This window comes from Streptomyces sp. NPDC050549 (assembly GCF_040655035.1).
Lineage (GTDB): Bacteria > Actinomycetota > Actinomycetes > Streptomycetales > Streptomycetaceae > Streptomyces.
Genome location: NZ_JBFAJD010000026.1, coordinates 1 through 55395, shown reverse-complemented (window position 1 = coordinate 55395; position 55395 = coordinate 1). Strand labels below are relative to the sequence as shown.

Annotated in this window: 57 protein-coding genes (1 of these 57 only partly in view); 25 read left to right on the top strand and 32 right to left on the bottom strand. The window is 70.8% G+C overall.

The features are described 5' to 3' along the window. The 3 genes from dgoD to AB0I51_RS31485 form a co-directional block, all read right to left on the bottom strand. Positions 1-333 carry the 5' portion of a galactonate dehydratase gene (dgoD, locus tag AB0I51_RS31495; RefSeq protein ID WP_362980978.1) on the bottom strand. 813 nt of this gene lie to the left of the window's left edge, so only the first 333 of its 1146 coding nucleotides appear in the window; it begins with the start codon at positions 331-333; the stop codon falls past the left edge of the window. A gap of 77 nt (positions 334-410) precedes the next feature. After that, positions 411-1199 carry an SDR family NAD(P)-dependent oxidoreductase gene (locus AB0I51_RS31490; RefSeq protein WP_362980976.1) on the bottom strand — a complete coding sequence of 263 codons (789 nt, stop codon included), beginning with the start codon at positions 1197-1199 and terminating at the stop codon, positions 411-413. Between the two features lie 240 nt (positions 1200-1439). Beyond that, positions 1440-2480, bottom strand: a complete 1041-nt coding sequence (locus AB0I51_RS31485) for a LacI family DNA-binding transcriptional regulator (protein WP_362980973.1) — start codon at positions 2478-2480, stop codon at positions 1440-1442. Positions 2481-2825: 345 nt separating this feature from the next. Between AB0I51_RS31485 and AB0I51_RS31480 the strand changes: the two genes are divergently transcribed. The 6 genes from AB0I51_RS31480 (at position 2826) to AB0I51_RS31455 (ending at position 8858) form a co-directional block, all read left to right on the top strand. Beyond that, complete coding sequence (locus AB0I51_RS31480) at positions 2826-4094, top strand: extracellular solute-binding protein (protein WP_362980971.1); 1269 nt, start codon at positions 2826-2828, stop codon at positions 4092-4094. 125 nt (positions 4095-4219) lie between these two features. Further along, positions 4220-5092: a sugar ABC transporter permease gene (locus tag AB0I51_RS31475; protein WP_362980969.1), complete on the top strand. Its 873-nt coding sequence runs from the start codon at positions 4220-4222 to the stop codon at positions 5090-5092. 97 nt (positions 5093-5189) lie between these two features. Next, positions 5190-6125, top strand: a complete 936-nt coding sequence (locus tag AB0I51_RS31470; protein ID WP_362980967.1) for an ABC transporter permease subunit — start codon at positions 5190-5192, stop codon at positions 6123-6125. Then, entirely contained in the window at positions 6122-6811 is a 690-nt protein-coding gene (locus AB0I51_RS31465) for a bifunctional 4-hydroxy-2-oxoglutarate aldolase/2-dehydro-3-deoxy-phosphogluconate aldolase (protein WP_362980965.1), read from the top strand. The genes AB0I51_RS31470 and AB0I51_RS31465 overlap by 4 nt, the downstream gene beginning before the upstream one ends. Continuing rightward, positions 6808-7779 (top strand): sugar kinase, encoded by a 972-nt coding sequence (locus AB0I51_RS31460; RefSeq protein ID WP_362980963.1) that lies wholly within the window; start codon positions 6808-6810, stop codon positions 7777-7779. Before AB0I51_RS31465 ends, AB0I51_RS31460 begins: the two co-directional genes overlap by 4 nt. Positions 7780-7793: 14 nt before the next feature. After that, complete coding sequence (locus AB0I51_RS31455; RefSeq protein ID WP_362980961.1) at positions 7794-8858, top strand: lactonase family protein; 1065 nt, start codon at positions 7794-7796, stop codon at positions 8856-8858. A 21-nt stretch (positions 8859-8879) separates the two neighbouring features. Here the strand turns inward: AB0I51_RS31455 and AB0I51_RS31450 are convergent, their stop codons facing one another. The 3 genes from AB0I51_RS31450 to AB0I51_RS31440 form a co-directional block, all read right to left on the bottom strand. Continuing rightward, a complete protein-coding gene (locus AB0I51_RS31450; RefSeq protein WP_362980959.1) occupies positions 8880-9236 on the bottom strand; it encodes a hypothetical protein in 357 nt (118 codons plus the stop codon). 62 nt (positions 9237-9298) lie between these two features. Next, positions 9299-9742, bottom strand: a complete 444-nt coding sequence (locus AB0I51_RS31445) for a PIN domain-containing protein (protein ID WP_362980957.1) — start codon at positions 9740-9742, stop codon at positions 9299-9301. After that, positions 9739-9999 (bottom strand): CopG family transcriptional regulator, encoded by a 261-nt coding sequence (locus tag AB0I51_RS31440; protein ID WP_362980955.1) that lies wholly within the window; start codon positions 9997-9999, stop codon positions 9739-9741. Before AB0I51_RS31440 ends, AB0I51_RS31445 begins: the two co-directional genes overlap by 4 nt. Positions 10000-10118: 119 nt before the next feature. Here AB0I51_RS31440 and AB0I51_RS31435 point away from each other — a divergent pair, with 119 nt between their 5' ends. The 4 genes from AB0I51_RS31435 (at position 10119) to AB0I51_RS31420 (ending at position 15845) form a co-directional block, all read left to right on the top strand. Next, entirely contained in the window at positions 10119-12314 is a 2196-nt protein-coding gene (locus AB0I51_RS31435; protein WP_362980953.1) for an AAA family ATPase, read from the top strand. A 4-nt stretch (positions 12315-12318) separates the two neighbouring features. Further along, positions 12319-13905: a PE-PGRS family protein gene (locus AB0I51_RS31430; protein WP_362980951.1), complete on the top strand. Its 1587-nt coding sequence runs from the start codon at positions 12319-12321 to the stop codon at positions 13903-13905. Between the two features lie 363 nt (positions 13906-14268). After that, the gene (locus AB0I51_RS31425; RefSeq protein WP_362980949.1) at positions 14269-15606 is read left to right on the top strand and encodes a lipase family protein; all 1338 of its coding nucleotides are present in this window, start codon (positions 14269-14271) and stop codon (positions 15604-15606) included. Continuing rightward, positions 15537-15845, top strand: coding sequence for a GMC oxidoreductase (locus AB0I51_RS31420; RefSeq protein ID WP_362981133.1), 309 nt, complete (start codon positions 15537-15539; stop codon positions 15843-15845). Before AB0I51_RS31425 ends, AB0I51_RS31420 begins: the two co-directional genes overlap by 70 nt. Positions 15846-15847: 2 nt before the next feature. On the opposite strand, the gene AB0I51_RS31415 is transcribed toward AB0I51_RS31420, so the two are convergent. From AB0I51_RS31415 to AB0I51_RS31390, 6 genes are all read right to left on the bottom strand, one after another. Beyond that, entirely contained in the window at positions 15848-17044 is a 1197-nt protein-coding gene (locus AB0I51_RS31415) for a cytochrome P450 (RefSeq protein ID WP_362980947.1), read from the bottom strand. Further along, positions 17041-17802 (bottom strand): ferredoxin, encoded by a 762-nt coding sequence (locus AB0I51_RS31410; RefSeq protein WP_362980945.1) that lies wholly within the window; start codon positions 17800-17802, stop codon positions 17041-17043. The genes AB0I51_RS31415 and AB0I51_RS31410 overlap by 4 nt, the downstream gene beginning before the upstream one ends. Before the next feature lie 56 nt (positions 17803-17858). Beyond that, complete coding sequence (locus AB0I51_RS31405; protein ID WP_362980943.1) at positions 17859-18854, bottom strand: 3-oxoacyl-[acyl-carrier-protein] synthase III C-terminal domain-containing protein; 996 nt, start codon at positions 18852-18854, stop codon at positions 17859-17861. A 29-nt stretch (positions 18855-18883) separates the two neighbouring features. Beyond that, positions 18884-20119 carry a beta-ketoacyl-[acyl-carrier-protein] synthase family protein gene (locus AB0I51_RS31400; RefSeq protein ID WP_362981131.1) on the bottom strand — a complete coding sequence of 412 codons (1236 nt, stop codon included), beginning with the start codon at positions 20117-20119 and terminating at the stop codon, positions 18884-18886. Beyond that, a complete protein-coding gene (locus AB0I51_RS31395; protein WP_362980941.1) occupies positions 20119-20352 on the bottom strand; it encodes a phosphopantetheine-binding protein in 234 nt (77 codons plus the stop codon). Before AB0I51_RS31395 ends, AB0I51_RS31400 begins: the two co-directional genes overlap by 1 nt. A 124-nt stretch (positions 20353-20476) precedes the next feature. Then, a complete protein-coding gene (locus AB0I51_RS31390) occupies positions 20477-21562 on the bottom strand; it encodes a beta-ketoacyl-ACP synthase III (RefSeq protein WP_362980939.1) in 1086 nt (361 codons plus the stop codon). A gap of 278 nt (positions 21563-21840) precedes the next feature. On the opposite strand from AB0I51_RS31390, the gene AB0I51_RS31385 reads away from it, so the two are divergent. After that, positions 21841-22179 (top strand): antibiotic biosynthesis monooxygenase, encoded by a 339-nt coding sequence (locus AB0I51_RS31385; RefSeq protein WP_362980937.1) that lies wholly within the window; start codon positions 21841-21843, stop codon positions 22177-22179. A 17-nt stretch (positions 22180-22196) separates the two neighbouring features. Here the strand turns inward: AB0I51_RS31385 and AB0I51_RS31380 are convergent, their stop codons facing one another. Beyond that, a complete protein-coding gene (locus tag AB0I51_RS31380; protein ID WP_362980934.1) occupies positions 22197-23735 on the bottom strand; it encodes a PH domain-containing protein in 1539 nt (512 codons plus the stop codon). A gap of 169 nt (positions 23736-23904) precedes the next feature. On the opposite strand from AB0I51_RS31380, the gene AB0I51_RS31375 reads away from it, so the two are divergent. Both AB0I51_RS31375 and AB0I51_RS31370 read left to right on the top strand, forming a co-directional pair. Then, on the top strand, positions 23905-25029 hold the full coding sequence (locus tag AB0I51_RS31375) for an acyltransferase family protein (RefSeq protein ID WP_362980932.1): 1125 nt from the start codon (positions 23905-23907) through the stop codon (positions 25027-25029). A gap of 188 nt (positions 25030-25217) precedes the next feature. Then, positions 25218-26102, top strand: a complete 885-nt coding sequence (locus AB0I51_RS31370; RefSeq protein WP_362980930.1) for a calcium-binding protein — start codon at positions 25218-25220, stop codon at positions 26100-26102. A 28-nt stretch (positions 26103-26130) separates the two neighbouring features. Here AB0I51_RS31370 and AB0I51_RS31365 read toward each other — a convergent pair whose 3' ends face one another. Further along, positions 26131-26658 (bottom strand): hypothetical protein, encoded by a 528-nt coding sequence (locus AB0I51_RS31365; protein WP_362980928.1) that lies wholly within the window; start codon positions 26656-26658, stop codon positions 26131-26133. A 225-nt stretch (positions 26659-26883) separates the two neighbouring features. Between AB0I51_RS31365 and AB0I51_RS31360 the strand changes: the two genes are divergently transcribed. After that, entirely contained in the window at positions 26884-28824 is a 1941-nt protein-coding gene (locus AB0I51_RS31360; RefSeq protein ID WP_362980926.1) for an Ig-like domain repeat protein, read from the top strand. Between the two features lie 106 nt (positions 28825-28930). On the opposite strand, the gene AB0I51_RS31355 is transcribed toward AB0I51_RS31360, so the two are convergent. Beyond that, the gene (locus AB0I51_RS31355; RefSeq protein WP_362980923.1) at positions 28931-29593 is read right to left on the bottom strand and encodes a TetR family transcriptional regulator; all 663 of its coding nucleotides are present in this window, start codon (positions 29591-29593) and stop codon (positions 28931-28933) included. A 139-nt stretch (positions 29594-29732) separates the two neighbouring features. Here AB0I51_RS31355 and AB0I51_RS31350 point away from each other — a divergent pair, with 139 nt between their 5' ends. Both AB0I51_RS31350 and AB0I51_RS31345 read left to right on the top strand, forming a co-directional pair. Beyond that, positions 29733-31295 carry an FAD-dependent monooxygenase gene (locus AB0I51_RS31350; protein WP_362980921.1) on the top strand — a complete coding sequence of 521 codons (1563 nt, stop codon included), beginning with the start codon at positions 29733-29735 and terminating at the stop codon, positions 31293-31295. 10 nt (positions 31296-31305) lie between these two features. Beyond that, positions 31306-31680: a DUF6479 family protein gene (locus AB0I51_RS31345; protein ID WP_362980919.1), complete on the top strand. Its 375-nt coding sequence runs from the start codon at positions 31306-31308 to the stop codon at positions 31678-31680. 31 nt (positions 31681-31711) lie between these two features. On the opposite strand, the gene AB0I51_RS31340 is transcribed toward AB0I51_RS31345, so the two are convergent. Further along, positions 31712-32227, bottom strand: a complete 516-nt coding sequence (locus AB0I51_RS31340; RefSeq protein WP_362980917.1) for a hypothetical protein — start codon at positions 32225-32227, stop codon at positions 31712-31714. A 198-nt stretch (positions 32228-32425) separates the two neighbouring features. On the opposite strand from AB0I51_RS31340, the gene AB0I51_RS31335 reads away from it, so the two are divergent. Continuing rightward, complete coding sequence (locus tag AB0I51_RS31335) at positions 32426-32914, top strand: hypothetical protein (RefSeq protein WP_362980915.1); 489 nt, start codon at positions 32426-32428, stop codon at positions 32912-32914. 40 nt (positions 32915-32954) lie between these two features. Here the strand turns inward: AB0I51_RS31335 and AB0I51_RS31330 are convergent, their stop codons facing one another. Both AB0I51_RS31330 and AB0I51_RS31325 read right to left on the bottom strand, forming a co-directional pair. Next, complete coding sequence (locus AB0I51_RS31330) at positions 32955-33650, bottom strand: DUF6445 family protein (protein WP_362980913.1); 696 nt, start codon at positions 33648-33650, stop codon at positions 32955-32957. Positions 33651-33776: 126 nt separating this feature from the next. Further along, positions 33777-34325 carry a DUF1062 domain-containing protein gene (locus AB0I51_RS31325; protein ID WP_362980911.1) on the bottom strand — a complete coding sequence of 183 codons (549 nt, stop codon included), beginning with the start codon at positions 34323-34325 and terminating at the stop codon, positions 33777-33779. A gap of 267 nt (positions 34326-34592) precedes the next feature. Between AB0I51_RS31325 and AB0I51_RS31320 the strand changes: the two genes are divergently transcribed. After that, a complete protein-coding gene (locus tag AB0I51_RS31320) occupies positions 34593-35066 on the top strand; it encodes a carboxymuconolactone decarboxylase family protein (protein ID WP_362980909.1) in 474 nt (157 codons plus the stop codon). Positions 35067-35264: 198 nt separating this feature from the next. Next, on the top strand, positions 35265-35999 hold the full coding sequence (locus tag AB0I51_RS31315) for a DUF4142 domain-containing protein (protein ID WP_362981129.1): 735 nt from the start codon (positions 35265-35267) through the stop codon (positions 35997-35999). Between the two features lie 5 nt (positions 36000-36004). Here AB0I51_RS31315 and AB0I51_RS31310 read toward each other — a convergent pair whose 3' ends face one another. Continuing rightward, positions 36005-37666: a glycoside hydrolase family 13 protein gene (locus tag AB0I51_RS31310; RefSeq protein ID WP_362980907.1), complete on the bottom strand. Its 1662-nt coding sequence runs from the start codon at positions 37664-37666 to the stop codon at positions 36005-36007. A 160-nt stretch (positions 37667-37826) separates the two neighbouring features. Between AB0I51_RS31310 and AB0I51_RS31305 the strand changes: the two genes are divergently transcribed. Beyond that, the gene (locus AB0I51_RS31305; RefSeq protein ID WP_362980905.1) at positions 37827-38780 is read left to right on the top strand and encodes an LAETG motif-containing sortase-dependent surface protein; all 954 of its coding nucleotides are present in this window, start codon (positions 37827-37829) and stop codon (positions 38778-38780) included. A 40-nt stretch (positions 38781-38820) separates the two neighbouring features. Here the strand turns inward: AB0I51_RS31305 and AB0I51_RS31300 are convergent, their stop codons facing one another. The 3 genes from AB0I51_RS31300 to AB0I51_RS31290 all read right to left on the bottom strand — a co-directional run bounded on the left by AB0I51_RS31300 (position 38821) and on the right by AB0I51_RS31290 (position 41927). Beyond that, positions 38821-39780 carry a nucleoside hydrolase gene (locus AB0I51_RS31300; RefSeq protein ID WP_362980903.1) on the bottom strand — a complete coding sequence of 320 codons (960 nt, stop codon included), beginning with the start codon at positions 39778-39780 and terminating at the stop codon, positions 38821-38823. A gap of 43 nt (positions 39781-39823) precedes the next feature. Continuing rightward, the gene (gene thrS / locus AB0I51_RS31295) at positions 39824-41101 is read right to left on the bottom strand and encodes a threonine--tRNA ligase (RefSeq protein WP_362980901.1); all 1278 of its coding nucleotides are present in this window, start codon (positions 41099-41101) and stop codon (positions 39824-39826) included. 130 nt (positions 41102-41231) lie between these two features. Then, positions 41232-41927: a type 1 glutamine amidotransferase domain-containing protein gene (locus tag AB0I51_RS31290; protein WP_362980899.1), complete on the bottom strand. Its 696-nt coding sequence runs from the start codon at positions 41925-41927 to the stop codon at positions 41232-41234. Between the two features lie 227 nt (positions 41928-42154). On the opposite strand from AB0I51_RS31290, the gene AB0I51_RS31285 reads away from it, so the two are divergent. Continuing rightward, positions 42155-42937, top strand: coding sequence for a hypothetical protein (locus AB0I51_RS31285; protein WP_362980897.1), 783 nt, complete (start codon positions 42155-42157; stop codon positions 42935-42937). Between the two features lie 34 nt (positions 42938-42971). On the opposite strand, the gene AB0I51_RS31280 is transcribed toward AB0I51_RS31285, so the two are convergent. The 5 genes from AB0I51_RS31280 to AB0I51_RS31260 all read right to left on the bottom strand — a co-directional run bounded on the left by AB0I51_RS31280 (position 42972) and on the right by AB0I51_RS31260 (position 47187). Beyond that, on the bottom strand, positions 42972-43706 hold the full coding sequence (locus AB0I51_RS31280) for a TIGR03943 family protein (protein WP_362981127.1): 735 nt from the start codon (positions 43704-43706) through the stop codon (positions 42972-42974). Beyond that, entirely contained in the window at positions 43703-44662 is a 960-nt protein-coding gene (locus AB0I51_RS31275; RefSeq protein ID WP_362981125.1) for a permease, read from the bottom strand. Before AB0I51_RS31275 ends, AB0I51_RS31280 begins: the two co-directional genes overlap by 4 nt. A 139-nt stretch (positions 44663-44801) precedes the next feature. Beyond that, positions 44802-46145 (bottom strand): tetratricopeptide repeat protein, encoded by a 1344-nt coding sequence (locus AB0I51_RS31270; RefSeq protein ID WP_362980895.1) that lies wholly within the window; start codon positions 46143-46145, stop codon positions 44802-44804. A gap of 48 nt (positions 46146-46193) precedes the next feature. Next, positions 46194-46379 carry a DUF397 domain-containing protein gene (locus AB0I51_RS31265; RefSeq protein WP_362980893.1) on the bottom strand — a complete coding sequence of 62 codons (186 nt, stop codon included), beginning with the start codon at positions 46377-46379 and terminating at the stop codon, positions 46194-46196. Next, entirely contained in the window at positions 46348-47187 is an 840-nt protein-coding gene (locus AB0I51_RS31260) for a helix-turn-helix transcriptional regulator (RefSeq protein WP_362980891.1), read from the bottom strand. The genes AB0I51_RS31265 and AB0I51_RS31260 overlap by 32 nt, the downstream gene beginning before the upstream one ends. 113 nt (positions 47188-47300) lie before the next feature. Between AB0I51_RS31260 and AB0I51_RS31255 the strand changes: the two genes are divergently transcribed. After that, positions 47301-47618, top strand: a complete 318-nt coding sequence (locus AB0I51_RS31255; protein WP_362980889.1) for a DUF6401 family natural product biosynthesis protein — start codon at positions 47301-47303, stop codon at positions 47616-47618. 148 nt (positions 47619-47766) lie between these two features. Here AB0I51_RS31255 and AB0I51_RS31250 read toward each other — a convergent pair whose 3' ends face one another. After that, positions 47767-48195, bottom strand: a complete 429-nt coding sequence (locus AB0I51_RS31250; RefSeq protein ID WP_362981137.1) for a hypothetical protein — start codon at positions 48193-48195, stop codon at positions 47767-47769. Positions 48196-48309: 114 nt separating this feature from the next. Further along, positions 48310-49095, bottom strand: coding sequence for a hypothetical protein (locus tag AB0I51_RS31245; RefSeq protein ID WP_362980887.1), 786 nt, complete (start codon positions 49093-49095; stop codon positions 48310-48312). 281 nt (positions 49096-49376) lie between these two features. Between AB0I51_RS31245 and AB0I51_RS31240 the strand changes: the two genes are divergently transcribed. Further along, positions 49377-50141, top strand: a complete 765-nt coding sequence (locus tag AB0I51_RS31240) for an NPP1 family protein (RefSeq protein ID WP_362980885.1) — start codon at positions 49377-49379, stop codon at positions 50139-50141. Positions 50142-50237: 96 nt separating this feature from the next. Continuing rightward, on the top strand, positions 50238-51479 hold the full coding sequence (locus tag AB0I51_RS31235; protein WP_362980883.1) for an amidohydrolase: 1242 nt from the start codon (positions 50238-50240) through the stop codon (positions 51477-51479). On the opposite strand, the gene AB0I51_RS31230 is transcribed toward AB0I51_RS31235, so the two are convergent. The 3 genes from AB0I51_RS31230 to AB0I51_RS31220 form a co-directional block, all read right to left on the bottom strand. After that, complete coding sequence (locus AB0I51_RS31230) at positions 51480-52820, bottom strand: hypothetical protein (RefSeq protein WP_362980881.1); 1341 nt, start codon at positions 52818-52820, stop codon at positions 51480-51482. 101 nt (positions 52821-52921) lie between these two features. Next, on the bottom strand, positions 52922-54058 hold the full coding sequence (locus AB0I51_RS31225; RefSeq protein WP_362980879.1) for a PP2C family protein-serine/threonine phosphatase: 1137 nt from the start codon (positions 54056-54058) through the stop codon (positions 52922-52924). Between the two features lie 29 nt (positions 54059-54087). Continuing rightward, entirely contained in the window at positions 54088-54723 is a 636-nt protein-coding gene (locus AB0I51_RS31220; RefSeq protein ID WP_362980877.1) for an NAD(P)H-binding protein, read from the bottom strand. A 103-nt stretch (positions 54724-54826) separates the two neighbouring features. Here AB0I51_RS31220 and AB0I51_RS31215 point away from each other — a divergent pair, with 103 nt between their 5' ends. After that, positions 54827-55291: a hypothetical protein gene (locus tag AB0I51_RS31215; protein WP_362980875.1), complete on the top strand. Its 465-nt coding sequence runs from the start codon at positions 54827-54829 to the stop codon at positions 55289-55291. Positions 55292-55395 lie beyond the last annotated feature (104 nt).

Here is a 55395-nt window from a genome sequence, read left to right as displayed (position 1 = left end):
GCGGACGTGGCCGCCGAGGAGTTGGTGCACGGGGACGCCGTGGGTCTTGCCGGCGATGTCCCACAGGGCCTGGTCGATGCCCGCGAGGGCGCTGCTGAGAACCGGGCCGCCGCGGTAGAAGCCGCCCTTGGCGAGCATCTGCCAGTGCTCCTCGATGCGGGCGGGGTCCTGGCCTGTCAGGTAGTCGAACATCTCCTCGACCGCCCTGGCCGTGGTGTGGGCCTTGCCCTCCACGATGGGCTCGCCCCAGCCGGATATGCCCTCGTCGGTGTCGACGCGCAGGAAGAGCCAGCGCGGTTCGACGAGGAACAGCTCGTATCCGGTGATTTTCATGCTGCGGACCTCCGGGTCCTACGGGTATGACGACTACGGGTACGGGGGGAGGGTGAAGAGCAAGGGAGCCGGGGGTCCTACTCCTGCGAGCTGATGCTGCGCCCGCCGTCCACGACCAGGTTCTGGCCGGTGATGAACGACGCGTCGTCGGAGCCGAGGAAGGCGACGGCGGCGGCGATGTCCTCGGGTTCGCCGATGCGGCCCACCGGGGTGCGGGCGGCCGTCTGGGCCCGGTACTCGTCCGGCGCGTCGGTCCACAGACCGGTGTCCACCGCACCCGGCACTACCGCGTTGAACCTGATCCGGCCCGCGTACTCGACCGCCAACTGCCGTACCAGCGCGTTGACTCCGCCCTTGGCCGCCGCGTACGCGGGGAAGCCGCTGAAGCCGAGGACCGCGTGCACGGAGCCCGTGACGACCACCGCGCCGCCGGCCGCCGAGAGCAGCGGAACGGCGGCCCGGACGCCGTAGAAGACGGAGTCGAGGGCGAGGCGGAGGTGGTCGTGCCAGGAGGTGTCGTCGAGTTCGTGGATCGCGCCGGGGAGGTTGCGGCCGGCGTTGAGGTGCAGCAGGTCGAGGCGGCCGGTCCACTCCTGGGCGATCCGGATCGCCTCCGGCCACGCCTCGGGGTTCGTGACGTCCAGCCCCAGGTGGCGGGCCTGGCCGCCCTTGGCGCGGACCTCTTCGGCCACCTTCTCGGCCCCGGCCGCGTCCACGTCGGTGACGAGCACGGACGCGCCTTCCTCGGCGAGGCGTCGCGCGGTGGCGGCGCCGATGCCGGAGGCGGCGGCGGTGAGGAGGGCCGTGCGGCCGGTGAAACGAGAGGCGTGACGGTCGGGGTGGTTCTCGGGGGTGGTGCGGCTCATGGTGTTCCTCTCGGCGTGACCGGCCCGTCCGGTCATCCGTCCTACGGGGGTGCCCTTCCGGGTCGGCCTACGGCTCGGGCCGACCCGTCCGGTCAGGTCGTACGGGTGTTACGGGTACTACGGGTCAGCTCGCGCTCGCGCATCCGGGTACTACGGACTACCGGTACTACGGGCCAGAACGCCCCCACGTACCCAGGTTGTACGGGGCGTCGGGTCGCACGGGTCGCACGGGTCGTCGAGTCACGCCACCCCGCCGGCCCTCGCCCCCGCCGTGGACCCCCGCAACACCAACCGCGGCTCGGTCGGCACCACAACGTCCCCCGGCGACTCTCCCCGGATCTCCGCGACCAACGCGTCCACCGCCGCCGTTCCCAGTTCGTGCAGGGGCATCGCGACCGTGGTGAGCGGGGGGGTGAGGTAGCCGGCGACGGGGAGGTCGTCGTTGCCCACCAGGGAGATGTCCTCGGGGATGCGCAGGCCGCGTTCGTGGATGGCCCGCATCGCCCCGATGGCCTGGGCCAGCGAGCTGGTGTAGAGCGCGGTGACCGGGGGCCGGTCCCCGGCCGGGGTGAGGAGTTCGTGGGCGGCCGCCGCGCCGCCCTCCTCGGTGAAGTCGCCGGAGGCTACCGGTGCCGCGAGCAGTCCCAGTGCGGCGGAGTGCCGTAGGAACGCGTCCCTGCGGTCCTCGCTGGGGGTGATCCCCGAGGGGCCGGCGATGTGGCCGATCACCCGGTGGCCGAGTCCGTGGAGGTGGTCCAGCGCGGTGACGCTGGAACGTGCCACGTCCATCGTGACGTTGCGGTCCGAGCCCTTGACGGCGCGGTTGAGGAAGACGTGCGGAACCGGGTTGCGGCTCAGGGTCTCCAGTAGGGGGTGGTTGGGGCGGGCGGAGGCGATCAGCAGGCCGTCGACGCGGCCTTCCTTGACCAGGTCGTTGAAGGTGTCGTCGGCCTCCTGGCCGTCGAAGTCCTCGGCGAGCAGGGAGAGATAGCCCAGTTCACGGGCGCGCTGGTAGGCGCCCCGGGAGATGGTGACGTAGGTCGGGTTGTTGAGGGCCGGCACCAGCAGGGCCAGGGCGTGGGTGCTGGCTCCGGCCAGGGCGCGGGCCCCGGAGTGCGGGCGGTAGCCCAGGGCGGCGGCGACCTCGTGGACGCGCTGTCGGGTCTCCGGCCGGACGGACAGGTCCTGCCGTCCGTTGAGCACCTTGGACACCGTCGCCTTGGAGACTCCCGCCTCCCGTGCGACGTCCACCAGCCTTGCCCGTACGGGCTGTTCAGCCACGCGAGTCCTCCCTGTCAACCACGTTGTCGACGACCCCGGCCGCCCTGCGAATCATGCACCTTTGCCGGATTCGCCTGGGGTGTGGCGATCGGCGTGGGGTGTTGCGTTTGACCTCTTGACACCTTCTGGCGCCGCAACCTAGCGTTCGCCGAAGTCGTTGGTCAACCGGTTTCCTTCGATGGATTTCAGTGATATATCCATTCAGGCCCGACAAACCATGACGGTCCTCGCACAGCCGACGGGACTCGGCGAACCAAGAGGACCCTCGACTTTCCTTAGAAGAACCGTAGAAACCCCTGCAAGCACGACGAAATCGGCATGCGCCGATGATGGGTGAGGTGTGCAATGAAGCGCTCCGGGAGACTGCTCACGGTCGCCACCACGGTCGCCGCCCTGGCGACGTCGCTCGCCGCCTGTGGCGGCGGCTCCGGCTCGACCTCGGCGGACGGGACGGTCACGCTCCACGTGGAGGCGTGGAAGGGCGGCGGCGCGGAGCCGGCGAACATCGCCGAGATCAACAAGGCGTTCGAGGCGGCGCACCCGAAGATCAAGATCGACTTCAAGTACACCACCGCGGACCCCACCTACACGCAGAAGCTGCAGCCCGAACTGCTGGGCGGCAAGGCCGGCGACGTCATCATGGTCGACGCCGACAAGATGAAGAAGTGGGGTGCCTCCGGCTACCTCGCGGACCTCTCCGACGAGTCGTGGGTGAGCTCCATATCCTCGGCCGCGAAGCCGTTCACGCAGAGCGGCGGCAAGACGCTGGCCATGCCGATGGAGCTGATCGGCATCGGTCTGTACGCCAACATGGACCTGCTGAAGAAGGCCGGGATCACCGAGGTCCCCGCCGACTGGCCGAAGTTCCTCGCCGACCTCGCCAAGCTGAAGAAGGCCGGGATCACGCCCATCTCCCTTCCCGACAAGGCTGGTTGGACCGGCAGCTCGATCTTCCAGGCGAGCGGCTCGACGACCGTCTACCAGAAGAACAAGCAGTGGGACGCGGACTTCCTGGCCGGCAAGGCGTCCTTCGCCTCGGACTGGAAGGAGCCGCTCGACCAGCTCAAGACCCTTGGTGACAAGGGCTATGTGAACTGGAAGAACGAGCTCGGCGTCGACGAGTGGTCACAGGGGCCGCAGGACTTCAGTGCCGGCAAGAGCGCCTTCTGGTACCAGGGCGCCTGGCAGGTCTCCAACATCAAGAAGGCCGGTTTCCCGGTGTCGTTCGCCCCCTGGCCGGGTGGCGCGGCCGGCACCAAGCCGAACGCGATGCTGTTCTCCGGCACCGCGTGGGGCGTCAACTCCCAGTCGCAGCACGCGGACGCGGCGAAGGAGTACGTCAAGTTCTGGTCGCAGAGCGCGAATCTGGCGAAGTACCTGGACGCCGAGCACGCCGAGTCCCCGTTCACCGGTGGCACCACGCCCGACTCGACGGAGACGACCATCTTCAACACCGCCTTCACCGAGGGCCGTTACCGGGTCCTCCCGTCCAACACCTGGTACGGCTCCCAGTCGGAGACCGACACCGGCTCCAAGATCCAGTCGTTCCTGCTGGGCCAGTCCGACGCGGCGAAGACGCTGAAGGACATCCAGACGGCGGCGTCCGCCAAGTAGCCGTGTCGGTGGGGTAGTTGGGCCGTCCGGTCAATCGAACACCGGCCGGGTGATCGAGCCGGCCGGCCCACCCCAGTCCCGCCCACTCCCCCAAGGGGCCTGACGGCCAAGGAGGTTGATCCCCCGTGTTCCACCGACGGCGTGCCACCATGGCCGCCTTCCTGCTCCCCGCGATCGCCGTGTACGCGCTCTTCATCCTGTATCCGCTGTTCAAGGGCGTCTACTTGAGCCTGACCGACAGTGTCGGCGGCCCGATCTCCCACTTCGTCGGCATGGACCAGTACAAGGAGATGGCGGACGACCCGCAGATCTCCGCCGCCCTGTGGCACACGGTTCTCTACGCCGTCGTGGTCGTCGTCGTGCAGAACGGCCTCGGGCTGCTCTTCGCGTCGATGCTGTTCCGCCGCGAGAAGGTCCGAAAGGCCCTCAGCGTCGTCCTGTTGACCCCGACCCTCATCTCACCGCTGATGGCCGCGTTCATCTGGTCGTACCTCTTCGCACCGAACGGCGGCCTCAACGCCCTGCTCGACGGGGTCGGTCTCGGCGGCCTCAAGCATGTCTGGCTCGGCGACCCGTCCACCGCGCTGTACTCGGTCGCCACCGTCAACATCTGGATGTTCACCGGCTACTCGTGCGCGATCTTCCTCGCCAGCTATATGAGCATGCCGACCGAACTCCTGGAAGCCGCCGCGCTGGACGGCGCGAGCGGCTGGCGGCGGTTCCGCAGCATCGAGTGGCCGTTGCTGGCGCCCGCGCTCACCGTCAACGTGACGCTCAGCCTGATCGGTTCGCTCAAGGTCTTCGAGTTCCCGCTCGTCCTGACCAACGGCGGCCCGGCCGGCGCCACCGACACCCTGACCCTGCTCGTGTACCGGAACATCTTCGGCGGCGGGAAGTTCGCCTACGGCGTCGCCATCGCCGTACTGCTCCTGGTGACCGTGGTCGTCCTGTCCAGCGCGACCAACTCCCTGCTCAGACTGCGCGAACGGCGCGTGTGACGACGTACGGACGCCCTCAAGTGCGTACGCATGCCAGGCAGTTCTCCGTCGGCACCGTCGGCACCGTTGGAATCGTTGGAATCGGACGGATCACCCCATGACCTCACCCCCCTCGACACCGGTCTCCGCACCGGAGGCCGTCCGCCCCGCCGGGAAGCGCGCCACGCCCCGGCCCCGCACCCCGGCCGGCCCCCGCGCCGCCGCCCCGTGGACCCCGCGCAGACTCGCCGCCGGCCTCGGCACCACGGCACTCACCCTCGGCACGGTCCTCTTCGTCCTGCCGTTCGTCTTCACGATCGTCACCTCGCTGCGCACGGCGGCCGACGTGGCGCGCTCCCCGCTGGGCATCCCGCACTCCTTCACCCTGAAGAACTTCACGCAGGCCTTCAGCCAGATCCACTACGGCACCAGCACCCTCAACACCCTGCTGATCACCGGGCTTTCGTGCGTCCTCATCACCGTGCTCGGCGCGCTCGCGGGCTACCCGCTGGGCCGGATCACGGCCGGCTGGTCGACGGCGGTGTACCGCCTCTTCATCCTCGGCACCTCGATCCCCGTGTTCGTCGTGGTGGCACCGCTGTACCTGCTGATGCGCGACCTGAACCTGCTGGACACCTACGCGGGCGTCGTCTTCATCTACACCGCGCTCAACCTGCCGCTCGCCGTGTTCTTCTACACCAGCTTCATCCGCCAGATCCCGGCCGACCTGGAGGAGGCGGCGGCCCTCGACGGCTGCGGCGCGCTGCGCACCTTCTTCGTCGTCATCCTGCCGCTGCTGCGGCCGGTCACCAGCACCCTGCTGACCTTCATCGCCCTGCAGATCTGGAACGACCTGCTGGTCCCCCTCGTATTCCTCCAGGACCCGGGCAAGCGCACCGTCATGGTGAACGCGTACTCCTTCATCGACCCGCACACCGTGCAGCCGACCACGCTCTTCCCGGCCGCGCTGCTGGGTGTGCTGCCCCTACTGGTCATCTTCATCTTCTTCCAGCGCCAGATGGTCGCCGGAATGTCGGCGGGAGCAGTTAAGTGACGGACAATCAGTTTCTTCAACGGCCCCTGATCACAACCCAGTTGCTCGACACCCGGGTGATGGCCATCCTCAGGTCGGCCGACGCCTCCGCGCTGCCCGCCGCGGCCCGTGCCCTCGCGGCCGGCGGGGTCACCTGCCTGGAGGTCACCCTCACCACCGCCGGCGCGCTCGACGCGATCGCCCGCATCAAGGACGAACTCGGCGCCGGGGTCTCGGTCGGCGCCGGTACGGTCCTCAGCACGGCCGACACCCGGGACGCGCTGGCGGCCGGCGCCGAGTTCCTGGTCTCCCCGAACGTCGAACCGGACGTCATCCACGACGCGGCCGACCAGGGCATCCCCTGCTACCCGGGAGCGTGGACGGCGACGGAGGTGACCACCGCCTGGCGGGCCGGCGCGGCGGCCGTGAAACTCTTCCCTGCCTGCACCGGAGGCCCCACCCATCTGCGCCAACTCCGCGCCCCGCTCCCGCACATACCGCTCATGGCGGTCGGCGGCGTCGACCTCGAAGCGGCCGGGCAGTACATGGCGGCGGGCGCACTCGCCGTCGGCGTCGGCTCCCCGCTGCTGCGCGACGCCGATCGGGACCCCAGCCCCGAGGCGCTGAGCGCCCTCACGGCCCGGGCACGCGCACTGCTGGAGACGGTCAGGCCCGGCACCGGGCCCGAGGAGAAGAACCCCCTGTGAACAGCAAGCCTGTTGTCGAGAACGACGAGCCCTACCTCGTCACCGTGGGCGAGACCCTGGGCGTCCTGTCCGCCGCCGGTCCCGGCCCGCTCACTCTGGGCACCCCTCTGCGCCTCGGCATCGCAGGCGCCGAGTCGAACGTGGCGATCGGCGTAAGTCGCCTGGGCGGAAAGGCCACTTGGATCGGCCGTGTGAGCGAGGACGAGCTGGGCGAGCTGGTGCTGCGCGAACTGCGGGCCGAAGGGGTGACCGCTGTGGCGGCACGCGATCCGGCACCGACCTCCCTCCTCCTCAAGGAGAGACGCACCAGCACGCACCACCGGATGCGCTACTACCGCACGGCGACGGCGGGCGTCCGCCTGGCTCCCGAGGACATCCCGGAGGAGCTGGTGGCGGGGGCGGCGATTCTCCACATCACCGGCATCACACCGGCGTTGGGGGAGGGGCCGGCCCGAGCGGTCCGCCGGGCGGTCGACATCGCCCGCGAGGCAGGGGTGTCGATCTCCCTCGACATCAACTTCCGTTCCCTGCTGTGGAACGAGGACGCGGCGCGGGAGGCGGTCCTCCCCCTCCTCCACGACAGCGACCTGGTGTTCGCGGGCCCGCACGAAGCCCGGCTCGCGGTGCCGGACCGCCACGAGCCCGAGGAACTGGCCAAGGGGCTCTGCGAGTTGGGCCCCTCCGGTGCCGTGATCAAACTCGGCGCGGAGGGAGCCTTCGCGCTCCTCGACGGCCGCCCGCACCGCCAACCCGCGCTGCCCGCCCGCGTGCACGACTCGGTGGGTGCCGGGGACGCCTTCGTCGCCGGCTACTTGGCCGAGCTGCTGGCCGGTGCACCCGCGCCGGTCCGGCTCGACACGGCCGCCCGGGTCGGCGCGTTCGCGGTCGGCACGGAGGGCGACTGGGAGGGCCTGCCGCGCCGGGCCGAACTCCCGCTGCTGGACCACCATGACGACGTACTCCGCTGAGGACTGAACGCCCGATGACAAGTACTGGTACAGCAGGGCACGTCGACGTCCTGACGGGTTCGTACACACCGGACACGGGTGGTGAGGGCGTCGGCCTGGCGGCGCTGCGGCTCACCCCGCAGGACGGTGCTCTGAAGGTGGTGGACGCGGTGGCGGCGAGCGGCGCGTCCTTCCTGGCGGCACACCCGACGCTCCCCGTCGTCTACACGACGCACGAGTCGACGCCGGGCGCGGTGAGCGCGTTCGCGCTGCGGGAGGGCGCGGCACCGACTCCACTGGGAGCACCCGTGACCAGCGGCGGCGCGAACCCCTGCCACCTGACCGTCCACCCGAGCGGCGGCTTCCTCCTCACCGCCAACTACGGCACGGACACGCTCCCCGGCACGGTGGCCGTACACCGCCTGGACGCGGACGGCCGGCTCTCGGACCTCACGGACGTGGTCGAACACAAGGGTTCGGGCCCGGTGACCGGCCGTCAGGAGGGCAGCCACGCGCACCAGGTCCTCGTCGACCCGGCGGGCCGCCACATCCTGGCGACGGACCTGGGCGCGGACACGGTGTTCGCGTACCAACTGGACGTCGTCACCGGCAAGTTGAAGCAGGTGGCGGCCTCCCGCCTCCGCCCCGGCTCGGGCCCCCGCCACCTCGCGTTCACCTCGACCGGCGACCTGGTCCTCAGCGCGGACGAGCTCTCCTCCACGGTGACCTGCCACCGCTACGACGCCGAGACGGGCACCCTGCACGAACTGTCCCGGGTGCCGGCAACGGCCGTGGCGGACGTCCCCAACCAGCCCGGCGGCATTGCCACATCCGCCTGTGGCAACCACGTGTGGGTCACCAACCGGGGTGCGGACACGGTGGCGGCGTTCCGGATCACGGGCACGACCCTCGAACCTCTCGGCGAGATCCCGAGCGGGGGCAGCTGGCCCCGGGGGCTGACTGCGGCGCCCGGGCATCTGCTGGTGGCGAATCAGCACAGCGGGACGGTGGCGGTGTTGCGGGTGCTGGAGGACGGGACGTTGGGGGAGACGGGGGTTGTGGTGGGGGTCGCTTCAGTGGTGTGCGCGCTCGTGGTCTGACGTGGTCACCGGCGGTGTTCGTCACGCAGGCGGGCGAACGTCCCATGAGCACGACGATCCCGTGGACGGACCGTGGGGCACGTCGTCGGTACGGGAACCTTGCCCGAACGCCCACGGGGTGGCCGGCCGCCGAGACAGCGGCCGGATCGGCCGGCGCCCACCTCGCCCGCTGCTCCCCAACGCCGCCGCGGCCCCCGCCAGCAGCCGGCCCAGGCCGAGTTCGAAGTTCGCCTCGGGGTCGTCGTTGTACAGCAGCTCGTCCTGGACGGCCGCCGCGGCGGCTGCCGCCCACGCCCCCCACGTCGCCGCGGACGCGATCGAGGCCGCCGTCACTCTTACGGCCACGTACGCGCCGATCCACAATGTCCCCGCCGGCATCGCCACCACCCGGGCCTCCGATCACGCGGCCGACACCGACCGGCGCGGCCGCGAGCCCCGCGTCAAAACGGCAGGTCGTCCGGCAGAACGCGGAAGACCTTCTGGCTGCCCAGCGGACGTACCGCACGGAAGTCGCGGCGGTCGAGGGTGAGGATCGCGTCGGTGTCGTAGTCGGCGGCCAGTGCCACGTTCACCGCGTCGGCGAGGTCGAGATCCAACGCGCGGTAGCGGATCCGGACCGACTGCGCGGCGGCCAGATGGTCCTCCCTGATCTCCGGAACGACGACCCGGCCGCGCCGCATCCAGCGGCGGATGTCGTCGACCGCGCTGCGGGCTGCCTCGCGGCCGAGTTCACGCGTGGCGACGTGGTCGAGCTCCGCGAGAAGGAGCGGGGACATGATCAGCAGTCCCGCGGCCATGATGGCCTCGTTGGCGGCTCCGTGTTCCGGGTGCGTCGAGTCGAGGGCCGCCAGCAGGCCGGAGGTGCCCGCGATGACGATGATCACGCGGCGCTTCCGGTGTCCGTCTCGCGGCGGACAGCGTCCGCGACCGTGTCACGGACCTGCGACCTGGGCAGCGTACGGCCCGGTCCTTCGAATGCGCGCGAGAACAACGGCTCGTCCCAGACCCGGTTCGCCATCGCCGCGAGATGGATCCCCTGGCGGATGATCTCGGCCTCGCTCACCCCGCGCCGCGCGGCGGCTTCCTTGATGATCGCCAGATCCTCGGGGTCGGCGTAGACGTTGGTGCGCTTCATCGACATGTACCAAAAGTAGGTTATGTACCAGAGTGATGTACATGCATGCACGGCGTCGTACGGCTCGGTTCATGGGTTCGGGAGATGGGGGAACCGGCCGACGGGGCATGCGGAAGAATGCGCGCATGGCTGACAGCGGGGAGTTCCGGGACGGTCTCGCGGATCGCATGGCGATCTTCGACCGGGAGGCGGCCGCCGGCGCAGCCGCCAGGGCCGAGGTGGAGCGGCTGGGAGCAGTGGAGCAGTTCCCGCTGAAGATCTGGGCCGACCTGCGCCTGGAGCAGTACGCCCTGGGACCGGCGGCCTACAGGAACCCGTCGTACTCGTTCTGCCGTCTGATGGAATACGGCACCAACACCATCGGCAGCATCCGCGGTGGCAGCGCGGCGAAACACATCCTGTACCAGCACCGGTCGGGCGAGTGGCGGATCGTGCCCACCGCGCTGCGCGGTCTCGGCGTACACGAGGCGTGGGAGAAGGTGCGTACCGAGTTCCAAGCCGCCTTCAGCGCCGCAGCCGACGGCCAGTACGAACTCATCGACGAGTTGGAGTCGCTGTCGTACGGCCAGGCGCTGACCACCAAGGCACTGGCGGTCTATTTCCCCGGCGAGTTCCTGCCGATCTTCTCCGCCTCGCACGTCCGGCACTTCACCGCGCTGCTCGGTGGCCGTCCGCACCAGCAGTCCTCGGGTGTACGAACCTGGCGGGCCAACCGGGAACTCCTCGAACTCGTACGGCAGTTGTCGGAGTTCGAGGGATGGCTGCCGCACGAAGTGATGGAATATCTGTACACCTTTCACGACCCACGGCCGAGAGACCGGGTCATCTGGAAGATCGCGCCGGGCGCGCGGGCCGGTCTCTGGGACGACTGCCTCACCAACCGTCGGATCCGGATCGGCTGGGACGAGGTCGGCAGCCTCGGCCAGTTCGAGAGCGACCAGGAACTCAAGGAAGCGCTGGACCAGTACTGGCCGGGCAGTGCCGGCGGCAACCTTCGGCTCGCCCGCCAGATGCTCGCCTTCCGCGATCTGGAGCCCGGCGATGTGATCGTCGCCAACCGGGGCAAGTCCGAGGTACTGGCCGTGGGCACGATCGCCGAGGGCTACGTCTACGAGGCGGGCGTGGAGAAACACCGGCACACCGTGGGTGTGAACTGGGACACCTCCTACGCCCAGGTCTTCGACTCCCCGCGGCACGCCTGGCAGCAGACCCTCGCCAAGGTTCCCGCCACACTGTGGAGAGAGATCCGCAACAGGCGCAGGGCGGCCCTCACGGAGCCCGTCGAGCCCGGGGCCGACACGGAGTCGGACGCCGAACTGCCCGACGCCGTACGCGAAGTGCGTGATCTGCTCCACCACAAGGGGCAGGTCGTGCTGCAGGGCCCACCCGGTACCGGCAAGACGCGGTTGGCGCTGAGTGTGGCGCTCGCCCTGGCCGGCCACGCCGACGTGATCGACGCCCCTCCGGACCAACGGGCCGCCGCACTGGCCGAGTTGTCCCACGTGGCGGAGGGCACCAAGGACGCCGCGCGCCTGACCATGGTGACCTTCCACCCGTCCTACGGCTACGAGGACTTCGTCGAGGGGTTCAAGCCGAACCCGGCGGAGTCCGGAGCCGGGCTGAGCCTGACGTTGACCGACGGGTTGTTCCGCCGGGTCTGCGCAACGGCCGAGAAGGCCCCCGACCAGACTTTCCTGATCGTCGTGGACGAGATCAACCGAGGTGATCTGCCGCGGATCCTGGGCGAGTTGATCACACTGCTGGAACTCGACAAGCGGGGTTCCGTCTCCATCACCCTGCCCACCAGCGGCCGACAGCAGACCGTGCCGCCGAACGTACGCATCATCGGCACCATGAACTCCGCCGACCGCAGCGTGGGGCACATCGACGCCGCGATCCGGCGCAGGTTCGCCTTCGTCGACGTACAACCGGATCTCGACGCGCTGGACGGTGAAGTCGAAGGACTCGGCCTCGCCGGCTTCCTGGAGGGGCTGAACGCCAAACTCGATTCCGCCTTCGGGCCGGACCATCTGCTCGGCCAGGCCTATCTGCTCGCCGACGACCGGCCGCTGATCACCGCCGAACAGCTCTCCTACGCGTTCCACCACGAAATCGTGCCGCTCGTGACGGACTACTGCCTGGGTCAGCCCGAACTGCTGCGAAACGTACTCGGCAAGCTGGTGGACGACCGGACCGGACGGGTCGTACAGACCAACCCGCAGGACCTCCCCGGGATCCTCGCCGACGAGTTCGCGGACGCCGCGTCCGCGGGTGAGGAACCGACGGGTGACACGGGCGCCGTCGGCTGGGGCGGGGAGTAGCGGAGTGCCCCGTACGGCCGCCCGGCACGAGGTGATCCTCAAGGAGCACGAGTCCGTCCCCGTTCCCCGCTCCAGGCTTTACGGTGACGACCTCGACAGACTCCGTTCGACCAAGGTCGTGGACGTCGTCGAGGTCCGCAACGGCTATGTGCTCAAGGCCAGGGCGACCACCGGTGTGCTGCAGCTCGAACGGATACGGCTCGTGCTACGCCCCAAGCTTCCCATCGCCGGGCGGCAGTTGATCAATTGGCTCTGCTACGCCAACGACCGGAGAACTCCCGACGAGACGCTGCGCAACTGGCCCATAGGCCAGGACGGATACGCCGGTCTGGTGCCCGCCGCCCTGCTCCATGAATGCCGTCTGCTGCTGCGCCGCGGCCTGCGCCGGGACTATGTGCGCCGCCCCCGTATCGACACGGCGCTGCGCGGCCGGCTCGACATGGAGGCGCAGGCAACCCGGTGTTTCGGGGCGGTCGACCGGCTCCATCTCCAGACGTTCGAGTACGAGGACGGCGGCTGGGAGAACCTGGTGTGCGGTGCCGCGCTCACTGTCGCCGCCGAGCGGTCCACGGACCCGGCGCAGATCCGGTGGCTGCTGGACACCGCCGCGCAGTTCCCGACGCCCCGTCGGCCGCTGGACGCGGTGCCACTGCTGGCGCGAGGGCAGTACACGCGGCTGAACACTCACTACCGGGCCGCCCACGCCTGGGCAGGCATGGTGCTCGGCGGCGGTGGCGTCACGGACCTGCTGGACCCGTACGGCTTCGGGGCGAAGAGCCTGCTGCTCAATCTGAACGTGCTGTGGGAGCGGGTCGTGCGCCGCATGGCCGTCGACGCGGCTGTCACTGTGGGCGGGAGGGGCGCGCGAGAGGAAGAGGGAGCCATCCGCACCCATGGCGGGCTGACGGACAGGACCCCGCCGTTCAATCCCGACGTACTGCTGGCCTTCCCGCCGCAGGACGAGGAGTCGACCGCGCCGCGCTTCCTCGCCGTGGACGCGAAGTACAAGAACTACGCGGCGAAGAACGTCTCTTCCGCCGACCGTCACCAGCTCCTCACCTACATCGCCGGCTACACCGGCCCGGAGCACCCGCTCGCCCTCGTCGTCCACCCCGCGCCGGACGGTCCCACCGAACGCGACCTGCGGATCGAGGGGCCGCGTGGCCGCATGGGCCTCATCAAGGTCCTGGGGCTCGACACCCGCACGGGCCCCGAAACCGCCGTGGCACCGCTGCGAAAGGCGATCACCGGGTTCGCCACTTCCAACCGCCCCGCTGTAGCCGGCTTCCGCCACGGCACTGTCAGGGCCCCGAGTTGGTCACGTACGGCCCGCCGCCCCGGCAGCACCTCCGCACAAGCCACCGCACAAGGCCAAACCGCCGCCCCCATCTCCTCCGCCGTCCCCGCGCAGTCCCGCCGGAGCCAGTCCATGACCGTGCCCAGGATCGCGCCCGCGAGGAAGGCGGAGACCGGGTCGGTGGTGTCGGTGTCGGTGGGGAGGCCGCGGCTGGTGCGGGCGGCGAGGGTGATGCGGTGGAGGAGGTGGTTGATCATGCGGGCGCTGCCCTCGTCACAGAGGAGGGCGCGGTAGAGGGGGGCGCGGGCGGCGACATGGGTGAAGAGGGCGGGCAGGGGGTTCGGCAACGGGCTGCCGTCCGGGGCGAGTTGGCCGCGAACCGGCGCGCGCGGCCGGGCGGTTGTGGGACATCGACACCGGCCACGACCTGATGGTCAGCGAGCCGGAAGCCGTCGCCGACCGTCTCGATCGGATCGCTTCGACTTGACAGTCAGTCACATTACCGAAACGTAACCTACCGACAGGTATCACGAGTAACTTACCCGCAGGTAAGTTCCAGGCGAACCACTTCTCGGCGGCGCCGGCGCACACACGTGGGACGCGTGTGTGCGCCACCGCGCCGCCGCTTCCTGACGGCCGCTCCACAGGAGGTTCGCCATGCCCGCACGCCAACGGCGCCTGCTCGGCGCCGCGTTCACCGTCGTCGCCTGCCTCGGGGCCCAGGCGCTCGTCACCGCGACCGCGACCGCCGCCACCGCCTCGGACGAGGTCGTGTCCAGAGGTGTCACGATCCCCGCGTTCTACAACCCGCCCGCCACCCTGCCCGCCGCGAACGGCGCCCTCGTCCGCAGCGAGCCCCTCCCTCTGGCCCTGAGCCTGCCCGGCCTCGACGGCACACTCCCGGGGACCGCGACCCGGCTGATGTACAAGTCCACGGACTCCGACGGACAGCCCGTCGCCGTCACCGGCGCCTACATCGAACCCTCCGCCGACTGGTCCGGCAGCGGCCCGCGCCCCCTCGTCGCGGTCGCCCCCGGAACCGTGGGACAGGGCGACCAGTGCTCCGCCTCGATGGGCCTGGAGCATCCCCTGGTCTTCAACAGCCAGACGGTTTCGGTCGGTTACGAGGATCTCTCCATCTACCGCCTGCTCGCCGAGGGCGTCGCCGTCGTCGTCACCGACTATGTGGGACTCGGCGCCACGGACCGGCTGCACACCTACGTCAACCGGATCGACGAGGCGCACGCGGTGCTGGACGCCGTACGCGCCGCCCGTTCGCTGGCCGGAACCTCGGTCACCGCCGACTCACCGGTCGGGCTCTACGGCTACAGCCAGGGCGGCGGGGCGACCGCCGCGGCCGCCGAACTCCAGTCCTCCTACGCCCCCGACGTCACCCTCTCCGGCACCTACGCCGGAGCCCCGCCCGCCGACCTGACCTCGGTCACCAAGGCCATCGACGGCAGCGAACTCGCCGGCGCGCTGGGCTGGTCGCTCAACGGCTTCCTCCAGTCCGACCCGGCGCTCAAGCCCCTCGCGGAGGCACACCTCAACGATGCCGGGAAGGCCGCGCTCACCGACCTGTCGACCATGTGCGTCGGCGACGCGCTGCTCGGCTACGCCTATACGAAGAGCACCAGTTGGACCACGGACGGGCAGTCCCTCAGCGACATCATCGCGGCGACTCCCGCATTCCGGGCCTACGTCGACGAGCAGCGCATCGGCACACTGAAACCGTCGGGGCCCGTCCGGATCGCGACCGGCGTCAGCGACAACCTCGTCCCGCACGCACAGGCCCGCCAACTCGCCCTCGACTGGTGCGCGAAGGGCGCCGACGTCACGTACAGGCCCGTCGTCCTGCCCAGCGTCGGCAGCGCACTCGTCAACCACTTCGCTCCCCTGCTCACCGACCAGGGCGACGCCATCTCCTGGCTCACCGACCGCCTCTCCGGCAGGTCGGCCACCTCCAACTGCTGGACCATGCCCGTACAGCTCTGAGACCGGAGATCGACACCAATGCCGGGGCCCCGTCCACCTGGCACTCGCTGGGCGGCGTCCCGATGGGCGACGCCGCCGACCTCGCCGGCCGCGTCCTCGGCCACAAGGGTCTCTACGTCCTGGACGGCGCCCGCCTCCCCGGCTCCACCGGCGCCTGCAACCCGTCCATGACGATCGCCGCGCTCGCCGAGCACAGCATGCGGACGATCGTGCAGCAGAACCTGGGCAGGGTGTTCTGACCTCAGGCCCAGGTCACCGGGAGCGCGCGCAGCCCGTACACGATGTTGTCCCGGTTGTAGGCGAGTTGACCGACGGGAACGGCGAGGCGCAGGCCGGGCAGGCGGCGGAGCAGGGTCGTGAGGACGGTCTGCAGTTCCACGCGGGCCAGGGTCTGGCCCAGGCACTGGTGGATGCCGTAGCCGAAGGCGACATGGCGGCGGGCGTCCCGGGTGAGGTCCAGGTCATCGGTCTCACCGAAGAGTCGGCGGTCCCGGTTGGCCGTGGACAGCATGCAGATCACGCCGTCCCCGGCCGGGATCGTCACCCCGCCCACCCGCACGGTCTCGGTTGCCGCGCGCCCCAGGCCCAGATGGATGATCGTGAGATGGCGCAACAGCTCCTCCACGGCGCCCCGGACCAGGCCCGGGTCCGCGCGCAACAGGCGTGTCTGGTCGGGGTGTTGGAGCAGGGCGAGCACGCTGACGGCCGTCATGTTGGCCGTGGACTCGTGCCCGGTGACCAGCAGGAGGAAGCCGAGTGACGCCGTCTCCTGTGGGGTCAGGTCCTCGCGGGCGGCGAGCCGGCTGAGGATGTCGTCGGCGGGGCGGCTGCGCTTCCGAGCCGCCAACTCCGCCAGATAGCCCATGAGTTGGGCATGCGCCCGCTCCGCCTCCGGCCGGGTGGTCCGGTTGTCGAGGAGGGTCCGGCTGAGCGACTGGAACAGGTCGTGGTCCTCGTACGGCACCCCGAGCATCAGGCAGATGACCAGCGAGGGGATCGGCAGCGCGAAGTCCGCCACCAGGTCGGCGGAGGTGCGGCCCTCGGTCATGCGGTCCACGGCCCGGTCGACGATGTCCTGGATGCCCGGGCGCAGTTTCTCGATCCGCTTGACCAGGAAGTCCTTGCTGACCATGCGGCGCAGCCGGGCGTGTTCGGGGTCGTCCATGCGGATGAAACTCGGCTTGGCGGTGGCCAGTTCGCGCTGTCCGGCGGAGAGGAAGGGGAAGCCCGGTGTGCGCGCGTCGGCGCTGAACCGGGCGTCCGCCAGCACGGCACGGACCTCCTCGTAGCCGGTGACGAGCCAGCAGCCGGTGCCGTCCGGCAGCACGGCACGGGTGACGGCGGCCTCGCGGGCGGAGTCGGTGTAGGCGGGCGGCGGGGAGAGAGGGCAACTTCCGTACGGGGCGGGGAGGTTGAGGGCGGTGGTGGCGGTCGTCATGGGCGGGCCGGCTCCTCTTCGTCGACCAGCGTGATGGCTCCGCCGGGGCACAGGTCGGCGGCGAACCGCACCTCGTCGGCGTACCGCGCCTCCGGCTCCGGTACGAGCAGGGTGACCCGGCCGTCTTCCTCGTCCTGCTCGAACACCTCGGGCGCCGCGCCGACGCACTGGCCCGCGCTGCAACAGCGCTCCCGGTCCAGTTGTACGACGAGAGAGGGCTGCCGGTCGGAAGGGGTGCGGAGAGTGTTGAGCGTGGCGCACATGGTGGCGGTCTGGCCCGCCAGGACCAGGAGCTCGACGAGTTGCCCGGCACTGAGGACTCGGGCGAGTCGGCCCCAAAGGCCTTCGGGAACCGTCGAGTTGACAGCCAGCAGGTCGGCCGCCTCCAGGAGGTCGCTGTCCTCGGCCGCCCAGGCGTGGGAGTTCGGGTCGGCCGCCGTCGCGTCGATCTCCGTGGCCGTGAGTCCGGCGTCCGCGGCCGGGGTGCGGTGCCGCCGGTGGACGTAGGGCGCGTCGAGCCTGTGGGCTACGCGCAGAACGATCAGCTCGCGTCTGCGGTGGCCGAGGGTGCCCTCGTGGGTGAGGACGCGGGCGAGGGAGAGCCAGGCGTGGGCGAGGACGGGGTGGTGGGCGAGGGTGCCGAAGAGGTTCTCCCGGCCGGGGCCGTCCTGGTGGGAGTCGGCGAGCAACGACCGCAGGACCGGGGGCCATTCGGCGGGCGGGAGCGGAGGGATACGGGGGACGCGGGTCGTGGTCAAGGCGCTTTCACCTTCGTACGGAGACACGGAGCCGTGGGCCGGGGAGTCGACGTGCTTCACCAGCGGCACACGACCACTCCCGCGCTGGCCCCGCTCGCGAAGCCGAACATGCCGACCAGGTCGCCGCGTCGGAGCCGGCCGGTGTCGAGGGCGGCGGCCAGTTGCAGCGGGATGGTGTTGGTCGCCACATTGCCGTGGGTGGGAAAGGTGGCCAGGACCCGGCCCGGGTCCACGCCCACCCAGTCGCAGACGACCTTGGTGAACGGCACCGAGGGCTGGTGCACACAGACGAGGTCCAGGTCTTCGCCCGTGAGGTCCAACTCCCGGAGTGCGCCGCGCACTTTGTCCGGCAGCCCGTCGAAGGAGCCCACCAGCTGGGCGGAGTCGATGCGGAGATGGCCCATCCTGCGGTGCTGCGCGTACGGGTTGGGCAGGGTCGCCGCCCGCCAGCCCCAGGAGTTGGCGAAGAACCGGGAGCCGAGGATGCCGGGCCGCTCGGCCGCCTCGACCAGCAGCGCCGAGCCCATGTCTCCGGTGCTGAGGCTGGGCAGCGCGGTCGGCAGGTCGGCCGGGTCGTCCAGCTGCCAGCGGCTCTCCCGGGTGCTGACCTCGGCGGTGGTCACCAGCACCCGGCGGTAGCGACCGCCCCGGATGAGCGCGTCGGCGACCTCCAGCGCGTTGAGGACTCCGTTGCAGGCGTTCTTCAGGTCGAACACCGGGCAGCCCAGGCCGAGTTTGTCGGCGACGACATGCGCGGTGGCCGGCTCCTCCATGTCGGCGAGGATGCCGGCGTAGAGGAGCAGGTCGATGCCGGCCGGGTCGGTACCGGTGTCGTCGAAGATGCGCCGGGCCGCGTGCGCGGCCAGGTCGGAGGGCTGCTCCAGGTCGTCGGCCACGGTGCGCTCGGCCAGCCCGTACATGCGCTGGAGCACCCCGCGCGCCAGCGGTACGGCGGGGCTGCCCGCCCGGAAGCGGTCCTCCACCGCGGCCACGCTCTGCCGTCCCTCGGGGATGTGGACGGCGGCGTGAACGATCGTGCTGTGAACGGTCATTGATCCTTCCTGTGTTCGGTCCGCGGTCGTCAGTGTTCGGCGGTGAAGAGCAGCACCACGTTGTGGCCGCCGAACCCGAAGGAGTGGCTGACGGCGGCCCGGACGCGCTGTCGGCGGGGGAGGCCGGTCACGCAGTCCAGGTCGTAGGGGAGGTTGTCCGGGGTGAGGTTGGCGATCGGCGGGACGGTGGAGCGGTGCACGGTGAGGGCGGTGAGCGCGGCCTCGACCGCGCCGGCCGCGCCGAGACCGTGGCCCAGAACTCCCTTGGGCGCGGTGACACTTGGCTGGTGCGGCAGCACCCGCTCGATCAACTCCGCCTCGGTCAGGTCGTTGAGGGGGGTCGAGGTGCCGTGCGCGTTGACGTGGTCGACGTCTCCGGGACCGAGCCCCGCCTCGGCGAGCGCGGCCCGCAGCGCGGCCTCGGCGTGAACTCCCCCTGGCGCGGGGGCCGTCGGGTGGAAGGCGTCGGAGGTCTGGCCGACGCCGGCGAGCCGGGCGTAGCGCCGCTGGCCACGGGCGCGGGCGTCCGCCTCCCGTTCCAGGACGAGGACGGCGGCCCCCTCGGCGATCACGAATCCGTCCCGGTCGGCCGCGAACGGCCGTGAGGCGGCGGCGGGTTCGCCAATGCGCGAGGACAGCGCGCCCATCCGCTGGAAGCCGGAGGTGATCACCGGGGTGACGGCCGCCTCCGCGCCGCCCGCCACCGCGATGTCGCACAGTCCGGCGAGCAGCAGCGCGCGGGCCGTGGCCAGGGCGCTGGCCCCGGAGGCGCAGGCGCTCTCGGTCGCGAGGGAGGGTCCGTGGGCGCCGAGGTCCAACAGGACTTCTCCGGCTGCCATGTTGGAGATCAGCATGGGTACGAGCGCGGGCGACACCAGCTCCGGGCCGCCCTGGTGGTGGCGGAGGGTCTGGTCCTCCAGGTGGGCGGCCCCGGCAAGCCCCGAGCCGATGACCACGGCTACCCGTGCGCCGTCCCACTCTGCGGGGTCGAGCCCGGCGTCGGCGACGGCCTCCCGCGCGGCGAGCACGGCCAGCTGGCTGAAGCGGCCCATGCGCCAGGCCTTGCCGCCGCCGATCCGGGCCTGTTCCGGTGTCATGAGCGGGATACGGCAGGACAAGTCGACGGCGCAGCCCTTGAGTTCGGGGTCGGTGGCGGCGGTGGAGCGGCCGGACAGAACCCCCTCCCAGGTCGCCGCGCGGCCGACCCCGGCCGGGGTGATGAGCCCCAGGCCGGTGACGGAGACGGGTGCGCAGGGTGCTTTCATCACGCCCGCTTGGCGTTCAGCGTGGCGACGAGCTCACCCACGGTGCAGTGTCTGGCCGCCTCCTCCTCCGCGACCGGAACCCCCAGCTCCTCCTGGAGCGCCAGGGCGAGTTCGGCCAGCGCGAGCGAGTCGAGATCGAGGCTCTCCAAAGTGGCCTCCGGGCGGATGTACTCGGGGCTGACCTCGAACTTCTGGGTGAGTACGGCGGTCACGGCACTCTGGACGGGAGACATGGCGTTCCTTTCGACGAGTGGGCGGAGCGGCACAATCGGGGTGCTCGACCTGTTTCGCGGTACGCGAAGACAGCGGGCACCGACGGACGGGGAACAGCGGGGCCGCCCGCGAACGGGCGAGGTCTCAGACGACCGGCATCGGCACGGCCGGGTCGGCACCGTCGGCGCCGGGCGCTTCCGGCAGCTCCGGCCAGACCAGGGCCGCCGAGCCCCAGGTGAGCCCGGCACCGAAGGCCGTGAGCAACACCCGTTGTCCGGCGTGGAGTTCACCGCGTGCGGCGGCGTCGGCGAGGGCCAGCGGGATGGAGGCGGCGCCGGTGTTGCCGACCCGGGCGATGTTGGTGACATGCCGGTCGTCGGGCACGGGGATGCGGGCGCCGACGGCGGACAGGATCCGGGCGTTGGCCTGGTGGGCGCAGAACCGGTCGATGTCCTCGGCCGCCCAGTCCGCGCGCTTGAGCACGGTGTGGGCGGACTGCGTCATACGGGTCACCGCATGCTGGAAGACGTCGTGTCCCCGCATGCGGAAGTAGCGGTCGTCCGGGCCGAATTCGCCCGGTCGGGAGCGTTCCAGCGCACCACCGCCGGGCACTTGGATCAGCTCGTCCCCCGCGCCGTCGCTGCCCAGGTCGAACGCCAGCACCGCACCCGGCTCGTCCGGTGCCCCGCGCCGCAGTACGGCGGCCCCGGCGCCGTCGCCGAACAGGATTCCGGCGGAGCGGTCCTGCGGATCGAGGAGCGTCGAGTACACCTCGGCCGCGACCAGCAGGACCCGGTCCGCGCACCCCGAGGTCAGGGCGCCGACGGCGGCGGCGAGGCCGTAGACGAATCCGCTGCACGCGGCGGACACGTCCCAGGCGGCCGGTGCGCCGAGTCCGAGGCGGGTGGCGAGTCGGGGGGCCATGGCCGGCATCGGCCGGTCGGGGGTGGAGGTGGCGACGACGACGGCGTCGACCGGCGGCCGGCCGGCGGCCGAGAGTGCCCGGCCGGCCGCCTCCAGCGCGAGGTCGCCGGTGCTCACCCCCGGTGCCGCGCGCCGCCGTTCGCCGATGCCGGTGCGTCTGCGCACCCAGGCGTCGTCGACACCCCACGCGGCGGGCAGGGCGTCGTTCGCCACCGCGTCCGGGGGGACGTAACCGGCGATGCCCTCGAGGACGGCCGTCCGCGACGGCGTCAAGAGGGGGGCTGCGCTGGGCAGTCGGTGGGTCACACACGCCTCGTTCGTAAGTGATCTTGGACGAGCGAGCACGACTGTAGATCGGATCAAGATCGGGCCGGGAACGTGACACGATTCGAACTTGCGAGCCAAATCACCCTCCCCACCAGCAAAAACGCAGGTCGGCGGGCGAAGTGAGGAAACGTTACGGCCGTTATGCCGTCCACGGATCACCCGAAAGAGGACGGCAGGTGACCGCCGTTCGGCACACAACCGCCCCGGAGGACACGCCAGTTCACGGGGTCGGGTGACGGCGCTGGGACAATGGGCACATGAGCATCGTCAAGATCAACGTACTCACCGTCCCCGAAGAGCAGCGCGAGACGCTGGAGAAGCGGTTCGCGAACCGCGCCGGGACGGTGGACGGCTCGGACGGCTTCGAGTGGTTCGAGCTGCTGCGGCCCGTCGAGGGCACCGACACCTACCTCGTCTACACCCGCTGGCGCGCCGAGGAGGACTTCCAGAACTGGATGTCCGGCATGGGCCAGGCCGCCCACCGCGGCACGCCCCAGGACGGATCCGCGCAGGGCGAGCGCCCCAAGCCCGCCGCGACGGACGCGACGCTGTGGACCTTCGAGGTGGTCCAGCAGGCCGGCCCCAAGCAGGACTGAGGCCTACGGCACCAGCGCTACGACGTCTCCCGCACCGCCGTCAGTTCGTGCAGGACGCGCGTGAGGTCGGCCGGTGCCGCCGCGAGGCGGACCGGGCGGCCCCCGTCGTCGAGTTCGGCGATGTGCCAGTCGCTGGGGACGGTGTCGCCGTCGCCGCCCCGGGCCCGCCGTACGGCCTTGACGGTGAGCCGTTCCACCGGGATCCGGCGGGCCGCGAACCGGCCCGGGCCCGGGGTCACCGCGGGCGGGCCGTCCCCGAGGGCGATATGGGTGCCGAAGCCGTACGGATTGTAGTCGGTGTGGTCGAGGAAGCGGGCGGCGACGAACACCTCACCGTCCAACTCCGGCAGTTCTGCGGCCGGTTCGGCCTCGCCGGCCGGGCGGACCCGGGTCTCGCGCCAGGCCCAGGTCAGGAGCGCGGCCGTGCCGAGGGTGCCCGCCGCCAGCCAGCCGATCGTGGTGGCGGAGGCCAGCAGGGTCGTGGGGTGGAGGTAACAGAGCGGCACCAGCCACAGGGCCGTCCCGGCGAGGGGGACCGCGAACGGCAGGGCGGAGGGCAGGACTTCGTCGGCGGGCAGCCGGCGTCCGCGCAGCCGCTGCAGGGTCAGCGCGCCGGGGTAGCCCGCGGCGAGGGCGGCGAAGGCCGCGATCACGGCCAGGTCCCCGGCGTCCTCGACATGCCGGTGCCACACGTACCGCGAGCCGCTGACCACCCTCACCTCGCCGCGCCAGAAGGTGAGCCGGACCTTGTCGCCGGCGTGAAAGCCGTTGGCGGCCTCGACCGGGACCTCAAGGCGCGCCATCGGCCGGTTGTCGGTGAAGTACAGCCGGCTGAGCTTCCTGGGCCGGTTGGGGTCGGTCCGCGCGATCACCGCCGAGATGTAGGTCAGGCACTCCCGGAGGTCCGCGGCCGGGGTCGCTGCGGTGCACGGCGTCGCCGACCGCCACGCCCGCTCGTCGGCCGCGGTGTCCGACACGAACGCGGCGGCCACGCCCGCGCCCACCAGCAGCACCACACACCAGACGACGGCCGGACCCGCCCAGCCGCCCCCGGCGGTGCGGTCGGAGATGACGGGGACGGTCGCCGACTCCCGGACGTCGGTCCCGTAGCGCCGGTGCAGGGCTCGGAGTGCGGTCAACTGCGCTTCGAATGCCGCGAGTTGGGTGGCACTGGCGGCCGGCAGGAGCAGCGTCGTGCTGTGCCCGTCCCGCAGCAGCACGCTGACGCGACGGTTCTGCCTGCCCCCCGAGCTGTTGCCGCGCCTCAGCCGTACCCGCAGCTCGGCGACCTCGTGCCACGGCACGCTCCAGCTGCGCAGCAGCGTCCGGGACCGCAGGCCGTGCGCGTCGGCGCTCACCCGGGCGGTGACCAGGTACAGCGACACGAGACCGAGGAACACGAGCGACCCGCCGCCGGTCAGCCACAGCACGTCCGGGCCCCCGTACACCGCGCCCAGCGCGGCCACGACGACCCCCGCCGCCCCGAGTCCGACCGCGGACCACAGGCCACGCGCGGCGGGCACACGGCAGATCACCACGTCAGGGTCATCGGTCATGCCGTAACTCTCTTACCGCCCGCACGGCAAGCGCTTGTGCCTCCTCCGGCAGTCTTCCGACCCGCCACGCTGCCCGGATAAGGCAAGAACACCCCCGCCTCTCCTGTGACTCGTACCACCTCTGCCCGGGAGCGGGTTTACGGCGCCGGACAGCGGTGAGGCGGTCCGGATGCCGTACCGAAACACCACCGCGAAGGACGTCGTACAGGAAGGGACGGCGGCCCCGGCGCCGCGGGCGGGCGCCGTGCCCGAGCGGGTGGTCGGGCCGTCGGCCAGGCCGCGCGACCCGTTCTTCGACAACGCCAAGTACCTGGCGATCGTCCTCGTCGCGATCGGTCACTCCTGGGAGCCGCTGCGCTCCGGCAGCCGTAGCGTGACCGCGTTGTACACGCTCGTGTACGCGGTGCACATGCCGGCGTTCATCGTCATCTCCGGCTATTTCTCCCGGAGTTTCCGCGCCACCCCGCCCCAGCTCAGACGGCTGCTCACGGGAATCGTCGTGCCGTACGTCGTCTTCGAGACGGCCTACACGCTCTTCACCCGCTGGACGGACCACCAACCCGACCGCGCCATCAGCCTGTTGGACCCGCTGTATCTGACGTGGTTCCTGGCGGCGCTGTTCGTCTGGCGCCTCACCACCCCGATGTGGAACCACGTCCGCCACCCGCTGCCGCTCGCGCTGGCCGTCGCGATGCTGGCGACGATGTCCCCCTCCATCGGCAACGACCTCGATCTCCAGCGCGTGCTGCAGTTCCTGCCGTACTTCGTGCTCGGTCTCTCCCTGAAGCCCGAGCACTTCCAGCTCGTACGGCGGCCCGAGGTACGGCAGTTGGCGGTCCCGGTGTTCGGGTGCGCGCTCGCGGTGGCCTACTGGTCGGTCCCGCGCTTCGACTACGCCTGGCTCTTCCACAACGCGAGCGCGGAGCAACTCGGCGTGCCCGACCGGGAAGGGCCCCTCATGACACTGGCCCTCTTCGCCTGCTCGACGCTGCTGGTCGCCTGCTTCCTCGCCTGGGTGCCGCGCCGCCGCACCTGGTTCACCGCGCTGGGCGCGGGCACGCTCTACGGCTATCTGCTGCACGGGTTCGTCGCGCAGGGCGCCAAGTCCTGGGGCTGGTACGGCCCTTCGTGGGTCCAGGGCCCCCTCGGCGAGCTCACGGTGACGGTGGTCGCCGCCGCCGTGGTGACCGCGCTGTGCGCACCGCCCGTCCGCCGGGCCTTCCGCTTCGCGATGGAACCGGAGATGCGGTGGGCGTTTTGCCGTGACGCTACGGAACTGGCCCGTGCCTCGTAGCGATGGTTGTCATTGATCAGCGGGCCGTTCGATGAATTCGCGTTGAATCGCGGCTGACGATTCACGCCGCGACGACTCCCTTGCGAAAAGGCGCACAACCAAGCTCCGAAAGGGCGGGTCGTACGCGGTGTCGGAGTCCGAATTCCCCGGAATCCGCCAACTCCCCTACGTTCCCCGGAGGTTGTGCGATGTCCTCTCGACCCGTCAGTCGCCTCATGGCCCTGGCCCTCGGCACCGGTCTGGCCGCGCCGCTGCTTCTCGCCGGAACCGCGGGCGCGGCCACTGCTCCGGCCACCGCCGCGCTCGGCAACGGCGGCAACGAGGTCCTGTACACGGCCGCCGCCGGACAGGCCAACAAGGCGGTCGTCACCGCGACACACACGACCGGCACCGACAGGATCACGTACGTCATCGCCGACGTCGTCACCATCAAGCCCGGCACCGGCTGTGCGTACCCCACCGCCTCGGACCACACCAAGGTCTCCTGCGCGGTCACCATGCTGGACAGCCAAGACCCCTACCCCACCGTGCAGTTGACGCTCGGCGACGGCAACGACACCCTCACGTACCACAACAGGACGGCCCAGACGTACTACTTCGCCTCGGTCGACCTGGGCGCCGGCAACGACAAGTACACCGAGGACGGCGGCGTCGACGGCGACTACGTCTCGGGCGGCACCGGCAACGACACGATCACCCTCGGCAAGTACTCCGTGGGCTGGGGCGACAACGGCAACGACACCCTGCACGGTGGCGTCGAGACCATCGCCCAGGGCGGCAACGGCAACGACACCATCACGACCGTGGGTGCTGCGGCCGACGGCGGCGCGGGCAACGACGTCATCACCGGCGGCGCGGGCGGCCAGAGCCTGACCGGCGGCGCCGGCAACGACCGGATCAGCGGCGGCGCCGGGAACGACTTCATCTACGGCGGCACGGGCAACGACGTCCTCTACGGCAACGCCGGCGCCGACACCATCTACGGCAACTCCGGCAACGACACGCTGTGGGGCGGCACCGGCACGGACGTCCTGTCGGGCGGGCCGGGTCACAACGCCGTCCACCAGAACTGACGTGAGCCGGACCTGACAGGGGCCGGTCTCAGGACGTGAAGGTGACCACGGCCCGGGCCGGCCGGCGGAACGCGTCGTGGTACAGCGTGGACCGCTCGTCGACGACGTCGACGCGGGTGCCGTTGGCGGCAGTCGACCCGTACTCCCAGGCGGGGCCGCGCAGGGAGGCGCCGCACAGGCCGTCCGGCAGCGCGATCTCGTCCTCGCCGTCCCCGTATTTGGTCCCGTGCTTCTGGTCGAACAGGTCCTCCCCCTCCGGGAGGACGCCCGCGCGGTGCAGGTAGTCCGACATCCGATGGCTCAGGAACGTGACCTCGACGCTGCCGTTGCGGGTGAGGTAGTGGATGTCGGAGGCATCGGCCGGAAGGGGCGCGCCTCCGGCCTCGATCGCGTGCGGCAGCCGCAGATCGCTCCCCGCACACGCCCGGGCGTCCCCGAAGGGATGGAACAGGTCGTCCCGGAACAGCCAGGTCCCCGCGCCGCCCACCGCCGCGAGCACGACCACACCGATCCCCAGCCGTACCGGCACCCGTCGCCGCCCGGCCCCAGCACTCATCAACGCCCCCTCGTCATGGCGAGCGGGAGCCTTCCAAGCACTCCGCGTACACGACAACCCCATAACCCCTTTCCCACCTGTCACAGGCATGCCATACGCTGCGCATGGCAGCCGCGCCCCGCGCGTCACCGCGTCTCTCATCCGCGGTCACGTCCGGGCGTTGCGCGGCGCTCTCAACTCCCGGTCTCCAGACCGGTTTTCCTTGTGGGGGAACAGCACGTGCGGATGCGCAGCATCTCCACCGCGACAGCGCTCGCGGTTCTTTTCGGCTCGGCGGCGCTCAGCGTCGTAGCGACGAGTACGGCCTCGGCGGCCACCGCCAACGTCACCTCGCCCGGCGGTCTGGTCGCGGACGGCGCTCTCAAGCGGGTGTTCGTGGGCGACAGTTCGGCCGGTACGGTCGCGGCCACCGACTACTCGGGCAACATCCTCGCCTCGGTCGGCGGGATCAAGGGCGTCTCCGACCTGGCCGTCTCCGACGACGGGACCACCGTCTACGCGGCGGCGCAGGAGACGCACGAGATCGTGGCGATCGACGCGGCCACCCTCGACGTCAAGGCCCGCTATCCGGTCGCCACCGGCGAGGGACCGCGCTACCTCGCCGTCTCCGCCGGCAAGGTCTGGTTCACCTACGGCGACCAGTGGTCCGGCAACCTCGGCTCGGTCGACCCGGCCACCGACCCGGCGGGCGGCACCGACCCGGTGACCCTCGGGCAGATGCCGGAGGGCGTCTCGATCTGGGACCCGGGCTTCCTCGACACCGCCGCGTCCCGGCCCGGTGTCCTCGCCATCGGCGAGACCGGTATCTCCACCGACTCGATGGCCGTCGTGGACGTCTCGGGGGCCACCCCGCAGAAGGTCGCCCACTACAGCGGCGACTACACGCTCAACAGCGGCATCTACGACATCGACCTGGTGCCCGGCGCCGACGAGGTACTGGTCAACGGCGCGGTGCGGGACGCCTACGCGGACGGCAGGTTCAGTCAGGCGGGCACCTACCCGAGTGGCCAGCAGGCCGACATCGCCGCGGACGGCACGGTCGCGACGACCAGCGGCGGCACGATCACGACGTACAGGCCGAACGCCACCAAGGCGATCCGCACGTACAGCACCGGCGTCTACGGCACGGCCGACCTGGCCTGGGCCCCGGACGACTCGCGGATCTTCGCGCTGGTCGGGAAGTCCGGCGGCGGCTACACGCTCAAGGCGCTGACCGACCCCGAGAAGAACGTCCCGACCCTCACGGTCAACGCCCCCTCCTCCGCGACCCGCGCCAAGAAGCTCACCGTCACCGGGAAGCTCACCTCCGCTGTCGCGCTGCCCGCCGGGGTGAAGCTCCAGGTCACGCGCACCGACCTGGAGTCCCCGAAGGGCAAGGCGCTGCCGGCCGCCACGGTGCAGGCGAACGGCACGTACTCCTTCGCGGACACCCCGCCGGCCGGCGGCACGGTCACCTACAAGGTGTCCTACGCGGGTGACGCCGGGCACGCGGCGGTCAGCGCCTCCGACAAGGTCTCGGTGTCCCGCGCGGCCACCGGCCTGAGCCTGAACAACAACGGCAAGCTGTACTCGTACGGCGCCGACGTGAAGTTCACCGCGCACCTCGGCAAGACCTACAAGAACCGCACGGTCTCCGTCTACGCGGACCCCTTCGGCGCCGACAAGCCGAAGAAGCTGGTCAAGACCGGCAAGGTCAACTCCAGCGGCAACCTCACCGTGACCGTGGACATGACCCGCGACACCGCCGTCTCCGCGGTCTTCGCCGGTGACGCCCGCTACGCGTCCAGGACGGTGAAGGTCACGGCGTACGCCAAGGTCAAGATCTCCACCGCGATCAGCAAGCACTACAAGACGGCGAAGATCGGCTCGACCTCGTACTACTGGTTCCACAAGAACTCGGCGCCGATCGTCACCACGACGATGACCTACTACCCCAACCGCCAGGAGCGCCTCGACCTGCAGGTCTACTACGACGGCCGCTGGTACGACTCCGACTCCGAGTACTTCGGCCTCGGTACGAGCGGCAAGGTCGCGGTGAACCTCGGCGCACCCGGCCAGTCCGGCATCAAGGCCCGCATCCGGGCCGCGTACATCAACGGCTCGTCCGGTGACAACGTCAACTCGACGACATACAGCGACTGGAAGTACATCTACTTCTCCAACTAGCCGATTTCTGACGCCTGTTCACCAGCTGTAGAACAGCCCCGCCGCGAGGACCATGGTCCTCGCGGCGGGGCTGTTCATTTGGGGGAGCCGGATCTCCTCCGGCCGCTCAGCCGTGCGCCGCCCCGGCCCAGAACACCGTGTCGAGGCCGGTCATGAGCTGGTCGTACGCCCGCTCCGCCTCTGCCACGGCATCGTCGTACGCCTCGTCGGCGGTGCGGCCCGCGGCCATCGTCCGCCAGTTCTCCATGCCGAGTTCCTGCTGTACGGCGATCAGGTGCGTGGCGGCGAGGCGTCTGGTGAGCGGGGTGGAGCCCCCGGTGTCGGGGAGGGCCAGGGCTTCGGCGAGGGCGTCGATCTCCTGGCTTCGGTAGCGCTGCACCAGGCCGGTCTGGAGGCTCGGTGTGCCGTAGAGCAGGTCCATGAAGCCGAGCACGTCCGGGTGGTCGTTCAGGCCGGTGATCGGGTCGCGGGCGGCGAGGCGGTCCAGGAAGTGGGCGCGCAGGGCGGCCGTGGGGGTCAGTGCGGGCGGGCGTTCGCGTACGACGCGGGCCGCTTCGCCGAGGTGGTCGGCGAAGCGGTGCAGGACCAGGTCCTCCTTCGCCGGGAAGTACCGGAACAGGGTGGCCTTGGAGACCTCGGCCGCCGCCGCGACCTCCACGACCGACACCTCGTCGAACCCCTTCTCGCGGAAGAGGCGCAGGGCTTCCTGCGCGATGAGGTTCCGGGTGCGTTCCTTCTTGCGCTCACGGAGGCCGGGGAGTTCGTCCATGCGGGCCACATTACCAGAAGATGAGACCAAGAATCAAATGAGACCCGAGATGGAGTGAAGTTCGGAATCTTATGAGACCTGGTTGCATTTTCTCGGTGTTCGGTGTTCCCTTGACGCAACGACGACGAGAGGGATCGCGATGACCGACGACGTACTGGTCGTGGGCGCCGGACCGACCGGCCTCACGCTCGCCATCGAGCTGGCCCGGCGCGGCGTGGGGGTGCGGATCGTGGACGCGGCGCCCGCCCCGCACCGGGAGTCCCGGGGCAAGGGCCTGCAGCCGCGCACGCTGGAGGTCCTGGAGGACGTCGGCGGCACCGGGCGCGCGCTCGCCACCGGAATCACCCGGCTCCCCTTCCGCAAGTACTTCGACGGCGCGCATGTGAACGACACCGTCCCGTTCGCGGACGCCCTCCCCACGCCCGACGCGCCGTACGAGCGGGGGGTGCTCATAGCGCAGTGGCAGGTGGAGGAGATCCTGCGCGAGCGGCTCGCGGAGTTCGGCGTCGGCGTCCAACTCGGCACGGAAGTCACCGGGTTCGAGCAGGACACGGACGGCGTCACGGCCGTCCTCGCCGGCGGGGAGCGGGTCAGGGCCGGCTACCTCGTCGGCTGTGACGGCGGGCGCAGCCGGGTGCGCAGGGCGATGGGGGTGCGTTTCGACGGGACGACCGAGGAGACGCAGTCGATGGTCGTCGGGGACGTGGAGGCCGAGGGGATCGGCCGGGACGTGTGGCACCAGTGGTTCACGTCGGACGGCGGCGGGGTGGCGCTGTGCCCCATGCCCGGCACGGACTCCTTCCAGTTCCAGGCGAGTCCCGAACTCGACGCGGACGGCGAGCCGTTGCCGCCCTCACTGGAGAGCTTCCAGAGGATCTTCGACCGGTACGCGCGCGTGCCCGGCGTCGCGCTGACGAACCCGACCTGGCTCTCCGTCTGGCGGGTCAATGTCCGCATGGTCGACCGGATGCGGGTCGGCCGGGTCCTGCTCGCCGGGGACGCGGCCCATGTCCATCCGATCGCGGGCGGACTCGGTATGAACACCGGTATCCAGGATGCCTACAACCTGGGCTGGAAGCTGGCCCTCGCGGCCACCGGGCAGGCCGGCCCCGGACTCCTGGACACCTACGAGGAGGAGCGGCTTCCGGTGGCCGCCTGGACACTGGGGGTCTCCACTGACCTGTATGCCCGCGCGCTCGAAGCGGTCAAGGAACCCGGCACGGGTGTCGAGGCCGCCGCCCCGCCACCCATGGGCACCGGCTACCCGTGGAGTTCCCTCGCGGGTCCGGCCGACGGTTCCGTGGGCTCCTTCAGCGATCCCGCCGTCCCGCGCTCCGGCGACCGCGCGCCCGACGCGCCCTGCCTCGACGCCTCGGGCGACCCGGTCCGGCTCTTCCAGGTGTACGCCGACCCGCGGTTCACGCTGCTCGGCTTCGGTGCCGAAGTCGCGGACGCCGTGGGCAAGTTGGCGGTCGAGCACGAGGGGCTGCTACAGGCGTTCACGGTGGACGCGGGCGGCGGTTCCTCGGCGGCCGTGGCCGACCTGCACGACCACGAGGGGCATGCCCGACGGGCGTACGGCGTGACGGATCCGGCCCTGGTGCTGGTGCGCCCCGACAACCACGTGGCGCTGTTCAGCCGGGACCCGGCCGAGGTCACCGCTTATCTCGCGCGGATGGTCACATTCACTCCCAAAGGGTGATACTCGGAGTATGAGCACGGCAGCGTACGAACTGCTGGCCGCGTCGTCGCACAACACACTCGACGTGGCCGCAGCCTTTCTGGGTGGCCTGCTGATCGCGGGCGCGCTGGTCTGGGCCATACATTTCGGTATGAAGGTCCGGGACCAGGAACTTCCGCGGCCGCTCCCCGAGGAGCAGCCCCATCTTCCCGCCACCGGCGCCGTCCATGAGATGCGCGAGATGCGGGAACCCGACGAGATGCCCGTCGCCTCGGAGGAGAAGGAACGGCTGATGCCGTACCAGCTCCATCACTCCGGAAGCAGGACGGGAAAGGACCAGAACCGACTGCGCTGGCTGCCGGGAAGGAGCGGTTCCTTCGGCGGGGGCGGGATCGGACACGTCTGACCCGCCCGCTCGCCGGTCCGGCAGTTCGTCGTTACTGGCGCGCCCCGGAGGTCTTCGGGTCGTAGACCGCCAGTGCCCAGATGACGAAGACATCGACCGCGATCATGATGACCGACCAGATCGGGGCGTACGGCAGGAACATGAACTGGAGGATCGCGCCGAGGCTCGCGAGGACGATGCCGCAGACGCGGGCCCAGCTCATACCCCTGAGGATGCCCCAGCCCGTGACGGCGCCCACGGCGCCCAGGCAGAGGAGGATCACGCCCCAGCCGGTGAGGTTGATGCTGTACACATAACTGCCGACGCGGGTGTAGACGTCGTCCTTGGCGAGTGCGGAGATGCCCTGGAGGATGGCGATGACGCCGTTCATCAGCATCAGGACACCGGCGAAGACGGCACCGCCGGCCGCGAGACCACTGCCGGACGGGGGCCGGTCGTAGCCGCGGGCGCCGGGGGCCTGCCCGGTGTCGTTCCAGACCGGGGGTTTCTCCTCGCCGCCGGTGGACGTCGAGTGCGGCTGCTGTGTGGAGTGCGGCTGCTGCGTCATGGCGGTGCCCCACCTCTCTGTGGTGTGCGGTCCGTGGTGGTCCGGTCTCTCTGTGCTGCGTGATGCTTCGACCATCCGGCCGAGGCGCGCCCTCCACCAGGGGGGTTACGCCGTCCGGGTGAGACCGACATGCGGGCGTACGGCAACGGACCTTCACTTGAGGGACAGCCCGGGGAAGCGGCGACTCATGGAGGCGACATGGCGTGGCACAGGGGTGGCACGGCACTGACGGCGGTCGTGGCCGCCGCTCTCACTGCCCTCACCGGCCTGACCGGCTGTTCCGACAACAGCAGCCCTTCCTCGGTCGCGAGCAGGGCGGCGTCCGCCGTCGCGTCCGTCGGCGCGCAGGCCACGGCTGCGATCGCGTCGGCGACCGCCGAGGCCGGTCACCGGCTCGACGAGGTGAAGAACGGCGTCGACGCCAAGGACGCCGTGCACCTGGGCACGCCGACGACCGACTCTGCCGGGCGCAGCACCGTCGAGGTCACGGCCGACAACACGGCGGGCTCGGCCAAGTCCTTCGCCGTACAGGTCGAGTTCAAGGACACCGGCGGGAATCTGCTCGACACCGTGGTCGTCACCGTCTCCGACGTCCCGGCCGGGAAGTCCGGCACGGCGACCGCCCGCAGCAACCGCAAGCTGTCGGGCGACGTGAAGGCGGAGACCGGAACGGCGCTGCGCTACTGACTGCCGGAAGAGGATGTCGTGCAGGTGGGGGTCGGCCGGGTCAGGCCATCCAGAAGAAGACGGCGGTCATCCGCTTCTCCTCCAGCGTGCTGCCGTAGTAACCGGTGGCGCTGTGCACGAGGTTGGCGTGGTAGAGCAGCAGACTGTTGTACTTGTGCGGCACCCGCACATCTTCCTCAAACGCGTCCGGCGCCACGAACCGCGTCCCCAGCGCCTCGACAAGGTTGTTGTGCGGAGCCTGCACGACATTGCCGCCGAGCCGACCACCAGGCAGGTGCTGCCGGTAGAAACTGGTCCCGCAGTCCTTCGGCACAGACGGGTTCAGATACAGCACGGCGGCGTACCGGCACAGCGACCGCGAGTCGGTGTGGGGCCTGGGCTCGCTCTCGCCCTTCCCCACGACCTGGACGCAGTTGTGGTTGAGCGTCCCGCCGCCGGGCGCCTGCTGCACCCACAACTCCTTGGCCCCGGTGGCCTGTTTGACCAGCCGCTCGATCCGCCCCAACTCGGCCGGCTCAAGCCCCGGCATGGTGCGCAGCCCCGGCCAGGTCTCCGAGGTGTACGGATACCCCTTCACCCAGTCGTCCTTCGCGAGACACCGTTCCCGTACGGCGTCGACATCCGGAAGTACGTCGTTCAGCACCCAGTAGTCACGCCCCTTGGTGGGCTTGCGATAGGGCAGCACGGGGAGGGGCGCCTGCCGGGCCCGCTGGGGGTGTGGGGGGAGTGGTGGCATGGGGCCGAACGTATAGCTGGGGTTCGCCAACGCTGCGCCATGCACCGGTCAACATTCCGTCAACGAGGGCGGCCCCCGTCCCGCGCCCGTAGGACCTGTCGGGCAGGCCCCGCGGGCGCGGGAGCGTCAGCGCTTCAGCGTGAACGTGAAGTTGTCGGAGAGTCTGGTGTTCAGGCGGGCCGTCGAGACCAGCCTCCCCTCCGTGATCAGGCTTTCGACCTCGGCCCGTGGCAGGCCGCAGCCCTTCGCGATCAGCCGGACCGGACGGACCGGGATCCGGGCCGCGAAGCGGACCACGATGTCGATCACCTCGCGGTCCAGGTGGCCCGATCCGCCGGTGTCGAGACGCCACGCGCCGGACCAGTCGAGGGAGATGCGGTTACGGCGCTGCAGGGCGGGGTCCTGGAGCAACTCCGCTGTCAGAGCGCGGTCGTTGGCGTGCAGGCCGGCCAACAGTTCCGGTCGTATGGAGCGTACGTTCGCCCGTTCCACGACCGTCAGTTTCGCGGTGTCCCCGCACCCCGTGCACAGCACCAGGAGCCAGACGTCGAGCAGTTTGTGGTGGGCGTTGACGCGGAACTTGCCGCTTGCTTGGAAGTGTCCGGCCCCGCACGCATGACAGCGGCGGCGGACGAGTGGCAGGCAGGTGGGCATGACCACCCAGTTTTCGAGCACAGAAGTACACCGGTTCCAGTGAGAAGACCGCAGCAAAAAGGAGCGCGGCGCAACAGCGCGACGCGCGACGATTCAGCACTCGGGGGTCTCACACGGTGTACAACGGCACGTCCTTGCCCAGACGACTTGGTCGGGCAGCACGGTAGGGGCGGACAGCGTCGCCGCTCCACTGCTTTTCGCGCACCGCTCCCTGTGCGTGTCACATTCGCGTGGTCCGTTTCGTCAGCCCTGTACAAGCAACGGCAACGAAACGCAGAGGAGCCCACCATGGGTGCCCGACTCAACGCCTTCACCAGCCCCATCGCCGGCAAGGCCCTGAAGCACTTCATCGCGGCGGGCAAGGTCGTCGCCGACTCGCCGCTGCCCGCCGCCACGCAGGAACTGGTGAAGATCCGGGCGAGTCAGATCAACGGGTGCGGGTTCTGCACCGACATGCACACCAAGGACGCGGCGGCGGCCGGCGAGACGGCGGCGCGGCTGAACCTCGTCGCGGTGTGGCGCGAGGCCACCGTGTTCACCGACGCGGAGCGCGCCGCCCTGGAACTCGCGGAGCAGGGCACCCGGATCGCGGACGCGGCCGGCGGGGTGAGCGACGAGGTGTGGGGGAACGCCGCGAAGCACTACGACGACGAGCAGCTCATGGCCCTCGTCTCGCTGATCGCCCTCATCAACAGCTTCAACCGCATGAACGTCATGCTCACGGTGCCGGCCGGCGACTACCAGCCCGGTCAGTTCAACTAGCCCGACCCACCCGGAACCCGGGCGCCGAACCGGAGGCATCACCCGCCACTTGTGACGCGCCCCACTCGGGCTTTACCAAAACCAAAGACTTCGAACGCTTCTCGGATCCGTACTCACCACTGTCCGTACCGCCGACGGGCGGTCCACGACACAGGAGGTACGGTGCGCTTTTCGCGGAACGCGACGGGAACGATGGTTGTGGGCGGTGCCCTCAGCCTGACGCTCGTCGCCCTCGCCTATCCGGCAATGCTGGGCGTCAACACGGTCTCCAGCGCGCCCACACGTGTCATCGCCAACACGCAGTGGGGGCCGCTGACCGAGGCCGACCGCGACTTCGTGGTCAAGGTGCGCGCGGCAGGGCTGTGGGAGTACCCCGTCGGCCAGATAGGCCTGAAGAAGGGGGCGAGCCCGGCGGTCATCACCGCGAGCAAGCACCTGATCGACGGGCACGCGGCACTGGACTCCACCGTCCGCAAGATCGCGCCCATGCTCAACATCACGATCCCGAACCAGCCCAGCCCGCAGCAGCAGGGATTCATCAACACCCTGAACGGCGACAGCGGCAAGCAGTTCGACACGGACTTCGCCAACATCCTGCGCGTGACGCACGGTTCGATCTTCAACACCATCGCGAAGATCCGCTCCACGACGGAGAACACCCTCGTGCGGATCCTCGCCAACCAGGCCAACGCGACGGTCCTGGACCACATCACGGTCATGGAGGAGACCGGCCTGGTCAACTTCAGCCAGGTCCTCTTCCAGGAGACGACCCCGCCGAAGCTGCCGGCCACGGACCTGACGCCGCCGCCCCCGGCCGCGGGCCAGCCGGAGGTCGTCCTCACCCCGCCGGTGAACAGCACCACCCAGCCGCCGGCCCTGCCGGGCGAGTCGCCCTCCGGCAACGCCGGGACCTCGACCCCGACCGTCGGCTGAACCCGCTACAGGCCCAGCCACACGGTCGTGTCCGGAGCCAGCAGCCCCAACTGCCCCTCGCCCGCTGCCGGTTCGCTGCTCAGCAGCACCTCTCCCGGCGGCAGGGCGACCGGCTCCGCCGACAGGTTGGTGACACATCGCCAGCCCTCGGTGCGCGTGAAGTGCAGCACTCCGGGCGGGCTGTCCGCGGCCCAGGTCAGTGACTCCCCTTCGAGCAGCTTGCGGCGCAGCCGCAGGGCCGTGCGGTAGAACTCCAGGGTCGAGCCCTCGTTCCCGTCCTGTGCCTCGACGGCGTACGACGCGAAGCTCGCCGGCTGCGGCAGCCACGCGGGGCCGGGCCCGAAGCCGTACGAAGGACCGGTCGTGGTCCACGGCAGGGGTACCCGGCAGCCGTCGCGGCCCTTGTGGGTGTGGCCCCGTTGCTCCCAGATCGGGTCCTGGAGGACCTCGACGGGCAGGTCGGCGACCTCGGGCAGTCCGATTTCCTCGCCCTGGTAGACGTACGACGAACCGGGCAGCGCCAGCATCAGCAGTGTCGCGGCGCGGGCCCTGCGCAGGCCGGCCGCCGGGTCGACGGGCGGGGTGCGTCCGTCGGACAGGAGCCAGGTGTTCGGGTCGGTGCCCGGGGGGAGCATCAGGCGCGAGGCGTGGCGTACGACGTCGTGGTTGGAGAGCACCCAGGTGGCCGAGGCGCCTGCCGCGTGGGCCGTGGCGAGCGAGCCGGTGATCACCTCGCGCAGTTCGTCCGCGTCCCAACCGGCCTCCAGGTACTCGAAGTTGAAGGCCTGGCCGAGTTCCTCGGGGCGGGCGTAGAGGGCGCGGCGGGCGGCCGGGACCCAGGCCTCGGCGATCGCCATGCGGGGCGGGGTGCAGGTGTCGAAGACCGTACGCCGCCAGTCGCGGTAGATCTCGTGGACCTCGTCGCGGTCGTAGTAGGGGTGGCTGCCGGGCGGGAGGGAGCCGAGGACGTTCTCGGCGGACGCCGACACCGGGCCGACGTCCCGCAACGGCTCGCTGAGGTCCTTCACCAGCGCGTGGGCCACGTCGACGCGGAAGCCGTCCACTCCTCGGTCGGACCAGAAGCGGAGCGTGCTGCGGAAGTCGGCCCGCACCTCCTCGTTGTCCCAGTTCAGGTCGGGCTGTTCGGGTGTGAAGAGGTGCAAGTACCACTGTCCGTCGGGCAGTCGGCGCCACGCGCTGCCGCCGAAGACGGACGGCCAGTCGGTGGGCGGGAGTTGGCCGTCCGGGCCGCGTCCGTCGCGGAAGACATAGCGGTCGCGGGCCGGGGAACCGGGCCCTGCGGCCAGCGCCTCCTGGAACCAACTGTGCAGGTGCGAGGTGTGGTTGGGCACGATGTCGACCATGACCTTCAGGCCCAGCCGGTGCGCCTCGGCGACCATCGCGTCGAAGTCGTCGAGGGTGCCCAGGCGCGGATCGACATCGCGGTGGTCGGCGACGTCGTATCCGCCGTCGGCGAGTTCGGAGGGGTAGAAGGGGCTCAGCCAGAGGGCGTCGACGCCCAGGGCGGCGAGGTGGGTGAGCCGCTCGGTGATGCCCCTGAGGTCCCCGAGTCCGTCGCCGTCGGCGTCGGCGAAACTGCGCGGATAGACCTGGTACACAACGGCCTGACGCCACCAGTTCGGGTCACGGGAGGACAGGTCGGACACGTGGTCTCCTTATGAATTCCCTCTACACCAAGGCAAGTTGACAGTCATCTTCCGGTGGACCCACGATGTGCAGACGCTGTGGCGCATATGACCAGTGGGCCCAGTGTTTCTCGCGTTGCTCCACACCCTCCACACCCTGTACACGCCAGATGGGATCAGTATGTCCATAGCCAGTCGTGTCACCGTGCGCCGCCTGTTGGGGACAGGCGCCGCCTCCCTCGCCCTCGCCGCCGCCTCCGTGGGTGCCGCGTCCGGCGCCTGGGCCACCGGCGGACACGGCGGCGGCGGTGACGGCTGGGAGTCCGGCGGCCACTACCGCCCGGGCTCGGGCGCCGGCACGGTCACCGAGACCGAGGGCTGCCAGTTCTCGCTGGACGGCACCAGCTTCTTCCCCTCCGTCAAGGTCGACGACCAGAACCTGAAGCCCACGGACGACGGCAAGGTCCACATCAAGGTCCGCACCGCCGGTGACGCCTCCACCTGCACCGCCTCGCTCGCCTCGTACATCGCGCACGGCCCGACCTTCGCCACCTCCGGCCAGCAGGTCTTCGTCGACTTCGACACGGTCACCGTGAAGAAGGGCCAGACCGACTCGCTCGACATCGCGGTGCCGGACGAGGGCTGCTTCGCGCAGATCGACCTCTACCGCGGCGCGGTCAAGTTCGACGGCAACCCCGCCGCCGGCGACGGCTTCGTCCACGGCGACCTGCCCAAGGGCCCCGACCACACGGTCATCAAGGACAAGCTGATCGCGGCCTGGAACGGCGGCACGAAGGACTGCACGACCACCGAGTCCCAGCCGCCGTCCCCGTCGGCCCCCGCCTCGGTCCCTCCGTCGGCCCCGGAGTCCACCCCGCCCGCCTCCGAGTCCCCGACCCCGACCCCGAGCGCCTCGGAGTCGATTCCGGCGGCCTCGCCGTCCAACCCGACCCCGGTCGCCTCCGGTTCGAGCAGCGCCCCGGCGGCGCCCTCGCCCAACGGTGGCGGCGGCGACCTGGCCGAGACCGGTGGCGGCAGCAACACGGGCGTGATCGTCGGCGGCGCGGCGGCGCTCCTGGCGGGCGGCGCGGCGATCGTGGTGGCGACGCGACGCCGGCAGGCCTCGCACTCGTAGCGTTCGAAGGTGGCGGGCTGGGCCGGGGACTCACCCCGGTCTAGCCCTCCACCGTCTCCAGCCAGAGCTTCACGTACCGCTCCACATCCACGTCCAACCCCACGTCCACCAGGGCCTGTTCGCGTGCCCCGTCGTGGATCTCGGACTCGCCGTGGCGCGGGCGCCGGTCGACGACGGTCTGTCCCCGCCCGGGGCCCGGCGCGAGGGAGACCTCGACCGGCAGGAGGCGGGTGGTGAGGCCGGCCGGGTCGGCGACCGCGCAGACCGCGCCCGCGTCGCCGAGGCCGCCGGTGGGGGTGGGGTCGCCGGAGGCGGCCGGGTCGCGGTGGGCGAGGAGGTCGCCGGCCAGTTTCAGGCGGGGTTCCGTGCTCTGCCGCAGGCGCTGGACGTCGGCGGCCGGGACCTGGACGCGTTCGAAGACGTCCAGCCCGTACATCGTGATCGGCACCCCTGCCGTGAGGAGGATCGCCGCCGCCTCCGGGTCGTGCCACACGTTGAACTCCGCGACGGGCGTGGCGTTCCCGACCGCCACCGCGCCGCCCATGAACACGATCCGCTCGATGTTGCGGGTCACCTCGGGGAACGTCCGCAGCAGCAGCGCGATGTTCGTCAGCGGTGCGGTGGGGATCAGGGTCACCGGGCTCGGCGAGGCCAGGATCTCGCGGCGCAGCAGCGTCACCGCGTCCACGTCGACGGGCGTGCGCGCCGACGTGGGCAGCCCCATGTCGCCCATGCCGTCCTGCCCGTGGACGTGCGCGGCCGACCGGGCCGGTTCGATCAGCGGCCGGGCGGCACCGCGCGCGACCGGGATGTCACCGGCCCCGGCGTGGTCCAGGACGATCAGGGTGTTCCGTACGACCTGGTCCACGTCCGTGTTCCCGGCCACGCAGGTGACCGCCCGCAGGTCCAGACCCGGGTGCCGGACGGCGAACAGCAGCGCCAGGGCGTCGTCGACCCCCGTGTCGCAGTCGATGATCACGGGGATGGGCTGACCGGTCACGGCAGGGTCCTCTCGGGTACGGATCACTGGCTCGACAGCGACCTTACGCATCCGCCCACAGTTCGGCGCCGCGCGCCCCGACCCGGGCGGTGACGCGGTCCAGCAGTCCGGCGGCGGGCTGCGGGTCGACCCGGCGGCCGTCCCTCAGTCGTACGGCGACCAGGCCCGCGTCGGCCTCCCGTTCACCGATCACCGCCTGGTACGGGACCAGCCGCGCCGCCCGGATCCGGGCGCCGAGGCTGCCCTCGACGGCGACCTCGGCACGCAGTCCGCGGGCGCGGGCCTGCTCGGCGAGGTCGTAGGCCTGCCGCTCCTGCGCCTCCGAGACCGGGAGGACGGCCAGCTGCACCGGCGCCAGCCACGCCGGGAACGACCCGCCGTGCTCCTCCACCAGGTGCGCCACCGCCCGCTCCACACTCCCGATGACACTGCGGTGCACCATGACCGGCCGGTGTTTCGCGCCGTCGGCGCCGATGTAGTGCAGGTCGAAGCGTTCGGGCTGGTGGAAGTCGATCTGGACGGTGGAGAGGGTGGCCTCGCGGCCGGCCGCGTCCTCGATCTGGACGTCGATCTTCGGGCCGTAGAAGGCGGCCTCGCCCTCGGCGGACTCGTAGGCGATGCCCGATCCGTCCAGGACTTCTCTCAGCAGTTCGGTGGCCCGGCCCCAAAGGGCCGGATCGGCAACGTACTTGCCGCCCTCTCCCGGCAGCGACAGCCGGTGGCGGGAGGCGCGGATGCCGAGGTCGGCGTAGGCGCGGGCGATGAGGGCGAGGGCGGCGCGGGCCTCCTCGACGGCCTGGTCGAGGGTGCAGAAGATGTGGGCGTCGTTGAGCTGGATGGCGCGGACGCGGGTCAGGCCGCCGAGGACGCCGGAGAGTTCGGAGCGGTACATGCCGCCCAACTCAGCGATGCGGAGGGGAAGTTCGCGATAGCTGTGGGACCGGGAACGGTAGATGAGGGCGTGATGCGGACAGAGGCTGGGACGCAGTACGACCTCCTCCGCGCCCAGTCGCATCGGCGGGAACATATCGTCGCTGTAGTGCGACCAGTGCCCGGAGATCTCGTACAGCTCACGCTTGCCGAGGACGGGCGAGTACACGTGCCGGTATCCGGCCGCACACTCCAACTCCCTTACGTACTCCTCCAGTTGATGCCGGACGACGGCGCCGTCCGGCAGCCAGTACGGGAGTCCCGCGCCCATCAGGGGGTCGGTGTCGAAGAGGCCGAGTTCGCGGCCGAGACGTCGGTGGTCGTACATGGTGAACTCCTCGCGGAAGAAAGGGCCGAGAGGCGAGCACCACGCGACGAAGCCCCGGGGCACTCGCCCCGGGGCTTCGACTTGGGTCAGCAGTCAGCGCGCCGGGACACTCTCCGGCGTCGTCGTGGAGGAACAGGCGCGCTTCATGCGACGGACCGTAGCAGTCGGACGACCGCCGCCGCGACGGAATTGATCAGGCGAGCTTCTTGAGCAGCTCGTCCGCGACCGGTGCGGAGGACGCCGGGTTCTGGCCGGTGACGAGGTTGCCGTCGACCACGACGTACGGGGCCCACGGCTCGCCCTGCCGGAAGTCCGCGCCGAGCTCCACCAGCCGGTCCTGGAGCAGCCACTTCACCTTGTCGGCGAGGCCGCCCTGGGTCTCCTCGGCGTTGGTGAAACCGGTGAGCCGACGCCCGGCGAAGGCGTTGGTGCCGTCCTCCTTGGTGGCCGGGAGGAGCGCGGCCGGGCCGTGGCAGACCACGCCGAGCGGCTTGCCGGAGGCGAGGGCCAGAGTGAGGAGCCGGCCGGAGTCGGCGTCGACGGCGAGGTCCTCCATCGGGCCGTGGCCGCCGGGGTAGTAGACGGCGGCGTAGTCGGCGAGGTCGACCTCGGTCAGCTTGACCGGGTGCTGGAACTCGGCGCTCGACGCGAGTACGGCGGCGACGCGGTCGGCGTTCTCCTGGCCGCCGTTGTAGTCGGGGGCGAGGCTGCCCCGGTCCACGGGCGGTACGACACCGCCGGGCGTCGCGACGACGACCTCGTGACCGGCCGCCTTGAAGGCCTCGAACGGGGTGACGGCCTCCTCGGCCCAGTAGCCGGTGGGGTGCAGGGTGCCGTCGGCCAGGGTGAGGTGGTCGGCGCCGGTCAGCACGAAGAGGATCTTCGACATGGGGGGTCTCCAGGAGATCGGGTCGGCGAGGTGACTTCGACAGTAGGCGGGGTGAGGAAGGGCGGCCAATGAGGAATCGAATGGCCGGTATTGGTTTCCCGATGGCCCACGGTGAGCCCGGCAGTCACCCGGACGGCCCGGCGCGCTGGTGGGCGGGCGCGGGCGATGGTGCCGTGGGAGCACGCTCCGACATCCGCGTCACGCGTCCGCCCCAGGAGGGACCCTCGATGACCCGTTCCCCGGCCCGTGTCCTCCTCCTCGCCTCGGCACTGTCGGCGGGCACCCTGCTGACGGCCGCGGGCTGCGCGAACGAGGCCGCCCTGCACAAGGTGACGAGCGCGCCCTCCCCCTCGGCCGTACGAACCCCCGCCGCGCACGCGTCCCCGGCGGCAGCCCCCGTCCTCACCCAGGCACAGGCGCAGACCGCACTGATCACGGACACGGACCTGGGCGCCCCCTGGACCCCGACCCAGGGCACGGCGACCTGGCGCGACAGCCTCCTCAAGGCGAAGACCGCCGACCCCGACTGCCAGCGCCTCCTGGACGCGCTCTACGCCGACGAACTCCTCGGCACTCCCGCCACCGCTCAGGCTGTGATCGGCCTCGACGACACCGACGACGAGGCCCAACTCCACTACCAGGTGGCCGCGTTCAAGTCCGCCGACGTGGACCGCACCCTGGCCTGGCTGAAGACGCTCCCACAGAAATGCGCCCAGTTCACGGCGACGACAACACGCTCGGGCGTCCAGACCGTGACGGTCACTGAGGCGACCCTCCCGAACGTCGGCGACGCCCGCGAGGGCCTCCACCTCACCCTCACCGGCACCACCCCGGAGGGCGACCAGTCCACCCTCACCCTCGACACCGCCGCCGTCCGCATCGGCGACGACACGATCACCCTCACGAACGGCGGGCTGGCGAACGTACCCCCGGACGCGATGAGCCGGGCACTGGAGATCGGGGCGCAGCGGTTGACCGATGTGCAGCGGCAGGGGCGGGTGCAGGTCTAACGACCCGCAGCGGTCACCGCCTACCGCTTACCTCCTACCGCTTCTCGTACGGATCCGCCGGCTGCTTCACCTGGGTGACGGTCGTCGCGTCGAGGAGTGGGGGCCACGCCCCGTCCGTGCCGAGTTTCCCCTTGGGGAGCCAGGTCCCGGTGACCGTGACCCAGGTGTCGGTCTGGGGGGCGTCGTCGGACTCGGTGCCCCTGATCTCGACCTTGCTGGTCGTGGCGTCGGCGGCGCAGCAGGTGACGACCAGGCGGGTGACGTACCAGGCGCCGTTCGAGCCGTGGGTGACGAAGCCCGTCATACGGACCGTGCGGCCCTTGAGGGAGTGACCGGTGTCGTAGATCGCCCGTGAGCTGTACCGGGCCACCGAGATGTCCAGCACCTTGGCGGCGGGCAGCGCGGGAAAGGTGCCCACGCCCTGTGCCGCGAGTTGCGTCTGCTCGCGCCCCGCGCTGTACGACCCGAGCGCGGGGGGAGGGAAGAGGAGCAGGGCGAGGGCGGGGAGGGCGAGGAGCCAGGCGATGCGGGGGCCGTGGGAGTGGGAATGCCCCTCCTCCTCTTCCTCGTGCTCCTCCTCATGGGCCCGGTGGCTCATCCCCCTGACCGCCGCCACGACCCCCAACAGGATCAACAGCGAACCGGAGATCACCAGATACGGCCGCAACGCCGCCTGCACATACCGCAGATACAGGTCGCTGAAGAGGGAGATCCGCAGGACCGCACCGCCCGTCAGCAAGAGCAGGACCGCCGGGCCGTAGCGCCTCACAACAACCACCACCCCACCAGCGTGCTGCTCGTCACGGCGACCAGCCAGGTCGTCGAGGAGAAGCGGAACGCGAAGGAACGACCGAACGTGCCTGCCTGCAGCGCGATCAGCTTCAGGTCGACCATCGGGCCCACCACCATGAACGCCAGTTTCGCGGCCGGCGAGAAGCCGCTCAGCGAGGCCGCGACGAACGCGTCCGCCTCGCTGCACACGCACAGCACCACCGCCAGCAGGGCCAGCAGGAGCAGCGACAGCCAGGACGAACCCGTGAAGATGTCCAGGATCGAGCGCGGTACGGCGATGTTGAAGGTCGCCGCCGCCGCCGCGCCCAGCACCAGGAAACCGCCGGCGTGGAGGAAGTCGTGCTGCAGGCCCGCGACAAACGCCTTCACACCCACCGCCGAGTGCTCGGCGGACCGCGTGCGCTTCGGGAGTCGTAGCCACTCCTCCTTGCCGAAGCGCGCCCACAGCCAGCCCATCACCACCGCCGTCGCGAGGGAGGCGACCAGGCGGCCGAGCACCATCTTCGGCTGACCGGGGAACGCGATCGAAGTGGCCACCAGGACAACCGGGTTGATGGCCGGGGCGGACAGGAGGAAGGCCAGCGCCGCGGCCGGTGCCACTCCCCGCCGCATCAGACTGCTCGCCACCGGGACCGACGCGCACTCACAACCCGGGAGTACTACTCCTGCCGCGCCCGCGATCGGGACGGCCAGCGCCTGGTTGCGGGGGAGGAGTTTGGTGAACACCCGCGCGGGCACGAACGCGCCGATCGCCGCCGAGACCACCGTGCCCAGCAGGAGGAAGGGGACGCCCTGCACGGCCACCGCCGTGAAGACCGTCCACCAGGCCGCCACGGGCGGGGTGTAGAGGTCGATCGCCAGCATCGGGCCGAGGACGGAGACGACCGTCGCGATGGCTATGAGGGCGGCGCCGCCGAGTACCGCGTAGACCATGGCGCGTACAGCCAGGCGCAGGCCGTCGACCACGGTCCGTTCGTTCTGCACGCGCCTGTCTCATCCCGTTTCGCACGATTACGCCTCGTACTCGTACGTGGCACCGTAACCGTCGGCGCTGTGCGGTATCCCCGATTCGTCAAAGAGGAGGCTGTGCGGGCGCCGGTCCGAGGGTCGTCGTCCCGGGGGCCGTACGGTGGCCGAGGCCCGTGCGGTAGGCGTCGAGCGCCGCTTCCACCCGGCCGGTACGGCGGAGCAGATCGCCGAGCATCCGGCAGAGGTCGGCGAGGTCACCGGCCGCGCCCGCGCGTTCCAGGAGGCTGAGGGCGCGGACGTAGTGTTCCTCGGCCGCGTCCGTGTCGCGGGCGTCCTCGGCGATGATGCCGAGGAGGCGGTGGGCGGCGGCGGCGTGGAGGGCGCCGCGTTCGGAGCTGAGGTCGTTGAGGACGTCGTGGAGGAGGGTGGCGGCCTCCTCGGACTTGCCTCGCTTGTGCAGTACGTCGGCCAGTTCCACCGCGACCTGGCTGCTGTACAGCGCCGCCCGCTTCGCCGTCAGCATGGCCAGCGCCTGCCTCAACTCGACCTCGGCGCGCTCCAGTTCGCCGTCCTGGGCGTAGACGTAGCCGCGCATCCAGTGGCAGTTGGCGAGTTCGGTGCGGAACTGGAGCTGCCGGTACAGATCGGCGGCCTTCGCGAGCGAGGCGTCTGCCTCCGCGACCTTGCCCTCCGCTATCAGCGTCCGCGCCACCGAACGGTGCATGCGTGCCAGCAGCGCCGGGTCCGCCACCTGCGGCGCGAGCGCGAGCGCCAGCTCCGCCGCCTGGGCGGCCCTCGCGTGGGCACCCATGTCCATGTACGGCCCTATCGCGCTCGCGTAGAGAAGCAGGAGCGCGTCGGGGTCGTGCAGGCCGGCGCGGTTCAGCTCGTCGAGCGTGGACTCCAACAGGTATACGGCGTAACGGAGTTCACCGGTGAGGTAGTGCGCCACGGCTCGGCCGCGGATGGCGGGGACGCGGGCGGGAAGGGGTTCGTCGGCGAGGCGCCGCTCGGCGCGCTCGAAGTGCAGGCGGGCGGCGGTGAGATCACCGGTGTCGAGACCGCACTCGCCCAGTCCGAGCAGTGCGATGGCTTCCTCGTCCACCAGCCCGTGCGACTCCGCCTCCGCGAGCAGTTCGGCGTACTGCTCTGCCGCTTCCTCCGACTCCCCTGTCGCCAGGGTGCGTTGGGCGCCGGTCAGCCGCAGGCGCAGCTCGGTGGCGAGGTGGGCGGGGCGGCCGGTGGCCAACTCGTCGTAGGCGACGCCGAGCCGTTCCGCGAGGTGGCGCAGCGCGTCGTCGGAGGGGCGGACCCGGCCGGCCTCAAGGGTGGAGATGTACGCGGGCGTGTAGGCGGGCTCGGCCAACTGCCGCTGGGTGAGCCCGCGTTCGTGCCGCAACTGCTGGACCCTGCGCCCGATGACTTCCGGGTCGTCCCGTCTCACCATGCATTAATCATGCCAGTAAGCAGAGTTACAGACTGGCGAGTAACTCAGTTACACGGCGAGTGAGTTGATGAAGTCCTCGAAGCGGCGACGGGACACGGTGAGAACGGCTCCGCCGGGGTTCTTCGAGTCACGGATCGCGATGTGAGGGGTGAGGTCAGCGACCTCCACGCAGTCGCCGCCGTTGCTGCCGCTGTAACTGGACTTACGCCACGTCGTCTGTCGCCGAGTCTCCATAACGTTCCTCCATCACGCGCGCGATCAGGTCGGCCGACTCTTCCACCGAGAGGGCCCCGGCCTGCAAGCGAGCGTATCCGACCGAACGCTCCTTGATGACGTCCGGGTTGGCAGTCATGTGCCCCTGGTCGTAACCCTCGGAGTAGTAGATGTCCGGGTCGTCGTCGAAGCGCAGGAGGTTGAAGGAACCCATCGTCGCGGAGTGCGCGCCCAAGGCGAACGGCAGCACCTGGATGTTCACCCAGGGGTTGTCCCGGTAACTCGCCAAGCGGGCAAGCTGCTTGCGCATCACCTCGCGACCGCCGACCTCCCGGAGCAGCACGGCATCGTCCAGAACGACCCACACGGCGGGCGGCTGCTTCTTCTCCAGAATGTGCTGCCGCTCCATCCGGGCCGCGACCATCTCCTCGATCCTGTCCGGGTAGTCGACGGCCAGCACCGCCGCCGCGTACTCCGGGGTCTGCAGAAGACCGTGCACCACCTGACACTGATACGTCGAGATGAACGCCGCCTTCGCCTCCATCTCGGCGTACGGCTGGAACCACTTCGGCAACTGGCTGCGCAGTACCAGCTTGAGCAGGCGGCTGAAGAACCCGTCCGTCATGAACGCCGCGTCGAGCGCCTCCGCGAACGTCCGGCTCGGGACCTTCGCCGCCGTCTCGACCTGGCCGATCAGGGAGCCCGTGCAGTAGATCACCTTGCCGAGCTGCTCCAGCGTCATCCCGGCGGCCTCGCGCAGGCGCCGCGCCTCGTAGCCGAAGTAGTCCAACGGGGATGCGCTCGGGTCGAGTTGACGAACGTGGACCATGTGACAGCCACCTCCGAGTAGTTACGGCCTGTCGCCGAGCGTAACCATTGCGTCGCATACCGGTGACGGGAATCACCTAACCCACCCGCGCCGGACTGACGTACGGTGGAGAAATGTCCCCTTTGGCCAAGATCAGCAGCGAGTACGGGCCCCGCTTCGCGGAGTTCGCGTTCGAGCCCGCCTTCACGGCCGCGGTGGACCAGCACGTGGCGGAGCTGCGGGAACGCCTCTCGGCGACCGGTCCCGACCTCGTACCCCCGCCTCCGGAGCACGCCGAACTCGCGGACTACGCGCTCGGTTTTCTGGACGCGCTCGCGGAGCTGGACTGGCGGGAGCCGGTCGGGCACGACTACGCGGTGTGCAGGCTGACGGCCATCAGCTGGCTGGTGCACCGGCACGGGCTGCTCCCGGAGCAGCGCCGGGGTGACTGAAAACAGGTTTCCGTTGGCTCAACTCCCCCTGAAGCCCTTCCCGTTGCGCACTCCAACCCCTTAAGTTAGGCACGCATTAAGCGTGCTTAACTCGTTGCTGTCATTGCCGTCGCTGTCACTGTCGTTGCGAGGTTGGTATGTCCGCGCGTTACGTCAGAGGATTCTGCGCCGCCGTCATCGCCGTAGCCGCCCTGATCGGCGCGGCAGCGGCAAGCCCGGCCAAGGCGGCGGACCGCCTGCCGGCGTCCCACTCGGACGCGAGCGTCACGTCCGTGCGCGGGTAGAGCGGCAGACCGCCGGTCTCGACCTGCCACTGGTACGTCCGCCCGCCGTCACGCGGGTCGACGATCAGGCAGTGGGGGATGCCCGTCGCCGGGTGGTCGCGGCTCTTGTCCTCGTAGCCGGTGCGGGGGTTCGACGAGGAGACGACCTCGACGGCCGGCAGGGGCACGGTGGCCCCGCCCGTGGTGACGACGAGGTCGGGGACACGGGGCTTGCCGAGGACATCGCTGCCGAGGTCGGCGGCCTCGAAGACACCGACACCGTCCGGGAGTTGCGGAACGAGTTGATCACGCACGTCCGCAACCGTGACCTCGTGCCGGCGACAGGGGCTCATCGTCACGACGAAGACGGCCCGCTCGGTCGTACCGCTGTCCCCCTCCAGGCAGTACGACCGAGCGTAGCCGTACGGTCACATGTCCGACGCCCCCGGCATCTCCGTCCGCTCCCGCACCGGCTGGTTCCCCATCGCGTCCGCGCGGCCCGCCTGGTACGCCGTGAGGCTGCCCTTCGCGTTGGTCGTCTCGCGCTCCGCCGCCATCAGCATCCGCTCCATGCGCTGGCGCATCGGCCCGATCATGCCGCCGCCGACACCGACGACCATGATTCCGGCGACGGTCCCGAGGGCCGCGTACAGGACGGGCTGGGTGACCGACGTCGCGATGCCGGCCTGGCCGAGCGCGGCGATCACACCGAGCGCCACGATGCAGGCCCAGACGATCGTCGCGAGCATCCTGCCGTACGACATCGACGACAGCGCGCTGCCCACGATCCCGCGCACCGCGTTCGCGATGGCCATCGCCACGACGATCAGGACCACCGCGACGATGCCGCGCGGCAGCCAGGCGACGATGCCGTTGATCATCGTGCTGACCGGGTTGGTGCCGAAGACGCCGAGCGCGAGCTGAAGGGTGACCAGCATCAGCGCGTAGTACACGATCTTGCAGACGATGCCGGTCATGTCGTACTTGGAGTCCCGCAACATCCGTGCCGTACCGGCCCGTTCGGACAGCCGCTCCGAGCCGACCCTGCGCAGCACGCGGTCCAGGACGCGGGCGATCAGCTTCGACACGAACCAGCCGATGACCAGGATGACCAGGAAGCCGATGAGTTTGGGCACGAACTGCGCGATCTTCGACCAGGCGTCGTTCAGGCCCTGGGTGAAGTCGACGGCGAGGGTGGATTCAGGGACAGTCATGAGCGGCACTTCCTTCGGTGGGTACTACCAACCCCCTGTCACCAACAAGTGGAGCAGCGCGGCGGAAGCGCGGCCGCGTGGGCTGAGCCGTACGGGTGAGCGGTGTCCGGTCCGGTCGGCCCCGCACCGTGGTGACGCGTTCGCCAGTTCGGCGAAATGCCTCCCTCCGTTTGATAGAAAGCCCTTCCATCGGACCCTCCCCGTCTGCCAATCTCTGTTCGCGCACCCCGGCTGTCATGTCCGGGGCGAGCGTGGACATGGACCGTCGACTGGAGCCCCCGATGTCCCGAACCAGGACCCACCGCCTCGGAAGAGCCGCCGCAGTCGTGGGCAGCGCCGTCGCCCTCACCGTCGCCCTGCCGTTCACCGCCTCCGCGGGCGTGCTGCAGAACCTGCCGGAGAACGCGACCACGTACGAGAAGAACTTCGAGCCGCTGTACGACTACGACACGGACTCCTGCTACCCCGCCGCCGCCATCGACCCCGACGGCAACCTCAACGGCGGTCTGAAGCCGACCGGTTCCGTCACCGGCAGCTGCCGCACCGGTCACCTCGACCACGCCAACACCTACTCGCGCACCAAGTGCAACAACGGCTGGTGCGGAACCATCTACGCCAGCTACTTCGAGAAGGACGAGGCCTCCCCGGGCATCGGCCACCGCCACGACTGGGAATGCATCGTCGTCTGGGTCAAGCAGGGCGACTCCACCCCGTCGTACCTGTCCGCCTCCCAGCACGGCGACTTCGAGACCGAGGCGGTCGCCGACGTGCCGATGAGCAGCCAGCGCGTCCAGGTCGTCTACCACAAGGACGGCCTGAGCACCCACGACTTCCGGTTCGCCAAGTGGGGCGAGACCCCGGAGAACGACGACGGCGCCTGGCACCAGGAGAACCTGCTCACCTGGGAGAACATGGCGTCCAACCTCCGCGACATCCTGAACGCCTCCGACTGGGGCGACGCCAACTTCCCGCTCCAGGACGCGAAGTTCGACGACCACCTCAACAAGGCCAAGCCGAGCGCGATCACGTTCGACCCGTACGCCTGACCGGCCCTCCCCGGGCGATGCCCCAGGCGATCACCTACGTCGTCGCCTGGGGGTCGCGCCATGTGATCACCCTCGCGACCGCCCTACGCTGACGCCATGACGTCTGCCGCCGCGCGCACCGCACTCGACCTCACCGCCGACCTCCCGGTCCCCGGCCTGGAGGACTTCTACCGGGACCTGCACCGCCACCCCGAGCTCTCCGGCCGCGAACACCGCACCGCCGCCAAGCTCGCCGAACGACTCACCAAGGCGGGCTACGACACGGTCGAGGGCATCGGCGGCACCGGCGTCGCCGCGGTGCTGCGCAACGGCGAGGGCCCGACCGTGCTGCTGCGCGCCGACATGGACGCGCTGCCGGTGCAGGAGGAGACGGGACTGCCGTACGCCTCCACTGTGGACGGCGCGATGCACGCCTGCGGGCACGACCTGCACGTCACCTGGCTGACGGGCGCCGCCGAGGCGCTGGCCGCCGGGCGGGACACCTGGTCGGGGACGCTGGTGCTGGTGGGGCAGCCCGCCGAGGAGACGGGCGGCGGCGCGGCGGCGATGGTCGCCGACGGTCTGTACGAGCGCGTCCCGCGTCCGGACGCGGCGCTCGCCCAGCACGCGGCGCCGGGCCCCGCCGGGTTCTACCCGCACGTGCCCGGCCTGATCATGTCGGCCTCCACGGACATCGACATCGAGATCCACGGGCTCGGCGGCCACGGCTCCCGCCCCGAGTCGACGGTCGACCCGGTCGTCACGGCCGCCTACCTGGTCACCCGGCTGCAGACGGTCGTCTCCCGCGAGATCGCCGCCCGCGACTCCGCAGTCCTGACCGTGGGCCGCATCGAGGCCGGCACCCGGCACAACATCATCCCGACCACCGCCCGGATCTCCCTCAATCTGCGCACCCAGTCCGCCGACGTACGGGACCGGATGATCGCCGCGATCCGCCGGATCGCGTCCGGCGAGTGCATCGCCGCCGGCTGCCCGCGCGAGCCCGAGGTGACCGTCGGGACCAGCCTCCCCACGATGGTCAACGACGCGGACACCGACCGCCGGATCGCCGCCGTGCACACCGAGGTCCTCGGCGCGGGCACGGTCTTCGACCCCGGCCCGGCGACGGGCAGCGAGGACTTCCCCCGCCTCGTCCCGGACGGGGTGCCGTACTCCTACTGGTTCGTGACGAGCACCCCGGCTGCCACCTGGGACGCGGCCCCCGGCACCGACCTGATGGAGAAGTTCCACGCCGTCCCCAGCAACCACAGTCCGAACTTCGCACCCGACCTGGTGACAGTCGTGCCGGGGGTACGGACCCTGGTGTCGGGGGCGTTGGAGATCCTGACGGTCGGCTGACTAGCCCTGCGGCTGGAGTTGGAGCAGCTGCTTGCGTACGTGGTCCAGGGCGCCCGCGCGGCGGCCGGGGACGCGTGCTCTCAACTCGGCGAGCGCGAGGCCGAGTTCGCGGGCGGTCGCGGGGTCGTGGATCTGTCCCCACTGGTGGTGGGCACGGTCGACCGCCGCCTCGACGGCGGGCACACCGGGTGACTGTCCCGCCGCCAGCCGCGCGGACGCCACCGCGAGCCAGGCCCCGCAACTGCGCACCGGGTCCCCGGCGAGCATCGCGAGATCGGCCCGCACTTCGGTCCAGTGCAGCGCCTGCTCCGAGCCCCGGCCGTGCGCCCGTAGGGCGGCCTGCTCGTGCTCGGCGGCGAGGGCGTCGGCGGCGGAGTGGCGGCCGGCCTGGACGGCGGTGGCGATGGCGGTATGGGGGTCGCTGTCCCAGTGGGGGGCGGTGTCCTTCGGACTCGGGGCGGTGTCCTTCGGACTTCGACCGGCACCTTCTTGACTTCCGCCGGCGGCCCTCGGGCTCGGGGCGAGGCCCTTCAGGCTTCGGCCGGCATCCTCTTGGCCGCCGTCGGTGTCCCTTTGGCTCCGGTCGCCATCCCGACCCCGTTCATTTTCCAGCCCGTCCGGGGGTCCCACCTCTGGGGGAGTTTGAGGACGAGGCCCCTCCACGGCCGACGGCGGTCTGGGGGCGAAGCCTCCAGGGACGCCCGCGCCGACAACCCCCGGCGCCGCGAGCAGCACGTCCGCGTACCCTTCGGCCCCGAGCCTGCCCACCGCCTCCTGATGCAACTGCTCCACCGGTGGCCGGTACCCGCTCCGCAACAGCGTCGCCACCGCCTTCATGTACGTCGGCACAGCCACCCCCCGCCGCGGCGGGGGCGGTGCGATGCGACCGTAAACGGCGTGTGTGCGGCCCGAGTCGAGCGGGTGGGCGCGCAGCCACTGCCAGGTCTCCGCGTCGGCGTGGAGGTCGAGCAGCAGGGTCGTCGTGCCCGGTGCGCGCAGGCGCAGCTCCTCGCGGATCCAGGCCCAGGGGAACGCGGTGTAGCGGACCGTCGCCGGGGTCGTACGCGCCAGCGCCAGGTGCGGAAGGTGCTGTTTGCGGTCGAGTTGGAGCTGCCCGGTGACGAACACCGTCAACGGTCCGGGGGCGGTCGCGGCGGCCCGCAGCCGGGTCAGTACCGCCTGCGGCTCCAACGGGTCGGCGAGTTCGACGACGTTGGCCGTCTCCGTGCCGGACAGCACGGCCGGGGCGACGGCAGCGAGCACCGGGAGCACGGACGCCGCGTCCACCAGCCGCCCCTTGCCCACCGGTGAGGCCGCGAGCAGCAGCACCGTCCCAGGCATGTGCCCTCCCCCGATAGAACCGTCGATCACTTGCGTACCTCAGCACCGTAGCCTCTGCCCAACCTCTGCTGCTGCAAAGGGTGATGTCAGATCCGGCGATATCAGGACCGCCGTACCGAGAAGATCGTGGTGTCGTCGGCGAGCCGGCCGCCGCAGTGGCGCAGGGTGCCGTCGCGCACGTAGGCGACCAGGCGGTGCGGGTCGGCGGTGTGCGGGTCGAGGTGGACGCCCTCGGTGACGTCGTCCTTGAGGGGGTAGAAGACGCCGACGCCGTCGCGGGCCTCGGTGACTCCGTCGGTGACGATGAGAAGGGTCTCGCCGGGGGCGAGGGTGATGCGGAGGGTCGGCGGCGGACCCTCCAGACCGGCCAACTCGCCCAGCCCCAGCGGGAGTCCGTGCCCGGGCGGCAGCGACCGTACGCCGAACGGGCCGACCACCAGCGGGGGTTCGTGGCCGAAGTTGACGACCTCGACCGTGCCCGGGTCGCCGGCGGGGAAGCTCAGCAGAACAGCCGTGGCGAAACGGTCGACGTCCTCGCGGCCGAGGGCGTTGAGATGCCGGCCGTGGCGCAGCATCCGGACCTCAAGACGGGCGGCGACAGTGCCGAGCTCCGCCTCGTGGTAGCCGGCCTCGCGGAACGTGCCGAGCAGCGCTGCCGCCGCCTCCACCGCGCCGAGGCCCTTGCCCTGGACATCGCCGATGAGGGCGCGGGTGCCGTGCAGGCCGGGCTGGATGTCGTAGAAGTCGCCGCCGACGCGGGCGACGGCATCCGCGGCGAGGTAGACGGCCGCGTGGTCGAGGCCGCCGAAGCCGGGCGGCAGCGGGCGCAGCAGGGTGCGGCGGGTGGTCTCGGCGACGTCCCGCATGTGCAGCATGCGGCGTTCGCCGCGGACCCGGACCACGCAGGCCAGCACGGCGAGGGCACCGCCGACGCCGACCAGGATGAAGTCGGGCAGGCCGGTCTGGTACTGGCGCGGCCAGGCGTGGTCGGCGAGCAGGTAGGTGGCCAGGCCCAGCACCGCGAACACGGCCGTGCCCCACACCCCGCAGATCGCCGCGGCGATACCGGGCACGAGCACGATCCAGGAGACGGTCCGGAACTCGCCGCCGGTGTACCAGTCGACCAGCAGGATGGTGACCAGCACCAGCAGCGGCGGCACCCAGGCGACGCTCCGCCCGCGCACGCGCAGCAGTTGCTGCCGCCGTAGGGCGTCGGTGTCGCCGGAGCCGGAGCGCACCGGTATGAGTCCGCGGCCGCCCACAGCCGTCAGTACGCGACCGAGATCCGGGTGCGCGGGTGGGCGTGCTGTTCGAGTTCGTCGACGAAGGCGACCGCGTAGTCCTCGGCGCTGACGAAGCTGCGGCCCCGGTCGTCGGTCATGAACTCGTCGCCGCCGACGCGGAAGCGGCCGGTGCGTTTGCCCGGGGCGATCTCGGCGGCGGGGGAGACGTAGGTCCAGTCGGGGTCGTCGAGGGTGCGGTAGTAGGCGAGCGCGTCGCGGTGGGCGAGGGCTTCGGGGAGGTAGGCCTCGGGGAAGCCGGGCTGGTCGCTGAGGGCCTGGCCCGGGGCGACCTCCAGGCCGCCGGCGCCGCCGACCACCAGGAGCCGCCCGACACCGGCCGCTCGGACGCCCGCGACGAGGCTCTCGTTGAGGGCGAGGAACGGGCCGCGCGGGTCGCTCCCGTCCCTCGGCGGTACACACGCGGAGGCGACCGCGTCGGCGCCGCGCGCGAGGTCCGCGACCTTCGCCTCGTCCGTCGCGTCGGCCGCGGTCGCGGTGACCCCGGGGACCGGTGACTGGCCGGAGCGGCTGACCGCCAGCACCTGGTGCCCGCGTGCCGAGGCCTCGGTGGCGATCCGGCTGCCGACCATGCCGGTGGCGCCGAAGAGTACGAGCTTCATGCGCCCCAGCGAAACATGGGCCAACCGTGGCCGCACCCCGACTTGCCACCGCCTCCCCCGGGGTGTGCATTGGTAGACGGGGGCGAGAGAGAGGAGTGCTCTCATGGCTCAAGCGGCACCCACGCCCGGCGGAATGACCGGCCGGACCTCTGGTGGATTCACCGGCCAACGCGGTCTGCCCGACATCTTCGACGCCCGCGTCCACCGCGTGGCGAAGGTCGCGGTCCCGGTCGTCCTCGGGCTCGTCTACGGCTACTGGGCGGCGGCCAACCGTCGCAGCGGCGGTCCCATCACGGGCTGGAACATCCTGTTCGGCTTCGTGACCGCGCTGGTGTTCATCGTGCTGTGCCTGGCGGTGGCCCGGTTCGCCCCGCTGCTCAAGCGCGAACTGCACTCGCTGGTGAAGTCCGGCTTCGCGGGCGCCGCGATCGGCTTCCTCTACAGCCAGACCGGCGAGAGCGTGCTGCGGTCCGCGGCCATCGGTCTCGCCACCACGGCGGGCGTGTTCCTGGTGTTCTTCTACCGCTACTACACGCGCGAGGACGGAGCGGGCAACCGCATCCGCTGACGCGGGACGGGTCATGGGAGTGGCCCCGGCCGGACGGCCGGGCAAGGTCTTCGACGTGGACGTGGCCGTCGGCCGGGACACCGAGCTGTCGTACAAGATCTTCC

What these genes read in the sequence shown, in the direction of transcription:
- AB0I51_RS31265 (WP_362980893.1), bottom strand. Translation starts at nt 46,379, where the DNA reads ATGGAGACTCGGCGACAGACGACGTGGCGTAAGTCCAGTTACAGCGGC.
- AB0I51_RS31370 (WP_362980930.1), top strand. Translation starts at nt 25,218, where the DNA reads ATGTCCTCTCGACCCGTCAGTCGCCTCATGGCCCTGGCCCTCGGCACC.
- AB0I51_RS31340 (WP_362980917.1), bottom strand. Translation starts at nt 32,227, where the DNA reads ATGACGCAGCAGCCGCACTCCACACAGCAGCCGCACTCGACGTCCACC.
- AB0I51_RS31470 (WP_362980967.1), top strand. Translation starts at nt 5,190, where the DNA reads ATGACCTCACCCCCCTCGACACCGGTCTCCGCACCGGAGGCCGTCCGC.
- AB0I51_RS31405 (WP_362980943.1), bottom strand. Translation starts at nt 18,854, where the DNA reads ATGACCGTTCACAGCACGATCGTTCACGCCGCCGTCCACATCCCCGAG.
- AB0I51_RS31230 (WP_362980881.1), bottom strand. Translation starts at nt 52,820, where the DNA reads ATGCCTGGGACGGTGCTGCTGCTCGCGGCCTCACCGGTGGGCAAGGGG.
- AB0I51_RS31335 (WP_362980915.1), top strand. Translation starts at nt 32,426, where the DNA reads ATGGCGTGGCACAGGGGTGGCACGGCACTGACGGCGGTCGTGGCCGCC.
- AB0I51_RS31215 (WP_362980875.1), top strand. Translation starts at nt 54,827, where the DNA reads ATGGCTCAAGCGGCACCCACGCCCGGCGGAATGACCGGCCGGACCTCT.
- AB0I51_RS31235 (WP_362980883.1), top strand. Translation starts at nt 50,238, where the DNA reads ATGACGTCTGCCGCCGCGCGCACCGCACTCGACCTCACCGCCGACCTC.
- AB0I51_RS31395 (WP_362980941.1), bottom strand. Translation starts at nt 20,352, where the DNA reads ATGTCTCCCGTCCAGAGTGCCGTGACCGCCGTACTCACCCAGAAGTTC.
- AB0I51_RS31365 (WP_362980928.1), bottom strand. Translation starts at nt 26,658, where the DNA reads ATGAGTGCTGGGGCCGGGCGGCGACGGGTGCCGGTACGGCTGGGGATC.
- AB0I51_RS31455 (WP_362980961.1), top strand. Translation starts at nt 7,794, where the DNA reads ATGACAAGTACTGGTACAGCAGGGCACGTCGACGTCCTGACGGGTTCG.
- AB0I51_RS31305 (WP_362980905.1), top strand. Translation starts at nt 37,827, where the DNA reads ATGTCCATAGCCAGTCGTGTCACCGTGCGCCGCCTGTTGGGGACAGGC.
- AB0I51_RS31240 (WP_362980885.1), top strand. Translation starts at nt 49,377, where the DNA reads ATGTCCCGAACCAGGACCCACCGCCTCGGAAGAGCCGCCGCAGTCGTG.
- AB0I51_RS31355 (WP_362980923.1), bottom strand. Translation starts at nt 29,593, where the DNA reads ATGGACGAACTCCCCGGCCTCCGTGAGCGCAAGAAGGAACGCACCCGG.
- AB0I51_RS31320 (WP_362980909.1), top strand. Translation starts at nt 34,593, where the DNA reads ATGGGTGCCCGACTCAACGCCTTCACCAGCCCCATCGCCGGCAAGGCC.
- AB0I51_RS31450 (WP_362980959.1), bottom strand. Translation starts at nt 9,236, where the DNA reads ATGCCGGCGGGGACATTGTGGATCGGCGCGTACGTGGCCGTAAGAGTG.
- AB0I51_RS31330 (WP_362980913.1), bottom strand. Translation starts at nt 33,650, where the DNA reads ATGCCACCACTCCCCCCACACCCCCAGCGGGCCCGGCAGGCGCCCCTC.
- AB0I51_RS31360 (WP_362980926.1), top strand. Translation starts at nt 26,884, where the DNA reads ATGCGCAGCATCTCCACCGCGACAGCGCTCGCGGTTCTTTTCGGCTCG.
- AB0I51_RS31425 (WP_362980949.1), top strand. Translation starts at nt 14,269, where the DNA reads ATGCCCGCACGCCAACGGCGCCTGCTCGGCGCCGCGTTCACCGTCGTC.
- AB0I51_RS31260 (WP_362980891.1), bottom strand. Translation starts at nt 47,187, where the DNA reads ATGGTCCACGTTCGTCAACTCGACCCGAGCGCATCCCCGTTGGACTAC.
- AB0I51_RS31285 (WP_362980897.1), top strand. Translation starts at nt 42,155, where the DNA reads ATGACCCGTTCCCCGGCCCGTGTCCTCCTCCTCGCCTCGGCACTGTCG.
- AB0I51_RS31385 (WP_362980937.1), top strand. Translation starts at nt 21,841, where the DNA reads ATGAGCATCGTCAAGATCAACGTACTCACCGTCCCCGAAGAGCAGCGC.
- AB0I51_RS31415 (WP_362980947.1), bottom strand. Translation starts at nt 17,044, where the DNA reads ATGACGACCGCCACCACCGCCCTCAACCTCCCCGCCCCGTACGGAAGT.
- AB0I51_RS31270 (WP_362980895.1), bottom strand. Translation starts at nt 46,145, where the DNA reads ATGGTGAGACGGGACGACCCGGAAGTCATCGGGCGCAGGGTCCAGCAG.
- AB0I51_RS31220 (WP_362980877.1), bottom strand. Translation starts at nt 54,723, where the DNA reads ATGAAGCTCGTACTCTTCGGCGCCACCGGCATGGTCGGCAGCCGGATC.
- AB0I51_RS31245 (WP_362980887.1), bottom strand. Translation starts at nt 49,095, where the DNA reads ATGACTGTCCCTGAATCCACCCTCGCCGTCGACTTCACCCAGGGCCTG.
- AB0I51_RS31255 (WP_362980889.1), top strand. Translation starts at nt 47,301, where the DNA reads ATGTCCCCTTTGGCCAAGATCAGCAGCGAGTACGGGCCCCGCTTCGCG.
- AB0I51_RS31350 (WP_362980921.1), top strand. Translation starts at nt 29,733, where the DNA reads ATGACCGACGACGTACTGGTCGTGGGCGCCGGACCGACCGGCCTCACG.
- AB0I51_RS31290 (WP_362980899.1), bottom strand. Translation starts at nt 41,927, where the DNA reads ATGTCGAAGATCCTCTTCGTGCTGACCGGCGCCGACCACCTCACCCTG.
- AB0I51_RS31275 (WP_362981125.1), bottom strand. Translation starts at nt 44,662, where the DNA reads ATGGTCTACGCGGTACTCGGCGGCGCCGCCCTCATAGCCATCGCGACG.
- AB0I51_RS31480 (WP_362980971.1), top strand. Translation starts at nt 2,826, where the DNA reads ATGAAGCGCTCCGGGAGACTGCTCACGGTCGCCACCACGGTCGCCGCC.
- AB0I51_RS31440 (WP_362980955.1), bottom strand. Translation starts at nt 9,999, where the DNA reads ATGTCGATGAAGCGCACCAACGTCTACGCCGACCCCGAGGATCTGGCG.
- AB0I51_RS31490 (WP_362980976.1), bottom strand. Translation starts at nt 1,199, where the DNA reads ATGAGCCGCACCACCCCCGAGAACCACCCCGACCGTCACGCCTCTCGT.
- AB0I51_RS31435 (WP_362980953.1), top strand. Translation starts at nt 10,119, where the DNA reads ATGGCTGACAGCGGGGAGTTCCGGGACGGTCTCGCGGATCGCATGGCG.
- AB0I51_RS31400 (WP_362981131.1), bottom strand. Translation starts at nt 20,119, where the DNA reads ATGAAAGCACCCTGCGCACCCGTCTCCGTCACCGGCCTGGGGCTCATC.
- AB0I51_RS31375 (WP_362980932.1), top strand. Translation starts at nt 23,905, where the DNA reads ATGCCGTACCGAAACACCACCGCGAAGGACGTCGTACAGGAAGGGACG.
- AB0I51_RS31380 (WP_362980934.1), bottom strand. Translation starts at nt 23,735, where the DNA reads ATGACCGATGACCCTGACGTGGTGATCTGCCGTGTGCCCGCCGCGCGT.
- AB0I51_RS31345 (WP_362980919.1), top strand. Translation starts at nt 31,306, where the DNA reads ATGAGCACGGCAGCGTACGAACTGCTGGCCGCGTCGTCGCACAACACA.